This window comes from Actinokineospora sp. NBRC 105648 (assembly GCF_030269645.1).
Lineage (GTDB): Bacteria > Actinomycetota > Actinomycetes > Mycobacteriales > Pseudonocardiaceae > Actinokineospora.
Genome location: NZ_BSTR01000060.1, coordinates 1 through 43,850 on the forward strand (window position 1 = coordinate 1; position 43,850 = coordinate 43,850).

The following is a 43,850-nucleotide window of genomic DNA, read 5'->3' on the forward strand; positions in this document are numbered from 1 at the left end:
AACTCACTTCGTGCGGGGCCCCTAGAGCACCGCGGTGGTGAAAAAAGGGCGGGTGAAGGGCATCCCCACCACACGGCAAGTTTAGCGGTGCTCTCCCCCCACACGAAGTGAGTCCACTGAATCGAGCGCATCCGTAGCGGGTGTTGCGTGGGGTGGGGCTTGAGAATTAGAGATGAAGGAAAAGAGGAAAGGAAAAGGGGGGAAGGGGCGGGAAGGGCCGGGAAGGGAGGGAAGGGAAGAGTCAGGACGAGCCGGGGCGGCGGTCGCGGGAGCAGTTGGGCGCTTAAAGGCACCTGGGGCACCTAGGCGCCGGCGGTGGTGGCTGCGCGGTGGGTGGCTGTGGTCGGTGGGGTGGGGCGGGCTAGCGCTCGGGTGGGGAGCGGGTCTGGGGTGGACGGCTTGCCAAGGGGGCAGTGTCTTGCGCGGTAGTGCGCTATGCGCAATAGTGTTTACAGCGCGATACCGGGAGGGGGCGCATGGACACCAGTCAGTTGCTCAAGGGTGTGCTGGATCTTGCCGTGCTGGCTGTGCTCAGGGATGAGGACGGGTACGGCTATGACGTGCTCCGCAGGCTGCGGGGTGGGGGGATGGAAGAGGTCGGGGACGCGTCCGTCTACGGGACGTTGCGCAGGCTGTACCGGGCCGGGTTGCTGACCTCCTACGTGGTGCCCAGTGACGAGGGTCCGCATCGGAAGTACTACGGGGTGAACGACGCCGGGCGGGAACGGCTCGTGGAGTCGGAGCGGGCTTGGCGGGCGTTCGCCGAGACCTTGGACGGGATCTTGACGAAGGGGGCCGTGGCGTGAGCACCGAGACCGGGACGCGCCCGGAGCTGGTGGACTACCTCGCCCGGGTCCGGGCGGCGCTGGCCGACCTGCCGGGTGATGAGTTGGCCGAGGTCATGGAGGACGTCGAGCCGCACGTGATCGAGGTGTTCGATGAAGCGGGCACGGGGGAGGAGGTCGTGCGGAGGCTGGGTACGCCGGAGGCCTACGCCGCCGAGCTGCGTGCCGCCGGTGGGTATCCGCCGCCGTTCACCGACGTGCTCACACCGGCGCGCCGCACCTGGTCCGCGCGGTACGCGTTCTGGATGACCGGGTTCACCACCGCGGTCGCGTTCGTCACCGGGTTGGCCAACTTCGGTGGGGGTGGCGGTGCGAAGTTCGCCCCGCTGATCGGGTTCGCGATCCTGTTGGCCCCCGCGCTCTGGTCGATCTTCACCGGTGCGGTGCGGCGCGCGGACATCGAGGCCCTGCCGGAGTACCGGTTCGCCCTGCGCAAGGGGCGGGGGCTGGTGGCCGTGCTGCCCGAGCCCGTGCTGGCCTACTTCCGGTCGCTGCGGCCGGCCTGGTGGCTGGTGCGCGTGCTGCTGGTCGCGGTGGCCGTGCTGGCGGCCCGGTCGTCGTCGGCGGTGCCCGTGCTGCTGGTGGCCGTGCTCGTCTCCTGGGCCGGGCCCCGGTCGCGGACCGATCGCCGGTTCCTGCCCGTCTCGGTGGTGGCAAACGCTTTCCTCACCGGTGTGGTCCTCGCGCTCGTCGCGACCGTGCTGTTCGGGGCGAGCTCGTCCGCCCGCGGCGACTACGGGTACTACCCGGGCCCGCCGGTGGGGCTGACCCACGACGGCGACTACCTGTCCAATGTGTACGCGGTGGACGGCGACGGCAAGGCGATCCCGGAGTTCTACCTCTACGACGAGAACGGCAACCCGCTCAACGTGCGGGTCGACACCTGTGGTGACGGGCGGTACCGGGAGCCGCTGTACCGCAACCGCTTCCCGCTGCCGGAGGTCGACTACCGCGACGGTCGCTGCGTGGAGAGCACCGGGCTGCCGTTCGTCCCGCTGCCGCCCAACCCCAGCGGTGGCCGAGCACCTTCGGCGACCTCTCCGACCACCGCGCCCTCGATCACGACCACGCCCTCGGTCACCGCCACGCCGTCGGCGCCCACCACGGCGCCCACGACCACTGCGCCAACCACCACTGCACCCACGACCACCGCACCCCCGACCACGACCGGGTAACCGCGGTCACGGCGCCGTCAAGACGGCGTAAAAGCGGCTGGTCGGCACGTCAAGGAGCCGTCAGGTTCCCTCAAGCCCGGCCGTGGGAAGAGCACGCTCTCCCACGGTCGGGCCGCCACCGGGGCGGTCCGGTGGAGAGGGGAAACCCGATGGCCGACCTGGCCTACGCCGCCCTGTTAGTCGGCGGTTTCCTGGCCCTCGCGCTCACCCTGCGCGGGCTGGAGAAGCTGTGATCGCGAACGTCGTCGGCGGTGTGCTCGCGCTCGCCCTGGTCGTGTACCTGTTCGTCGCGCTGATCCGCCCGGAGAAGTTCTGATGCCGGGCCTGCTGCAGCTCGGCCTGCTCCTCGTCGCGCTCGCGGTGGTCTACAAGCCGCTGGGCGACCACATGGCCAAGGTCTACTCGTCGGAGAAGCACTGGCGGGTCGAGAAAGCCGTCTACCGGGTGACCCGGGTCGACCCCGGGTCGCAGCAGCACTGGAAGACCTACGCGTCCGCGGTGCTCGGGTTCTCCGCGGTGTCGGTGATCCTGCTGTTCCTGCTGCAGCGCCTGCAATCCCTGCTGCCGCTGGACTTCGGCCGCGGTCCGGTGCCGGTCGGCGTCGCGTTCAACACCGCGATCAGCTTCGTCACCAACACCAACTGGCAGTCCTACGTCCCCGAGTCGACCATGGGCCACACCGTCCAAATGGTCGGCCTGACGGTGCAGAACTTCCTGTCCGCCGCGGTCGGCATGGCGGTGGCCGTCGCGCTGGTGCGCGGGTTCACCCGCTCCGGCACCGACCGGATCGGCAACTTCTGGGTCGACCTGGTGCGCGGCACGATCCGCGTCCTGCTGCCGATGGCCTTCATCTCGGCCATCGTGCTCGTGGCGCTGGGCGTCACGATGAGCCTCAAGTCCGGTGTGGACGTGGTGAACCCGGACGGCTCCAGCAGCACGATCGCGCTGGCGCCCACCGCGAGCCAGGAGGCCATCAAGGAACTGGGCACCAACGGCGGCGGTGTCTTCAACGCCAACTCCGCGCACCCCTTCGAGAACCCCAACGGCTGGACCAACCTGGTCGAGATCTTCCTGATCATGGTCATCCCGGTCAGCCTGACCCGCACCTTCGGCGTCTTGGCGGGCAACCGCAGGCACGGGTACGTGCTGCTCTCGGTGATGGGCGCCATCTGGGGCGCCATGCTCGCGGTGATCTGGTGGGCCGAGGCGCACCCCAACGGGCCGGCGGCGCTGCTCGCGGGCGCGGCCATGGAGGGCAAGGAACAGCGGTTCGGCATCGCCGGGTCCGCCCTGTTCGCCAACGCCACCACCGGCACCTCCACCGGCGCGGTCAACGCCATGCACGACAGCTTCACCGGCCTCGGTGGCGGCGGCACCATCCTCAACATGCTCTTCGGCGAGCTGACGCCGGGCGGCGTGGGCACCGGCCTCTACAGCATCCTGATCATGGCCGTGATCGCCATGTTCCTGGCGGGCCTGATGGTCGGCCGCACCCCGGAGTACCTCGGCAAGAAGCTGGGCAGGCGCGAGGTCACCTGCGCGGCCATCGCCATGCTCGCGATGCCGACCGTGGTGCTCCTCGGCGCGGGCGCCGCGCTGGTCCTGCCCGCCACCACGGGAGTCCTGAACAACCCGGGCGAACACGGACTGTCCGAAGTGCTCTACGCCTACGCCTCGGCCGGCAACAACAACGGCAGCGCGTTCGCGGGCATCACCGTCACCAGTGATTGGTTCCAGACCACGCTCGGGCTGTGCATGCTGTTCGGCCGGTTCATCCCGATCCTGGCCGTGCTCTGCCTCGCGGGCTCGCTGGCCGCGCAGAAGACCGTGCCGCGCACCGCGGGCACGCTCCCCACCACCGGCCCGTTGTTCGCCACCATGCTCGGCGGCACAGTCGTGCTCGTCGCGGCCCTCACCTTCATCCCGGCGCTCGCGCTCGGTCCCATCGCGGAGGCACTGGCGTGACCACCACCGAAACCCTGCGGCACACCGAACCCGAGGCCGCGCCCACGGCGAACACCGGCCGCGTCGGCGCGGGTGTGTTCAACCCCCGGCAGCTGCTCACCTCGCTGCCGGACGCGCTGCGCAAGCTCGACCCGCGCCACCAGGCGCGCAACCCCGTCATGTTCGTGGTGTGGGTGGGCTCGCTGCTGGTGACCGTGTTCGCGGTCGCCGAGCCGAGCGGATTCACCATCGCGGTCGCGATCTGGCTGTGGTTCACCGTGCTCTTCGCGAACCTGGCCGAGGCGGTGGCCGAGGGCCGGGGCAAGGCGCAGGCGGAGTCGTTGCGCCGCACCAAGCGCGACACGATGGCCCGCAGGCTGGTCGAGGGCGGCGAGGAACTCGTCTCCGGCGCCCTGCTGCGCGTCGGCGACCGGGTCGTGGTCGAGGCGGGCGAGGTGATCCCCGGCGACGGCGACATCGTCGAGGGCATCGCCACCGTCGACGAGTCGGCCATCACCGGCGAGTCCGCGCCGGTGATCCGCGAGTCCGGCGGCGACCGGTCGGCGGTCACCGGCGGCACCACGGTGCTCTCCGACCGGATCGTGGTCCAGATCGCCACCAAGCCCGGCGAGTCCTTCGTGGACCGGATGATCGCGCTCGTCGAGGGCGCGCAGCGGCAGAAGACCCCGAACGAGATCGCGCTCACCATCCTGCTGTCCACGCTGACGATCATCTTCCTGCTCGCCGTCGTGGCGCTGCAGCCGATGTCGACCTACTCCGGCTCGCGGCAGTCGGTGACGGTGCTGACCGCGCTGCTCGTCTGCCTGATCCCCACCACGATCGGCGCGCTGCTGTCCGCGATCGGCATCGCGGGCATGGACCGCCTGGTGCAGCGCAACGTCCTGGCCACCTCCGGCCGCGCGGTCGAGGCGGCCGGTGACGTCAGCACGCTGCTGCTGGACAAGACCGGCACCATCACCTTCGGCAACCGCCGGGCCACCGAGCTGTTCCCGGTCGGCACCGCCACCGCCGCGGACCTGGCCGCCGCCGCGCGGTTGTCCAGCCTGGCCGACGGCACGCCGGAAGGCCGCAGCATCGTCGAGTTGTGCGTCGCCGAGCACGGTCTGCCCGCCGAACCGACCCAGGCCGAGCGGGCGGGGGAGTCCGTCCCGTTCACCGCGCAGACCCGGATGAGCGGCATCGACATCGGCGGCAGGCAGATCCGCAAGGGCGCCGCCAGCGCGGTGCGCGCGTGGGTGGGCGAGCAGGGCGGTGTCGTCCCCGACGAGGTGCACGAGATCGTCGACCGGATCGCGGCCGAGGGCGGCACGCCGCTCGTGGTGGCCGAGGGCCCGGTGGTGCGCGGTGTGGTGCGGCTGTCCGATGTGGTCAAACCCGGCATGCGCGAGCGGTTCGCCGAACTGCGTGCGATGGGCATCAGGACGGTCATGATCACCGGCGACAACGCGCTGACCGCCAAGGCCATCGCCGGGCAGGCGGGCGTCGACGACTTCCTCGCCGAGGCCAAGCCCGAGGACAAGATGGCCCTGATCCGCAAGGAGCAGGAGGGTGGGCGGCTGGTCGCGATGACCGGCGACGGCACCAACGACGCCCCCGCGCTGGCCCAGGCCGACGTGGGCGTGGCGATGAACAGCGGGACCATGGCCGCCAAGGAGGCGGGCAACATGGTCGACCTCGACTCCGACCCCACCAAGCTGATCGAGGTCGTCGAGATCGGCAAGCAGCTGCTGATCACCCGCGGCGCGCTGACCACCTTCAGCATCGCCAACGACCTGGCCAAGTACTTCGCGATCCTGCCCGCCATGTTCGCCGCGGTCTACCCGCAGCTGGACAAGCTCAACATCACCCACCTGCACTCGCCCAACTCGGCGATCCTGTCCGCGGTGATCTTCAACGCGCTGGTCATCGTCGGGCTGATCCCGCTGGCGCTGCGCGGCGTGCGCTACCGGCCCGCGGGCGCCCAGGCGCTGCTGCGGCGCAACCTGCTGGTCTACGGCCTCGGCGGCATCGTGACGCCGTTCGCCGGGATCTGGCTGATCGACCTGCTCGTCCGACTCCTCCCGGGAATGTGACGCCATGACCCAGCTGTTCAAGCAGAGCGCCGCCGGATTGCGGATGCTGCTCCTGCTCACCGTGATCACCGGCGTCCTCTACCCGCTCGCGGTGTGGACGGTCAGCAGGCTCCCGGGGCTCGAGGCGAACGCGGAGGGGTCGGTGGTGACCGTCAACGGCACCGCGGTCGGCTCCGAGCTCATCGGCCGCGACCCGGTCGCGAGCGACCCGGCGAACGACCCGTGGTTCCACAACCGGCCCTCGGCGGGCTCCACCGACGCCCTCGGCCCGGGCGACCCGAAGACCTCGGGCGGATCCAACAAGGCGACCGGCAACGCCGACCTGGTGGCCAAGGTCCAGGAGCGGGTCGACCTCATCGCCAAGCGCGAGGGCGTCGACCCGGCCAAGGTCCCCGCCGACGCGGTGACCGCCTCGGCCTCCGGGCTCGACCCCGACATCAGCCCGGCCTACGCCGAGCTCCAGGTGCCCAGGGTGGCGCGGGTGCGCGGGCTGACCGAGGATCGGGTGCGGGCCCTGGTCGCCGAGCACACCTCCGGCCGGGGGCTGGGCTTCGTCGGGGAGCCGACGGTCAACGTGCTGGGCCTCAACCTCGCGGTCAAGGCCCAGGGGTAGGGAGCGAAGTGGCAGGACAGCCGCCGCGCCGGGGAGAGCTGCGCATCTACCTCGGCGCGGCGCCCGGCGTGGGCAAGACGTTCGCGATGCTCGGTGAGGCGCACCGGCGGGTCGAACGCGGGACCGACGTGGTCGTCGCCCTGGTCGAGACGCACGGGCGGGACAAGACCGCGGCCCTGGTCGACGGCCTGGAGGTACTGCCGCGCAGGCACACCGAGCACCGCGGGCACGCCCTGGAGGAGCTCGACATCGATGCGGTGCTGGCGCGTGCGCCGGAGGTGGCCGTGGTCGACGAACTCGCGCACACCAACGTGCCCGGCTCGCGCAACGCCAAGCGGTGGCAGGACGTCGAGGAGCTCCTCGCGGCGGGCATCGATGTGCTCTCGACGGTCAACGTGCAGCACCTGGCGAGCCTCAACGACGTCGTCGAGCGGATCACCGGCGTGCCGCAGCAGGAGACCGTGCCCGACGAGGTGGTGCGCCGGGCCGAGCAGATCGAGCTGGTCGACATCACCCCGGAGGCACTGCGCCGCAGGCTCGCGCACGGCAACGTCTACCCGGCCCGGCGGATCGACGCCGCGCTGGGCAACTACTTCCGGCCCGGCAACCTCACCGCGCTGCGCGAGCTGGCGCTGCTGTGGGTGGCCGACCAGGTGGACGTCGCGCTGCGCCGCTACCGGGCCGAGCAGCAGATCACCGACACCTGGGAGGCGCGCGAGCGGGTCGTCGTGGCGATCACCGGTGGCCCGGAGAGCGAGACCCTGATCCGCCGCGGTAGCCGGATCGCCGCGCGGGCGGGCGCGGAGCTGATGGTGCTGACCGTGCTGCGCGGTGACGGTCTCGCGGGGATAGCGCCGCAGGAGACCGCGCGCTACCGGACACTCGCCGAGGACGTCGGCGCCACCTTCCACTCGGTGGTGGGCGACGACGTGCCCGTCGCGCTGCTGGACTTCGCCCGCGGTGTCAACGCGACGCAACTCGTCATCGGCACCTCCCGCCGCTCACGGATGGCGCGGTTGTTCGACGAGGGCATCGGCGCGGCCGTCGTCAGCCGCTCCGGTCCGATCGACGTGCACATGGTTACCCACGACGAGTCCGGTGACGGTCTGCGCGCGCGGCTCACCGGGAGCCCGCTCGCGCCCACGCGTCGGGCCATCGGGTGGACGTTGGCGCTGACCGCGCCCGCCTTGGCGACGTTGATCGGTGTGGTGCTGCGCGAGGAACTGATCCTGTCGACCAACGTGGTCGACTACGTCCTCGCGACTGTTGCGGTTGCGCTCGTCGGCGGGCTCGGTCCGGCGTTGCTGGCGTCAGTGCTTTCCGGCGTGCTCTTGAACTTCTTCTTCACTGAACCGCTCTACACGCTGACGGTCAACGCACAGCAGAACGTCGTCACCTTGGTCGCGATGGTCGTTGTCGCTGTCCTGGTCGCTCTTGTGGTCGACACCGCCGCGCGGCGCGCAACGCAGGCAGCGCGGGCCCGTACGGAGGCTGCACTTCTGGCCTCTTACGCGCGCACCGTACTCACTCACCCACACCCTCTAGAGCGCTTGCTGGAGAAGGTGCAGGAGAATTTCTCCCTCACTTCCGTGGCCCTCTTGGAGAAACGGGACGGCAAGTGGCATCGGGTCGCGTGTACCGGGCCGTCACCGTGCGACGAACCGGACGAGGCAGACGTGGATGTGCCGGTAACCCAAGAGGTCCACTTAGCACTGCGCGGCCGCAGACTCCCCGCTTCAGACCGAGGCGTCCTGGAAGCCGTTGCGGGTCAGGCTCTCTTAGCCCTCCGGCAGCAGCGGATGGCCGTCGAAACCGACACCGCCCGTCGCCGCGCGGAGACCACCGAACTGCGCACCGCCCTGCTCTCCGCCGTCGGTCATGACCTGCGCACGCCGCTGACCTCGATCAAGGCCGCTGCGGGGAGCCTGCGCGCCCCCGATCTCCAACTGTCTGAAGAGGACACAGCGGAGTTGCTGGCGACCGTCGAGGAGTCCGCCGACCGGCTCACCGGCCTGGTCGACAACCTGCTCGACTCCTCCCGCCTGGCCACCGGCGCCGTCGCACCCAGCCTGCGCGCCGTGACCTACGACGAGGTCGTCGCCCGCGCCCTGGCCGGGCTGGACGGCTGGGCGGGCGTCGAGGTCGACGTCGACGAGCTGCTCCCGCCGGTGCTCGCCGACCCGGGCCTGCTCGAACGGGTGGTCGCCAACGTGGTGGACAACGCCCTGCGGCACGGCGGCCCCGAGGTCGCGATTCGGGCCAGCGTGCACGCCGACCGCGCCGAGCTGCGCGTCGTCGACCACGGCCCCGGCCTGCCCAAGGGGACCGCCGACACCGCCTTCGCCCCGTTCCAGCGCCTCGGCGACCGCGACGCCACCCCCGGCGTCGGACTGGGCCTGTCGGTGGCCAAGGGCTTCACCGAGGCGATGGGCGGCACCATCCGCGCCGAGGACACCCCGGGCGGCGGGCTTACCGTGGTGGTGTCGCTACCGGTGGAGGTCCCGTGACCAAGGTGCTCGTCGTCGACGACGAACCGCAGATCGTCCGCGCCCTGCGGATCAACCTCACCGCCCGCGGCTACGACGTCCTCACCGCCCACGACGGCACCGCCGCCCTGCGCGCGGCAGCCGAGGGCAGACCGGACGTGGTCGTCCTGGACCTCGGCCTACCCGACATCGACGGCGCCGAGGTCATCGAGGGCCTGCGCGGCTGGACGGCGGTACCGATCATCGTCCTGTCCGCCCGCACCGACTCCGCCGACAAGGTCCGCGCACTCGACGCGGGCGCCGACGACTACGTCACCAAACCCTTCGGCATGGACGAACTCCTCGCCCGCCTCCGCGCGGCCGTCCGCCGTGGCGCCGCATCGGTCCCCGGCACCGAACAGGCCGTCGTCGAGACCAGCTCGTTCACCGTCGACCTCGCCGCCAAGAAGGTCTGGCGCGCGGAAGCGGAGGTGCACCTGACGCCCACCGAATGGGGAATGCTGGAGGTGCTGGTCCGCAACCGGGGCCGATTGGTCGCGCAGAAGCAACTGCTGCAAGAGGTCTGGGGACCCGCCTACGCCAACGAGTCGCACTACCTACGCGTCTACATGGCCCAACTGCGCCGCAAACTGGAACCGAACCCCGCCCGCCCCGCACACCTGATCACCGAACCAGGAATGGGCTACCGCTTCGAGCTCTAGTTCCTGTCCCGGAACTGCGGCACCCACCCTGCCGGAATGCCAACCCCATCCCGCTCCACCTCAACATCAACCCGTCCTGCCCGCCCCCGCTGGAACGCAACTCCCACAACATAATGCTCGATCTGGTGGACTTGCTTTGTCTGGGGAGAAAAGAGGCGCTAGCCTGGCCCAGGCGGTGGGTATCCCTTTCCCACCCGCTTTACCCACGGCGCCTCTTTTCTTAGGGGCCCCAGACAAAGCAAGTCCACCAGATCGAGCACACCGCATTCCCGGGCACCCCGAAGAGCCCGAAACTACCGCCCGAACACCTGCGTCCAATAGAACCCGTTGGCCACGAACCCCAGCCCCATCGTCTTCAGCCCGCAGTTCAAGATGTTCGCCCGGTGCCCAGACGACCCCATCCACGCGCTCATCACCTGGGCGGCCGTGCGCTGCCCCTTGGCGATGTTCTCCGCGCCCGGGCTCGGGTACCCGGCCGCCTTGGCGCGGTCGACGAAGGTGCGCCCGTCCAGGCTGGTGTGCGAGAAGTAGTTCTGCGCCGCCATGTCCTCGCTGTGCCCCTGCCCCGCCGCGTTGAGCCGGGCGTCGATGGCCAGTGGCGCGCAGCCAGCCTTGGCGCGCTCGTCGTTGGTGATCGCCAAGACCTGGCCCGGCATCGAGGTGTCCGCAGGCGGTTTGGGCGCCGTGGTCGTCGGCTTGACCACCGTGGTCGCGGTCGCCGTGGGTTTCGGCTGCGTGGTCGCAGTCGTGCTCGGCGCACTGGTGGTCGGCGCCGCGCTCGGGGTGGTGGTCGTCGTCGTGGGCTCGGCGGTGGAGCTGGGTGGGGTGCCGGTCGGCGACGCCGAGGGGTCAGCTGTCGTGGGCGCCGAGGGCGTGGGGGTGGTGGTGCGCTCCAGCACGTCGAGGGCGACCTGGTCGGGGGTGCCGTCGGCCACCTGCGGGGCGGACACCACCGTGCTCACCCCGGCCGTTCCGGCCCCAACCGCGAGGGCCACGAGCACGGCGGGTACCACTCCGGTCCGACGACGTCGTGTCACGGTTCGGCAACGTACCACTAACGGGTGAATCGCGGATCCCCGTCCGCACGGAACGTGTCAGCCGCTGGGCGGGGGTGACGACGGGGCCGTCGTGGTGGTCGTGGTCGGCGGGGGTGACGACTGGGACGTCCGGGTGGTGGTGGTCGTCGTGGTCGTCGGCGGCTTCGGCTGGGTGGTCGTGGTGTTCCCCGGGGCGGGCCGCTTGGTGGTCGTCGTGGTCGTCGTGGTGCCCGGCTCGACGGGGACGGTGGTGGTCGTCGTCTCCGGCGTGGTGGTGGTCGTCGTGTCGGTGGTGGTGGTCTCCGACGTGGTGGTCGGAGCGCTCGACGTGGTCGTCGTGGTCGTGGTCGCCACGACCTTCACCTGCTGGTTCCCCGGGGATCCCGCGTCGCTCTCGCCGGTGGCGAGCGCCGCCACGGCCGCGAACACGGTGGAGAGCACGATCCCCGCCACACCCAGGATCGCGTAGGGCGCGCGGCGCTGGCCGCTGCCGGGTGCGGACTCCTCGACGGGGTCGATCGGCTCGGACATGCGGGTCCTACCTCCCTGACGCAGCACAAGGCTTGTCGGCGCGGCAACGTACCACCCGGCGTGGGACGCCGGTCGAACCACCCGGTCAATCCAGTGAATACCGGGCACGGGGCGCTGGTTGTTCACCGGACGTTCCGCGCCCGCCCGATCGCCGGTTGTTGTCCACCACTTGTCTGTACAGGCAGGCTAGCGCGGTACTCGCCGGACCCCAGTACCTGGAGGAACCCCTTGCGGCGAACCACCCTGTCAGCCGTCGTCGTCGGCCTCGCGGCCTTCGTCGGCACCCTGGCCGCCCCGACCGTCGGCCACGCTGCGGCCCACCCGCAGAAAGTCCTGTTCATCGGCATAGATGGCCTGCTCTTCGACAAGATCGCCCCGGCGGACGCGCCGACCCTGGATGGTCTGATCGCCTCGGGATCGGCAGCCAAGACCACCCTGTACGCCAACCCGATGGCGCCCACGCTGTCCGGTCCCGGGTGGGCCACGCTGGCCACCGGAACTTGGCCAGACAAGCACCGGGTGCTCAGCAACAGCTGGGGCACCACGACCAACCTGGCGACCTACCCCGACTTCCTCACCCGGTTGGAGCAGGCCAAGCCCGGCCTGTCCACTTTCGCCGCGGCCACCTGGGACCCGTTGGTCGACGACTCCGCGGGCAAGGCGATCTTCTCCGGGTCGGTCGACCTGCGGGTCAACGGCGCCAACGACACCGACACCACCGACCGCGCCGCCGCCCGGCTGCGCGACGTCGGCCCGGACGCGAGCGTGGTCGTGCTCGACGACGTCGACGCCGCGGGCCACAGCTGCGGTGCCGCGTCCACCTGCTACCTGAACGCGATCGCGACCACCGACCGCCGGGTCAAGCAGCTCATCGACGCGGTCAAGGCCCGGCCGACCTACGCCGACGAGGACTGGACCTACCTGGTCAGCGCCGACCACGGCCACACCGACGCGGGCGGCCACGGCGGCGCCACCCCGCCGGAGCGCTCGTCGCTGATCATCCGCACCGGCCCGGGGGTCACCCCCGGCACGCCCGCGGTGGCGCCGAAGAACGTCGACGTGGCCGCCACGGTGCTCGCGCTGCACGGCGTGGCCATCCCGGCCGCGCTCGACGGCAAGGTCCTCGGCACCGCCACCGACGACCCATTCGACACCCTGATCGGTGCGCTCGGCGCCCGGGTCGACGAGACCGGCATCCCGGCCTCGGTCCGCGGCTGGACCAAGGCCACCCCGGCGGGCTGGTCGATCGACAACACCGGCCTGGGCACCGGCGGCGTCAGCGAGTGGCGCGGCTGGTCGTTCGCCACCGACGAGTTCTGGACCCGGACCGAGACGGGCCAGAGCCGCGAGACCAACGTGCGCGCCCGCGGCGTGTTCGCCGTCGCCGACTCCGACGAGTGGGCTGACAAGAGCTACTCCGGTTCGTTCAACAGCTCGCTGACCTCCCCCGCGTACCCGGTCGCGGGCAAGAGCACCGCGACTATCGGCTTCAGCTCGCACTACCGCAAGGAGGGCAATGAGACCGCCACGGTCTCGGTGTCCTTCGACGGTGGTGCCGCCCGCACCGTGCTCACCTCCACCGGCGACGCCATCGCCAAGATCGAGTCGCTCCGGGTGGCCGTCCCCGCGGGCGCCGCGAAGATGACCGTCACCTGGCGCCTAGCCGGCGGTGTGAACAACTGGTACTGGGCGGTCGACGCCCCGACGATCGCCACCGCCTGACCGCCACCGCCTGACCGCCTCCGACACGGGCCCGTGCCACCATGGGCCCGTGTCGGAGCAGGAGGACGTGCGGTTGACCGCCTGGGTGCGGGGCACCGTGCAGGGCGTGGGTTTCCGCTGGTGGACGCGCTCGCGGGCGCTGGGCCTCGGGCTGGTCGGCTGGGCTCGCAACGCCGCCGACGGCCGGGTCGAGGTGGTCGCCGAGGGACCCCGCGCGCGGTGCGCCGACCTGCTGGTCGAACTCCGGTCGGGCGGGACGCCGGGCACCGTGGCGGCGGTGGTCGAGCAGTGGGCGGCGGCGAAGGGGAACCTGACGGGGTTCGTCGAACGTTGAGTGGCCGGGTCCACAGTGAACCGTCCGACCGTGGGAGGCGTAGGGCCTGAACGTGGGGAGCACCCCGGAGCGGGGCGACCAGTTCGTCCGCGAGCTCTACAGCCGATACCGGCGACCGCTGCACGGGTACGTCCTGCGCGCGGTCGGCGGAGACCACCAGCGCGCCGAGGATGTCGTGCAGGAGACACTGTTGCGGGCGTGGCGCCACGCCGACTCGCTCGAGGCCGACAAGGCGGGCCCCTGGCTGTACACGGTCGCCAAGAACCTGGTGATCTCCGGCTACCGCAGGCAGAGCGCGCGGGTCGCCGAGGTCCCGATCGAGGGCACCGACCTGCCGCGTACCGGCGACCAGTTCGAGCAGGTGCTGCAGGGCTGGCAGGTGGCCGAGGCGATGCGCGCGCTCTCCCGCGACCACCGCGCCGTGATCGCCGAGCTGTTCTACCGCAGGCACACCGTCGCCGAGGCCGCCAAGGTCCTGGGCATCCCGGCGGGCACGGTCAAGTCGCGCTCGTTCTACGCGCTGCGCGCCCTGCGCGACGCACTGGAGGAGCGGGGGGTGACGGAGCTGTGACCTGTGCCCGCACCCTCTCCCTCGGCGCCTACCTGCTCGGCGCCCTCGACCCCGCCGAGCGCTCGGCGTTCGAGGCGCACGTCAGCGGCTGCGACGCCTGCCGGGGCGAGCTCGTCCGGCTCTCGCCGGTGCCCGGGCTGCTGCACCGCATCCGCGTCGAGGACTTCGAGGACTCCGAGGACGCCGCAGTGGGCCCGCAGGGGTTCGCCGAACCGCGGTTCGACGACGAACCGGACTGGGCCGACTGGGACTGGACCGAGGACAGCAGGGCCGAAGAGGCCAGCGCAGGGAAGAACAGCGCCGGGAAGAACAGCGCCGGGAAGAACAGCGCTGAGGACACCGGGCCGATCCCGCGCCAGCCCGCCTCGCCGCCGGTGCCCAACCACCTGGACCGGCCGCGCCGCGGCAGGCGGTACGCGCTGGTGGGCGCCGTTGCGCTCGCCCTGTCGGTGGGCACGGTGTTCCTCTACGAGGACGCGCACCGCCAGGTCACCCCGGCCGCGGTCATGGTCAGTTGGACGGCCACCGACCCCGCCAGCGGGGTGCGCGCCGACGTCGACCTCACCGACCGGGCCTGGGGCACGGAGGTCAAGATCCGCCTGCACGACGTGCCCGCGGGCAAGCCGTGCAAGCTGGTCGTGCGCGGGCGCGACGGCTACCGCGAGGTCGCGGGCTGGTGGGCCACCAGCTACGTGCAGGGCGAGTCGATCCCGGGCAGCACCTCGATCGACCTGACCCGGATCTCGCGGGTCGAGGTGGTCACCGACGACGACGTCGTGCTGGTCGACGTCCCGGCGCCCTCCTGACCGGCACGCCGCCCCACCTGCCGGGGCACGGCCGAGTCCACCGGTAGTCTCAGCCGGATAACGACGGCTGTCCCGTACCCGGAAGGTTCTGCCTCGTGCACCTGAAGAGCCTGACGCTGAAGGGGTTCAAGTCCTTCGCCTCGGCGACGACCCTCAAGTTCGAGCCCGGCATCACCTGCGTGGTGGGGCCCAACGGGTCCGGCAAGTCCAACGTGCTCGACGCGCTGCGCTGGGTGATGGGCGAGGGCAGCGCCAAGGGCCTGCGCGGCGGCAAGATGGAAGACGTCATCTTCGCGGGCACGACCGGCCGCGCGGCGCTGGGGCGCGCCGAGGTCACCCTCACCATCGACAACGCCGACGGCGCGCTGCCGATCGAGTTCGCCGAGGTGTCGATCACCCGCCGGATGTTCCGTGACGGCGCCAGCGAGTACGAGATCAACGGCCAGGGCTGCAGGCTGATGGACGTCCAGGAGCTGCTCTCGGACTCCGGCATCGGCCGCGAGATGCACGTGATCGTCGGCCAGGGCCAGCTCGCCGCGATCCTGGAGTCCAAGCCCGAGGAGCGCCGCGCGTTCATCGAGGAGGCCGCGGGCGTCCTCAAGCACCGCAAGCGCAAGGAGAAGGCCCTCCGCAAGCTCGACGCGATGCAGGCCAACCTGACCCGGCTCAACGACCTCACCGCCGAGCTGCGCCGCCAGCTCAAGCCGCTGGGCAAGCAGGCCGAGATCGCCCGCAAGGCCCAGTCGGTGCAGTCCGAGCTGCGCGACTCCCGGCTGCGGCTGCACGCCGACGACCTGGTCACCCAGCGCGGCGACATCGCCCGCGACCAGGCCGACGAGGCCACCGCCCGGCGCAAGCGCGCCGAGGTCGAGCAGGCGTTGGAGATCGGGCAGGCCCGGCAGACCGAGCTGGAGGACCAGCTCGCCGTCGACGCGCCGATGCTCGCCGCCGCGCAGGAGACCTGGTACCGCCTCTCCGCGCTGGAGGAGCGGCTGCGTGGCACGGTCCGCCTGGCCGTCGAGCGCGCGCGGCACCTGTCCGCCTCGGTGGAGGCCCCCCGCGGGGGGCGCGACCCCGAGGAGATGGAAGAGGAGGCCGAGCACACCGCGATGCGCGAGGCCGAGCTGTTCGAGGCGGTCGCCGAGGCGCGCTACGCGCTGGCCGAGTCCACCGAGCGGCGTGCCGAGCTGGAGCGGATGGTGCAGGCCGCGGAGAAGGCCCACCTGGCCGCCGTCCGCGCGATCGCCGACCGCCGCGAGGGCCTAGCCCGGCTGGCGGGGCAGGTCGAGGCGCTGCGCAGCAAGGCGAACGCCACCGGCGAGGAGATCGAGCGGCTGTCCTACTCCCTCGGCGAGGCCAGGGAGCGCGCCGAGTTCGCCGCCGAGGAACTGGCCGTCTCCCAGGAGGAGACCGGGGTCGAGGACACCGACGACGCGGGCCTGCTCGAGCGCCACCAGCGGGCCGTCGCGGCCAACGACGTGGCCCGGGCCCGGGTCGACGAGCTGGTCCGCGCCGAACGGCAGGCCGAGCGGGACATCGCCTCCTGGCGGGCCCGGGTCGACGCGCTGTCCCTGGGCCTGTCCCGCAAGGACGGCGCCGGTGCCCTGCTCGCCGCCGCCGACCGGTTGCCCGGATTGCTGGGCTCGGTCGCCGCGCTCTTGACCGTCGAGCCCGGCGCGGAGGCTGCCTTGGCCGCCGCGCTGGGGCCGGTGGCCGACGCGGTCGCGGTGGCGAACCCGGACGGTGCCGTGGACGCCCTGCGCATGCTGCGCGCCGGCGACGGCGGCCGCGCGGGCGTGCTCATCGGTGGACCGGCCGCGGCGCTGGACCGGGGGAGCTGGCCGGTGCTGCCCGCGGGCGCGCGCTGGGCGGTCGACCTCGTGCAGGCGCCGCAGGCCCTGCTGCCCGCTGTCCACCAAGCGCTTGACCAGTTGGCCGTCGTCGAGAGCCTGCCCGAGGCACAGGCGTTGGTCGCCGAGCACCCGCAGCTGCGTGCCGTCACCGCCGAGGGGGATGTCCTCGGTGCGCACTGGGCGATCGGCGGGTCCGAGCGCGCGCAGAGCGTGATCGAGGTCCAAGCCGCGGTCGACGAGGCCAACGCCAAGCTGGCCGCCGCCGAACGTGCCCAGGAACACGCCTCCGCCGCGCTGGAAGGCGCGCGCGCCGAGCAGCAGGCGCGCCGCGTAGATGTCGACGCGGCCAAGGAAGCGGTCAACGAGGGCAAGGTGCGCGCCGCGCGCTCCTCGGAGCGGTTGAACCGGATGCGGCAGGCGCTGCGCACTGCCGAGGCCGAGGTCGAGCGGGCCCTCAACCAGCGCACGAAGGTCGAGCTGGCGCGCGAAGAGGCGATGACCAAGCTCGCGGACCTGGAGGAGCGGCTCGCCGTCGTCTCCGAAGAGCCGATGGACAACGAGCCGGACTCCGCCGAGCGCGACGAGTACACCGCTGCCCTGGCCGGCGCCCGCCAAGAGGAGATGGACACCCGGCTGTCGCTGCGCACCGCCGAGGAGCGCCACCGGGCGTTGCAGGGCAAGGCCGACCAGCTGCGCCGCGCGGCCCGCGCCGAGCGGGAGGCCCGGGAGCGGGCCTCCCGGGCGATGGAGTCGCGCAAACGCGGTGCCACCATCGCCCAGGCCGTGGTCGACGGCGGTGAGCTGGCCCTGGAGCGCATCGCCCGGTCGCTGGCCCGCGCCGCCGAGGACCGCGACGTGGTGGCCGCCCAGCGGTCCGACCGCGAGCGGATCCTCACCGAGGTGCGCGGCAAGGTCCGCGAGCTGTCCACCGAGCTGGAGAAGCTCACCGACGCGGTGCACCGCGACGAGGTGCTGCGCGCCGAGCAGCGGCTCCGGCTCGAGCAGCTGGAGCTCAAGATCGCCGAGACGTTCGGCATCGGTCTGGACGACCTGGTCGCCGAGTACGGCCCGGACGTCCCGGTGCCGCCCAGCCCGGCCGAGGTCGCCGAGTACGAGGAGGCCAAGGCGCGTGGCGAGGACGTCTCGATGCCGCCCTCCTCGCCCTACGACCGCGACACCCAGGCCCGCCGGGCCAAGCGCGCCGAGCGCGACCTGTCGCTGCTCGGCAAGGTCAACCCGCTGGCGCTGGAGGAGTTCGCCGCGCTGGAGGAGCGCTACAAGTTCCTCGCCACCCAGCTCGAGGACCTCAAGGACACCCGGCGCGACCTGCTCACGGTGATCAAGGACGTGGACGACAAGATCCTCGAGGTCTTCACCTCGGCCTACGAGGACGTGGCCCGCGAGTTCGTGACCGTGTTCGACGTGCTCTTCCCCGGCGGCGAGGGCCGGATGATCCTCACCGACCCGGACGACCCGCTGACCACCGGCGTGGACGTCGAGGCCCGCCCGCCCGGCAAGAAGGTCAAGCGCCTCTCGCTGCTCTCCGGCGGGGAGAAGTCGCTGGTGGCGGTGGCCATGCTGGTCGCGATCTTCCGCGCCCGGCCGTCGCCGTTCTACGTGATGGACGAGGTCGAGGCGGCCCTGGACGACACCAACATGCGTCGGCTGATCGGGTTGCTGGAGCAGCTGCGGGCGAGCTCGCAGCTGATCATCATCACCCACCAGAAGCCGACCATGGAGATCGCCGACGCCCTCTACGGCGTCAGCATGCGCGGCGACGGCATCACCCAGGTCATCTCCCAGCGCCTCGTCCGCGACCGCGACCGCCCGGCCCTGCCCGCGGCAGCCAGGGCCAAGCCCGCCGCGGCGCCCGAGGTCGCGGCGCCGGTGTCCGACGAGTCCGCCGCACCCGTGCCGATCGCGGATGAGTCCGCGGCCGCCGACTCGCGGCCCGTGTCGGACGTGGAAGCGGGTACCGAGGACGGCGGCAGAGCGGCGGCAGAGCTCGATGGCGACGCTGCGCCTGGCACCGCTGATCTCGCCGCCGAGGAGCCCGCCCGCTAGGGCTGGGTGCCGTCCCACTCCGACAGCGGGGCGCAGTGCCAGCGCCAGTCGGTCAGCCGCTCCCGGCCGGGCAGCTCCACGCGGCCGTTGGCCCAGAGCAGTGTCTGCCACGGGTCATCCCCGGGCGGCGCCCACGGGAAGAGTCGGTCCAGGGTCGCGCGCGCGTGCGCGCGGTCGGGGGTGAACTCGACGCCGAGTCCCACCGCGGCGTCGCGGGTGTGCACCAGGATCTCGTCGCAGGCCATCCCGGCGAAGCCGGTCGGGTCGGCCAGCCCCCAGGGGTGCCAGCCGCGCGCCGCGGGCGGGCTGCTGCCGACAACCGCGGCCAGCACCCTGGCGGCGGTGCCCAGCGTGCGGACCAGGTCCGCGGGCGGCGAGTCGGGTCGCACCCGAACGTCCGAAGTGGACAATTCAGGCGGCCCGGCCGCGAGGTCGGTGCCGTACCAGAGCAGGCAGTCGCTGATGTGCGCCACCACACCCGCCACCGTGAGCTCCAGCCCGGGCACCGGTGCCGACCAGTCGGCGCCGACGTTGGCGTGCAGGAAGTCGAGGCTCTCGGTGGCCACGGAAAACAGAATCGCCCCGTCCATGCGGGCAGCATGGCCGGGGCGACTCGGTCGAGGCAAGCCTCAGGCGGCGGGGTAGCCCGGGTTCGGCTGACCGGGGTGCCCGGGAGCGGCCCTGGGGGCCGCCCGGAAGGTCAGGAACGCCGCCACGGTGGACACGACCGCCGCGAGCAGGCCCAGGTACAGGCCGAAGCCCGCGCCGTCGGAGATCCCGGAGTCCGCGCCGAGCGCACCGATGCCGCTCGAGCTGGACAGGGTCAGCCAGCGGATGATGATGAACACCACGGACACCGCCGCGAGGATCAGCCAGATCAGCGGCTGGTTCTTCACCGCGTTGCCGAAGTGCGGCAGCAGGATCAGCACCGCCGCGGCGACCAGCAGCAGCACCGGCAGCCAGCCGAGCAGGCCGACGCCCCACGCGGTCAGCGAGGTGCTGATGCCCGCGAAGGCCAGCGAGGAACCGCTGAACGACAGCGAGTACCAGGGGAAGAAGCTGGAGATGAACGCGAGCACGCCGGCACCGATGCCGGCCCACTCGATCGGCGTGACGCGGTTCGCGTCGAAACTAGCCATCGGCAGGGCCTCTCTTACAGGTCACCGGAGGCGATGTGCGACCGTCCGGTTGGGATCGTGAAAGCCCCGCCGCGGGCGGGACGCCGTGAGGATCGCACAAAGTATGGTCCGATCCGATCGTTTCGCAAGTAACGGGACCGTCTCAAGATCTCGACAAACCCCCGGACAGGTGACCTGTGTCGTCCATTGGGGACATCTGGTGACTGTCCGGACGTGTGCCGTCGCTGTGCGGGGTGATCGGTTCGGCGTGCCTCGATCACCCAGAGTGCACGCTTTGACGATTCAGCGGTGCCCGGGTGCCGCGGGGTCGGTCCCGATGCGTGTGCGTACCGCTCCGTGGACACCCGCCCCTCGGTCGTCGCGGTAATCCGCTCGCGCCGGGGCTCGTCCGGAGTTCACGATTTCGGACATGTATTCGATGCGCCCCGCCACACCCGCCGACCGACCCGCCGTGGTCGAGCTGCTCGTCACGCTGCAGGCGGACCCCGAGCACCTGGTGGGCTACCACGGCGTCACGGCCGAGGAGCTGGCCGACGAGCTCGCCGGGTTCACCCCCGACTGGGCCTCCGGGGCGGTCGTGGGCACCGACGACGGCGGTGCCGTGCGCGCGGTGCTCAGCGCGCAGGTCGACCCCGAGCTGGGCCGGGCCTGGCTGCACGGCCCGTTCGTCGACATCCCCGCAGGTCACCCGGCGGGCAGGCAGCTCTGGCACAACACCGCCGACGACCTGCTCGACCTCGCCCTCGGCCTGCCCCGGCTGGCCGGGGTGACCGACCTGGAGCTCTACGGCCACCGGCGCAACCGCAGGCTCGGCGACTTCGCCGCGCGACACGGGTTCGCCGCGGGCGCGGCGAGCCGGGTGTTCACCCTCACCGGCTCCGCGCTGCGGTCGGTGCTGGTCGGGGTGGCCGACAGCACCCCGGGTCCGCGGCTGCTCGATCGGGACCCGAGGGTCCGCGCCGAGGTCGTCGACCTGCACGAACGGTGTTTTCCCAACCGCACCATCACCGGTAAGCAGCTGGTCGCGGGCGCGCGCGGGCACACGGTCGTGGTGCTGACCGGCGCCGACGGCGTGCTCGGCTACGCGGCCGGGCTGGCCCAGCCCGAGGAGCTCTACGTCGACTACGTCGGCGTCGACCCCAACATGCGCGCGGTGGGCGCGGGCCGGTCGCTGGTCCGCGCACTGCTGCGGGCCATGGTCGCCGAGCACGGCGCGCGCCCGCAGGCCGCCGCGGTGATCGCTCTGGGCAACGACGCCTCCGAGCGGATGTTCAGCGCGCTCGGGTTCGACCTGCACCTGGAGTTGGTCGGCTACCGGCGGCGGTAGCCGAGCGAGTTTCACTCGTTAGGGTGACGCCCATTCGTGATCACCCTCGCATGAGGAGCGTCCATGCCGAACCGCCGCCACGTCCTCGTCGCCGGTGCCGCAGCGGCCGCCGTCGTCGCCTTCGACCCGGTGGGCCTCGGCTGGGTCACCCAGGCGCAGGCGGACACCGGTGCCACCGGTCTGGCGGTCCCCGACCTGGACGGGGAGCTGGTCACCGACGAGGCGGCGCTGGCCGAGGCGGCCGAGGACTACGGCCAGATCGCGCACCGCCGCCCCCGCGCGGTGCTGCGGCCCGCGTCGGTCGAGGACGTGCGGCGGGTGGTCCGGTTCGCCGACCGGCACCGGATCGCCGTGGCCGTGCGCGGCCAGGGGCACTCCACCTTCGGTCAGGCCCAGGCCCCCGCGGGGGTGGTGATCGACTCCCGCACGCTGTCCCGGGTGCACGGCATCACCCCGCGCGGCGCGGTCGTCGACGCGGGCGTGACCTGGTTCGACCTGTTCAGCGCGGCGACCGCGGCGGGCCTCACCCCGCCGGTCGCCACCGACTACCTCGGCCTCTCGGTCGGCGGCACGCTGTCCGTCGGCGGCATCGGGGGCGCCAGCTCGCGCCACGGGCTGCAGGTGGACAACGTGCTGGAGTTGTTGGTCGTGACCGGTGACGGCAGGCTGCTGACCTGCTCGCCCACCCAGAACCGAGACCTCTTCGACGCCGTGCTGGGCGGCCTCGGTCAGTACGGGATCATCGTCCGCGCGACGCTCCGCCTGATCCCGGCCAAGACAACCGCCCGCGTCTACCGGCTTACTTACGCTGACCTGCCGTCTCTTACCGCCGCGCAGCGGATTGCCCTTGCCGACGGTCGTTTCGACTACCTGGAAGGCCAAGCAGTCTCCACGCCCACCGGCTGGAGCTACCTCTTGGAGGGCGCGGTCTACCACTCCGGCGCCGCACCGGACGACGCGAAACTGGCGCGCGGCCTGCCCACCCCGGCGGCGACTGAGGTCACGAGCCTCCCGTACCTGGACTGGATCAACCGGATCTACGCGCTCGTCGAGCAGCTCAAGGCGCTCAGGTTCGCGAACCCGTGGCTGAACCTGTTCTTGCCGGACAAGGCGACCGACGCCTACATCGCGGACCTGCTCTCCCGCACGACGCCCGCTGACACCGGCGGCGGCCCGATCTTGTTCTACCCGGTGCCGCGCAAGCGTCTTACCCGTCCGCTGGTGTCTGTTCCGGACAGTCCTACCGTGTTCGTCTTGTCGATCCTGCGCACCGTGGCACCCCCGGACGAGACGGTCGTACGCAAGCTCTTGACCGACAATCGCGCCGCTTACGAACGGGCCCGCGCGATCGGCGGTACCCAGTACCCGATCGGCTCGATCCCCACTACCCGCGCCGACTGGCCGCGCCACTACGGCGCCGAGTACGGCCGGGCCCGCAAGGCCAAGGCCCAGTACGACCCGCGTGGCATCCTGGCGCCCGAGCAGGGAATCTTCAGCTGAGAGGTAGCGAGGTGGGGGAGCGGCGGTGGCGCAGGGAGAGCAACCCGCCCACGACCAGCGTCACCGCCACGCCCAGCGGCGTGTACCAGGGGAAGGCGAGCGCGACACTGCCCTGGGCCGGGTTCGGCTTGCCGAAGTCCACGCCCAGCAGGGCGCCGGAGGACTTGCTGAACTTCAGCCCGAGGATCACGAACGCCATCACCGCCACGGTGGTCACGAACGCGACGACGGCGTCGGCCTGCCGGGCCCGGCGGACCAGCAGGCCGAGCAGGAACGCCCCGAGCAGCGCGCCGTAGGTGTAGCCGGTGATCGCCAGCCCGGTCTCGACGATCGGGTTCTTGGTCGTGGTGAACATCGAGGCGAACACGATCAGCGCGCCCGCCCACACCACCGTCCACAAGCGACCCTGCTTGAGCGCCTCGGCGTCGGACAGCGGCCGCTTGACGATCTTCTGGTAGACGTCGGTGACCGTCGAGGAGGCCAGCGCGCCCAGCGACGAGCTCAGCGCGGCCGCCAGAATGCCCGCGATCACGAAGCCGGACAGCCCGCTCGGCAGTTCCTTGACCACGAATGAGGCGAACAGCTCGTCGCCGGTGGTCAACCCGAGACCCGACACCGGGTCCAGACCGCGGTAGAAGGACCAGAGCATCGTCCCGATGAGCAGGAACATCGCGAACTGCAGCAGCACCACGAATCCGCTGGCCACCAGCGCCTTCTGGCTGGCCCGCAGGTCGTTGCAGGACATCAGCCGCTGCACGATCAGTTGGTCGGCGCCGTGCGAGGCCATCGACAGCACCGCCCCGCCGAACACCGCGGCGACGAACGAGTACGGGTTGGCCGTCGGCGCGGAAGCGAAGTCGAACAGCTGCGTCTTACCGGCCTCGACCGCCGCCGACAGCCAGCCGTCGGGCAGCTTCCCCGCGAGCACCACGATCACCGCCACGCCACCGGCCACGTACCAGAGCATCTGGATCGCGTCGACCCACACGACCGCCCGCACACCGCCGAAGAACGTGTACACCACCATCGCCACACCGAGCGCGGCGACGATCTGCCAGTAGGCGGCGCTCACCCCGTAGGCCGCTAGTACCACCTTGATGGGGATCGCGGTCGCGAAGAGGCGCACACCGTCGGCGAGCAACCGCGTGAACAAGAACGTCACCGACGCGGTGCTCTGCAATCCCGCCCCGAACCGCTCACCGAGGAAGTTGTAAGCGGTGGTCACCTCACCCGCGACGTACCGCGGCAAGAGGACGAAGGCGACAACCGTCCGGCCGATGATGTAACCGATGGCTAACTGCAGGTAGGTGAACGCGCCGAGGTAGGCCACGGTGGGCACGCTGAGCACCGTGAGCGTCGAGGTCTCCGCGGACACGACCGAGAGGCACGCGACCCACCACGAGATCTTGCCGTCGCCGACGAAGTAGTCCCTGGCCGAGCGCTGCCGCCCCGCGATGAGCACGCCCAGCAGCGGCATGCCCACCAGGAACACCACGATGATCGCGAGGTCGAGCACGCGCACGGGTTTCCCCCTGGTCCTGGGCCTGCGGTGCAGGCGTCGACACCTGGCTTGTCGAGGAAGTGGTCTATTGCACTCGGCTGCCGCGCGCAAGATCTCAGTTGTCCACAGGCCGGGTGCGGCGCCCAGCGGGCCCGCGCCGCGGGATGCGAGGATGGCCGGGTGTCGGACACCGTGATCATCATCCTCATCGCCGTCGTGGCGCTGCTGGTCGTCGCCCTGGTCACCGGCGTCGTCCTCACCCGGCGCAGGCGGATCAGCCTGGACGAGCCCAAGCCCGAGGTGACCGAGCGCCCCAAGGGCGGTGGCTACCAGGCGGGCAGCGGGATCAGCCTGGCCCCCGGCGGCCCCCGGGACGCCCCGACCGCCCCACCGGTCCACCCGGCGGGCGAGCGCACCGAGGTCGACGGTCAGCCCGGGGTCGGCGACGACGCCTCGGTCCCGCGCGACTCGGCCAAGCGCGGCATCGTCGATGTCACCCTCCCCGACGCCCCCGACACCACCACGGTCCCGGGCGCCGATCCCCAGACCGACACCGCGCAGCCGACTGAGCCCAAGACCGGCACGGTCCCCGCTCCCCGGTCCGACACCGACACGTCCGCCCAGCCCGGTTCACCCGCCCCAGTGGACCCAGCCCCGCCGACCGACCGCATCCCGGTACAGGCGGAACCCGAGACCGAGCGCCTCCCGGTCCAGTCCGCCCCGCCCACCGACCGCATCCCGGTCCAGCAGGTCGACACGGCGGACGACATCGCCCCCACCTCCGGCCGCCTGGAACGACTGCGCGGCAGGCTCTCCCGCTCCCGCTCCGCGTTCGGCCAGGGCCTCCTGGGCCTCTTGGGCGCGGGCGACCTGGACGAGGACTCCTGGACCGACGTCGAGGACACCCTCCTCCTCGCCGACCTGGGCGCGGCCACCACCCAGGACGTCGTGGACCGCCTCCGCGTCGAACTCGTCGCCCGTGGCGTGCGCACGCCCGAGCAGGCCCGCGCCCTGCTCCGGGAGGTCCTCGTAGAGGCCCTCCACCCGGAGATGGACCGCGCCGTCCGCGCCCTCCCACACGGTGTCGGCGCCGACAAGCAGCCCGCGGTCGTCCTGGTCGCAGGCGTCAACGGCACCGGCAAGACCACCACCACCGGCAAACTCGCCCGAGTCCTGGTCGCCGACGGCCGCACCGTCGTGCTGGGCGCGGCTGACACCTTCCGCGCCGCCGCCGCCGACCAGCTCCAGACCTGGGCGGACCGAGTCGGCGCCCAGGTCGTCCGCGGCAAGGAAGGCTCCGACCCAGCCGCCGTCGCCTTCGACGCGGTCAAGACCGGCCGCGCCACCGGCGTGGACGCGGTCCTGGTCGACACAGCGGGCAGGCTGCACACCAAGACCGGCCTGATGGACGAACTCGGCAAGGTCAAACGAGTCGTCGAGAAGCAGGGCAAGGTCGACGAGGTGCTGCTGGTCCTGGACGCCACCACCGGCCAGAACGGCCTGACCCAGGCCCGCGTCTTCAGCGAGGTCGTCTCGGTCACCGGCATCGTCCTGACCAAGCTCGACGGCACCGCCAAGGGCGGCATCGTCTTCCAGGTCCAACGCGAACTCGGCGTCCCGGTCAAGCTCGTCGGTCTGGGCGAGGGCCCGGACGACCTGGCCCCCTTCGACCCCACCGCCTTCGTGGACGCCCTGCTCAACTAGCCCGCACAGCAACAACACTGAGGCGCCGCGACCCAAGGCCCAAGGCGGCCACGGGCTCTGCCGCCGACCCCTAAACCCTCGTGGTCGCCAACGCCCCAACCCTCGTTGTCACCACCGGGCCCCCACCCCCGCCACCGCTGACCGCACCCCGGCATCCGGGCACCTCGGCACCCGGGCACCCCGCCACCCGGGCACCCCGCTACCCGTCTACTCCGGCACCCCGGCGCCCGCTACCCCGGCACCCGTTACCCCGGCACCCCCTGAGGCCATCCCTGCCTTCCGCTCTCCCCTCCTCCCACCAGCCGCAACACGCCCCCCTGACCTGCTGGATTGGGTGGAGTGGCTTTGTTTGGGGAGAAAAGAGGCGCTAGCCTGGCCCAGGCGTGGGTGATCCCTTCCCCACCCGCTTCACCCCGGCGCCTCTTTTCTTAGGGGCCCCAAACAAAGCCACTCCACCCAATCCAGCACCCCCACCCAACCGCGCCCACGAAAGCCCAAGAGAGCCAAGAGAGCCCAAGGGCTCAAGCACACGCACCGCAACACACCCACCCCCACCAGCCACGATCGAGTGAACCAGTCACCATCTCGTCCAGATGCATGAGGACATTCGGCTCATCCACCCGGCACCCTGTCGCCCGTGGACCCGCTACGCCTCTGGTTAGTCGACGACCACGCCCTGCTCACCGAGGCGCTGGCCGCCAGACTGGCCGCCTTCGCCGACCTGTGGGTGGTCGGTCACTCGACCAGTGACGACCCGCAGCTGCCCGCCCGCCTGGCCCGCGAGCGCCCCGACGTCATCACCGTCGAGCCCGAGTCGGCCCGGCGGTCCGAGGCCGAGCTCTTCGCCGCGCTGCGCTCGGCGGCCCCGGACGCCCGGCTCGTCGCCCTCACCGGCAGCCGCGACCCGCTGCGCGCCCTGGCCGCCGCCCGCCTCGGTGTCGACGCGTGGATCCCCAAGGCCGCGGGCACCACTCACCTGGTCGAGGTCCTGCGCGGGGTCTGCCGGGGTGACGCCTGGTTCCCGCCGCGCTTCCTCGGCGTGATCCTGCGTGGCCTGCGCGAGGACGTGCACCGCTCGCGCACCGGCACCGGCCCGCTGGACTCGCTGTCCGGCCGGGAGCGCGAGGTGCTGGCCTGCATGGTCGACGGGATGCGCGGTCCGGAGATCGCGTCCGCGCTCGGCCTGTCCGCGAACACCATCCGCACGCACACCCACAGCGTCTATGCCAAGCTCGGCGTGCACAGCCGGTTGCAGGCCGTCAGCGCCGCCCGGTCGGCGGGTCTCATGCCGCGCGCCGATCCCCTCCATTCGACGTAGCCGCCCTCATCCAGCCGGGTGAGCCCTTTCGGGTCGTCGGATCCTACGGTCGCACCGACGGCACGGGAAAAGCTCATGCCGTCTACGGGGGTGGGCTCGGTGACCTACGGCAGACCGGCGCGCTGGTGATCCCGGCGTGGCTGCTCGCGGTGCTCGTGGTCGGCGTCGGCTTCCCGGTCGGCACCGCCCTCGGTGTGCTGCTGCGCGACCGCCAGCGCGGTTCGCTGCTGGTCGCCCGGGGTGAGCCGGTGCTCGGCGAGGTCGCGGTGGTCATCGCCGCGCGCGACGCCGAGGGCGAGATCGTCGCCGCCATCGAGGCCGCGGCCAAGCTGGTGCCGCGCACCGACATCCACGTGGTCTCCGACGAGTCGACCGACCGCACCGTCGACGTGGCGCACGACCACGGCGTGAACGTCGCCGAGACGCTGCGCCCGGCGGGCCGGGCGGGCGCGGTCGCCGCGGCGCTCACTGGTTTCCAGGCCCTCGACCGCTACCGGTACGTGCTGGTGCTCGACGTCGACCACCGCCCGCACCCGCAGTTCCTCGACCGCACCCTCCCGCTCTTCGACGACTCCGATGTCGCCGCCGTCTCCGGTTACGCGCAGACCGATTGGGACTCCGCGCGCCGCGGCTTCGTCGGGCGCCTGCTCACCGCCTACCGGGCGCGCGCCTACGCGCTGACCCAGTGGTTGCTCACGGTCAACCGGACGCGGCCGCGGGTCGAGGCGGGCAGGCTGCTGCCCAGCCCGGCCCGGATGTACCGGTCCTCGGTGCTGGCCGCGCTGGACGCCGACCCGCAGGGGCTGGTGGTGGCCGACTTCGACCTGTCGAACCAGATCTACCGCCGCGGCCTCGGCCGGGTCGTGGTGGTCCGCGGCGCGGTAGTCGGCACCCGCGACCCGGACAACCTGCGCACCTACGCCCGGCAGGTCCGGTTGTGGACGCGCGGGTTCTGGCAGGCCGCGCGCCGCGACGGTCGTGGCGGTCCGCACACGGCGGGTCTAGTCGCGTTCGCGGTGGAGAACGTGCTCACCTCGGTTGCACTGCTCGCCGTCCCCGTCCTGGCCGCGTTCGGGTTGATCACCGTCCCGGCGTTGCTCCTCGGCGTTTTCCTGCCCGACCTCCTGCTGACCCTGATCGTCGCCGCGCGCCAGCGGGAGTCCCGCTACCTGCCGATCGCCGTGTTCTTCCCGTTCATGCGCCTGTTCGACGCGGTGCTGCACCTCGGTGCGCTGGTCGGACGGGTGCCCGCGCGGTGGCTGAGCCCAGTGCGGCCCCTCTCGGTGCGCTCCGCGTCCACCCGGGTCCCGTGGTGGCGCACGAAGCCCGTGGCCGCCGTCGGCTGGTTGCTCGCCGCGGCATCCGGTGCGGCGCTTGCCGTGCGGGTGGCGATGGTTTCGGCCACGCTGCCGGTTTCGGTCGCGGAAAACGCGATCGTGGACGCCGTGTACGGCGGTGTGACTGGCCAGGACGTCCCCTCAGTCCCGAGTGGACTGGTGTTCCCCGACCTGCAGATGGTGTTGTACGCCGGGATCAGCCGCGCCTTCGAGCGCTACAGCAGCGTGTTGATCAGCGCGCGCGAGGTCTCGGTCGCCGCTGTCGGGGTGGCCGCGCTGTGCCTGGTGCTGATCGCCTTGCTGCTGCGCGTCCGACCGCTGGCGGCCGCGGTCGCGTTGGCCGCAGCTGCGGTCTGCGTGCCCGTCGTCGCTGCCTTCGCCACCGCCGGGCCTGGTCCGCTGGGCGCCGCCTGGCTCGGTGTCGCCGGCGTGTCGGCCGCCGCCGCGGTGCGCAAGAAGGACCCGAAACTGCTGACCATCGCCGTCATCGCGCTACCGGTGGCGGTGGCCACGGTCCCGTTGGTGCTGCTCCCGGTCGCGGTCGGCGGGCTCGTGTGGAGCGTGCTCGCGCGCAAGTGGGTGTGGACCGGCGTGCTGGGCGTCGTCGCTCTGGCAGGCGCGGCGCTGATCGCGCTCGATGTCCTCGCCGTCCCGTCCTCGGTGGTGCTCGGCGCGGACCTGCGCGACCTGCTGTTGATCGGCTGCCTGCTCGCGGGGGCGGGTGGTCTGCTGGTCGGCCGGGCACGCCCGGTCGCCGCCGGTCTCCTCACCGCCGCGCTGCTCTCGCTGGCCGGTGGCGTCGCCACCGACGCACTCGTCCCGGTCTCGCTCGCCTGCGCGGTGCTGGTCGTCGCCATCCTGGCCGACGAGCTGGCCACCCGGATCCCCGACGGCGCGCCGGCGCTCGCCCGCCGGGCGGGCGTTGCCCTGGCCGCGATCGCCGCCCTGGCCGGCGCTGGCTGGGGGGTGCGGGTCGGCACGCCGGTCACGCCGTCGGCCGACCACCGGGCCGCCGTCGACTGGTTCACCGCCGCCGCCGCGTCCACCACGGACCTGTCCGCGCCGCCGCTGCTCTGGTCGGACCTGCGCCGCGACCTGGCCCGCGCGGGTCAGCCCGCCAACCGCGCCCACCTAGGTGGCGTCACGACGCTCGCCGCCAACGGCACCGGGCTGCCGCTGGCCCGCTTCCCCGGCATCACCATCACCCTCACCGACGGCGGCGCGGGCTACGTCGCCGACGGCAACCGCAACGCCGCCGGTGGCCAGCTCGCCGCCAACGACCGCATCGAGATGCCCGACACCGTCCGCGCGGCGCTGCGCGCGGGCCAGGTCGACATGCGGGTGATGGCGGTGCTCGCCGAGATCAGCGCCCAGCACGACCTCACCCTGGCCGAGGTGTCCAACCCCGCGCCGGAGGCGGGCTCGGAGCTGCCGCTGCGCACCGCCGTGCTGTCCGAGGTGGACGGTGCCCCGGCGACCGACCCGGCGGTGGTCACCGCGCTCAAGACCTGGCTCGCCGCCCAACTGCCCCCGTACGCCCCCGACGACTCCCGCGTGACCGATCGGGGGTTCGCGCTCAGCTGGCGAATGCCCGCCCCCGGCGCCCCGGTCCCGAAGTGAATCCCCATCCCCGTAAGGACGAACCGATGAGCAAGACCCTCCGCCGTTTCCTCATCCCGCTGCTGGTCGCGGGCCTGGCGAGTGTGTTCGCCGGGGCCTTCCTGCCCGCGCAGGCCGCCACCGGTACCTACCTCCGCCTCGCCCACCTGTCCCCGGACACCCCGGACGTCGACGTGACGGTCACCAACTTCGCCCGCCCCGACTGGTCGGTGAAGCTCAACGGCGTCGGCTACGGCGACATCTCCGGCTACCAGCGCATCGAGCCGGGCACCTACACCGTCGCCATGCGCGCGGCCGGGGCCGACCCGAAGAGCGCCCCGGTCATCTCCGCGACCCTGGACGCCACCGACGGCCGCGCCTACACCGTCGCGGGCCTGGGCAAGTTCACCTCGCTGTCGCTGAGCGTCCTGGACGACGACATCACCCTCCCGCCCGCGGGCAAGGCGCGGATGCGCGTGGTCAACGGTGCCCCCAAGGCCGGTGAGCTCGACATCGACCGCGCGGGTGTCCCGGTGATCGAGAAGGCCGCGTTCGGCAAGGCCACCGCCTACAGCCTGGTCGACGCGGGCGCCTCGGTGCTGCAGGTGCTGCCCAAGGGCGCGCCCGCGACCGACCTGCCGGTGACCCTGGACCCGGGCGGCGTCTACACGGTGCTGGTGTTGGAGAAGAACGGCGGGCTGACCGCCGAGGTGAAGGCCGACGCCAAGGGCGCCGAGGTGGTGCCCGCCGGTGGCGTGGAGACCGGTGGCGGGTCCACCAGCCGGGTGATGGTGCTGACCCTCGGGCTGATCGCGGTCGCGGGTGCGGCGGGCGCGCTGTTCGTCACGGTGCTGCGCCGCCGCAAGGCGTAGGCGTGAGCGGGTTGGGCCGGGTCGCCACCGGGGCGTTGGCCGCGGTGGCGGTGCTGCTCGTCTCCTTCGGGGTGGCGGGCGCGGGTCGGGGAACTCCCGCGCCCGCCGCGTCCGCGCCGGTGACGACCACCGAACCCGGTCCGACCTGGTCGATCGAGACCGCCTCGGCCGACCCGGCGCCGGTGCGCCCGGCCCGGGTGCGGATCCCGGCGATCGGGGTGGACACCGCCCTGGTCGACATCGGGGTGGACGGCACCGGGGCGCTCATCCCACCGACCGCGGCCGACATCGCGGGCTGGTTCACCGCCGGGCCCGCGCCCGGCTCGGTCGGGCCCGCGCTGCTGGCCGGGCACGTCGACTCCCGGGCGGGGCCGGGGGTGTTCTTCCGCCTGGTCGACCTGCGGCCGGGGGACAGGATCGAGGTCGAGCGCACCGACGGCAGCAGGGTCGCCTTCGCGGTGGCCACCACGCGGCACACGCCGAAGACCGCCTTCCCGACCGACCTGGTCTACGCGCCGACGCCGGTGCCGGAGCTGCGGCTGGTCACCTGCGGCGGCACCTTCGACCGCTCGATCCGCAGCTACCGGGACAACATCATCGTCGAGGCGGTTCTCACGACCGGGTGAAGGTTGGTCACGCTGCGCTGAGGAAATGGGAATGTTCACTGCGACATCGGAGTGAACCGAGGGCTCGTCCGCTCCGAATGCCCGGTGACGGCGGCGGCCGTCGGTGCAACGCGGGGGACCCGCGCGCCGATGTCGCTAGAGGACACTCCCTGGGGGCGCCGAATGGACTGGTCGCACGACCGACGCGCCGGCACGGGTCGCCGCCGAGCCGACCGTGACGAGCGGTCCGCGCTCAACGACCTGCTGCACGACCTCGGCCACGACCTGGCCACCCTGTCCCTGCTCACCGAGTCCGTCCGCGCCGACCCGGCGCTGAGCCCGGACACCCGGACCAGGGTCGAGCTGATCGATGCCCAGGTCACCCGGCTCATCGACCTGGTCAGGGGCGGTCCGCTCCGGCCGGTGGACGCGATCGACGTCACCGCCCTGCTCGCCCAGCTGGTCTCGGTGTTCGCCGCCGCGGGCGCGCCGGTCGAGCTGGTGCCCGGCGAGCCGGTGCGGGCTGTTCTGGACCCGGGCGTGCTCTGGCGGGTGGTGGCGAACCTGGTCGACAACGCGGTGCGCGCGGGCGGCGCGGTCCGGGTCGGCGCCTCGGGTGGCGACAAGACGGTGGTCGAGGTGGCCGACTCCGGTCCGGGCTTCGGCGCCGGGCCGCCCGGGCATGCCGGGCGCGGACTGGGCATTGTGGACGGTCTGGTCCGGGCGGCGGGGGGCACCGTCGAGATCACCCCGGAACTCCCCACCGGTACCCGCATCCGAGTGACCTTCGGCGTCGTTGAGCCTGCTGACGGAACCCCGGAGGCAGAATGACCGACCTCGTCCTGTGCGACGACCACGCGGTCTTCGCCGACGCGCTGGGCACCGTGCTCGGCCAGCACGGCTTCGTGGTGCGCGCCGTCGCCGACACCGTGGCCGCCTCGGTGGCCGCGCTGCGCCGGATGCGCCCCGACCTGTGCCTGCTCGACCGCAACCTCGCCGACGGCGACGGGGTGGCCGCGCTCGGTGAGCTCACCGCGGCCAGCCCGCGCACCAAGATCCTGGTGCTCACCGCCGACGACGACCCCGAGGTCGTCGCCCGCGCCCTCGACGCGGGCGCGGCGGGCTACCTGCACAAGACCGGTAGCGTCCGCGCGCTGGCCCAGGCCCTGCGCCGGGTGCTCGACGGCGAGGTGGTCGTCGACCTGCCCACCCGCAACCGGGCGCCGCGGTCGCCGGAGGTGCTGCACGCGCACCGCCTCGCCGCCCACCTGACCCCGCGCGAGCGCCAGTGCCTGGCCCTGCTGGTCGAGGGCGCGGGCACCGCGGCGATGCAGCGCCGGATGGGGATCTCCTCGACCACCGTGCGCACCCACGTCCAAGCCCTGCTCACCAAGCTCGGGGTCCACTCCCGCCTGGAGGCGGCCTCGTTCGCGGTCCGCCACCGGCTGCTGGCCGACCTGCCCGACCGCGCTACCGGGACTTGAACGGCCGGGTCCGCGTCGCGGGTACCTGAATCGGCCGTCGGGGGCCACTATGTCCCCATGGCCGAGATCGACGTGACCGGCGGGCCGGTGCCGCGTGCCGAGGAGATCCTGACCCCGGCGGCCCTGGAGTTCGTGGCGAGCCTGCACACCGCCTTCGCCGACCGGCGGGACGAGCTGCTCGCGGTGCGGCGGCAGCGGCGCCCGCTCGCCTTCCTCCCGGAGACCCGCCGGGTCCGTGAGTCCGAGTGGCGGGTGGCCGAGGCGCCGTCCGCGCTCACCGACCGCCGGGTGGAGATCACCGGCCCGACCGAGCGCAAGATGGCGATCAACGCGCTCAACTCCGAGGCCCGGGTCTGGCTCGCCGACCTGGAGGACGCGAACACCCCGCACTGGGAGAACGTCGTCTCCGGTCAGGTGAACCTGTACGACGCCGTGCGCGGCACGATCTCATTCACCTCTCCCGATGGCCGCTCTTACGCGCTCGCCCCTGATACGCGCCCCGCCGTGATCGTCGTGCGGCCGCGCGGGTGGCACCTGGACGAGAAGCACATCTCGATTAACGGCAAGCGCGCGATCGGCGCGCTGGTCGACTTCGGTCTGCACTTCTTCCACAACGCCCAGGCTGCCCTCGACCGCGGCGCGGGCCCGTACTACTACCTCCCCAAGCTGGAGAGCCACCACGAGGCACGGTTGTGGAACGACGTGTTCACCCACGCTCAGCGCGAGTTGGGTATCCCGCACGGGTCGGTCCGCGCGACCGTGTTGATCGAGACCATCCCGGCGGCGTTCGAGATGGACGAGATCCTCTACGAGCTGCGCGAACACGCGTCCGGGCTTAACGCGGGCCGGTGGGACTACCTGTTCAGTCTTATCAAGTACTTCCGCGACGCAGGACCAGAGTTCGTACTACCTGACCGCGCTAGCGTCACCATGACAGCGCCGTTCATGCGCGCGTACACCGAGTTGCTCGTGCGCACCTGCCACCGGCGGGGCGCGTTCGCGATGGGCGGCATGGCGGCGTTCATCCCGAACCGCCGCGACCCGGAGGTCACAGCGCAAGCGTTGGCGAAGGTGCGCGAAGACAAGGGACGTGAGGCCGCGGACGGTTTTGACGGCTCTTGGGTCGCCCACCCAGACCTGGTCCCCGTGTGCCGCGAGGTGTTCGACGGAGTTCTTGGGGAGCGGCCGAACCAGCTCGACCGGTTGCGCGACGACGTAAGCGTCAGCGCTCAAGAGTTGCTCGACGTCGCCGCGACGCCGGGGGCGGCTACAGCGGCGGGGTTGCGCTCAGCGGTTGATGTCGGGGTGCGCTACCTGGTGTCGTGGCTGTCGGGCAACGGCGCGGCGGCGATCCACAACCTCATGGAGGACGCCGCCACCGCAGAGATCTCCCGGTCGCAGATCTGGCAGTGGGTGCGCAACGCGACCCTCTTGGACAACGGGGTCACGGTGACCGAAGAGCTAGTCCGCGAGGTTCTCGGCGAAGTGCGGCGAACACTGTCCGACCTGCCTCAGGACACTGTGGACACTGCTGTCGACCTCTTCGCGGAGGTGGCACTCGCCGCGGACTACCCGGATTTCCTCACCATCCCCGCATACGAGCGGATCTGACATGCGGACCACCCTCGACGGTGCCCTCCTGGCCGGGTTCGCCGCGGACCTCGCCACCGCCGACGCCGATCGCGCCCGCCGCTACCCGGGCGACTCGGCGGCGCGCCAGCCGGTGCACACCTGCTACGTCCCCGCCGACAAGATCACCGACGACCTGCCCGCGCGCTGGGGCACCGAGGCCCTCGCCACCCTCGACGAGCACGCTCCGGACGCCGCCGTGCTCGCCGGGATCATCGGTCTCCCGGCGGACCTGGCCCCGGCCGTGCACGAGCGGGTGCGCGCGAAGCTGGCCGCCGAGCCGGTCGAGGACCTCCGGGTCGACTTCGAGGACGGCTACGGGCTGCGGCCCGACGACGTCGAGGACGCCGACGCCGCCCGCGCGGCCGTGCTGCTGGACCGGTGGTCGCTGCCCGCCGCGGGCATCCGGATGAAGTCCTTCGACACCCCGGACCTGCTGCGCCGGGGTCTGCGCACGCTCGACCTGGTGCTCACCGCGCTCGGCCGCCCGATCGCGCTGACCTTCCCGAAGGTCACCGGCCCGGCCCAGGTCGAGGTGCTGGGGCGCGCGCTCGACGTGCTCGAGCACCGGCTCGACCTGCGGGCGGGCGCGCTGACCTTCGAGATCCAGGTCGAGACCACCCAGGCGGTGGTCGACCACGCGGGCAGGCTGAGCGTGCCCAGGCTGATCGCGGCGGGCCGCGGCCGGGTGTCCGGCCTGCACTTCGGGACCTACGACTACACCGCCGCCTGTGGCTTGGGCGCGGGCCAGCAGCACCTCGCGCACCCCGCCTGCGACTTCGCCCGGCACGCCATGCAGGTTGGCGCCGCGGGGACAGGCGTGCGGCTCTCCGACGGGTCCACCAACGTCTTGCCGGTCGGCGAGGCTGTGGCCCACGGCTGGCGTACCCACTATCGGCTTGTGCGTCGCTCTTTGGACAACGGCTTCTACCAAGGCTGGGACCTCCATCCCGCGCAGTTGGTCACCCGCTATGCCGCTGTCTACGCCCATCACCTGGAGTCGGCCGCCGCTAACGGTCAACGTCTTGCCTCTTACCTCGCCCGCACTACCGGCACTGTCTTGGACGAACCAGCAACCGCCGCCGCGCTAGCGCTATCGCTGCGCCGCGCGATCGACTGTGGGGCCTTGAGCGCCGAGGAAGTCACCCGACACTCGGGGCTGACGCGCGACGAGCTGAACGTGTTGGCCGAGCGGCGAACGCCGTGAGCGATCTGGTCTTCCGTGCCCAGCGGGTGGTCACCGATCGCGAAGCCCCGGCCTGCGTGCGCGTGCGCGAGGGCCGGATCGTGGCACTCGACCCGATCGATGCCCCTGTGGGTGACGCGCGCGTGGTCGACTTGGCGCCCGACGAGGTGCTGCTGCCCGGTCTGGTGGACACGCACGTGCACGTCAACGATCCCGGCCGGGCCGACTGGGAGGGCTTCCCGACCGCCACCAGGGCCGCGGCAGCGGGTGGCGTGACGACGATCGTGGACATGCCGCTCAACAGCCTCCCGCCCACGGTCGACGCACGGGCGCTGGGGATCAAGCGTGCGGCCGCGCGCGGCCGCACGCATGTCGACGTCGGTTTCTGGGGAGGTGCGGTTCCGGGCAACACCGGTGAGCTGGCCGCACTGCACGCCGGAGGTGTGTTCGGCTTCAAGTGCTTCCTGCTCGACTCGGGCGTTCCTGAGTTCGGGCACCTTGGGCAAGACGAGCTCGTCGGACATCTGCGCGTCATCGCGGGCCTGGGCACCCTGCTCATCGCGCACGCCGAAGATGGCGCCGCGATCACCACCACGCCACCGGGCCGCTCTTACGCTGACTTTCTGGCTTCTCGCCCGCGCGTCGCTGAGAACTCCGCGATCGAACTGCTCGTGGATGCCGCGCGCCTCACCGGAGGCCGTGTGCACGTTGTCCACCTGTCCTCTTCGGACGCTCTACCGCTGCTGAGGGCCGCGAAGGCCGACGGCGTTCGGATAACCGTGGAGACCTGTCCGCATTACCTGACCTTCGCCGCTGAGGACATCCCCGACGGTGCCACTGCGTACAAGTGCTGCCCGCCGATCCGGGAAGCGGCCAACCGCGAGCTGCTCTGGCAGGGCCTCGCCGACGGCGTGATCGACATCGTGGTGAGCGACCACTCACCCTGCACCCCCGAGCTCAAGCGCCTCGACACCGGCGACTTCGCCGACGCGTGGGGAGGCGTCGCTGGGTTGCAGGTAGGCCTATCGGCGGTGTGGACCGGTGCGAGGGTAAGAGGTGTCGGTCTACCGCAGGTAGTGCAATGGATGGCTGCGGGGCCGGCGGATCTCTTAGGTCTCCACCAGAAAGGCCGCATCGCCCCTGGTTTCGACGCCGACCTGGTCGTGTTCGCCCCGGAAGAGGAGTTCACTGTGGACGCCGCTGCCCTGCACCACCGCAACGCGGTAAGCGCCTACGACGGTGCGCGCCTGCGCGGCGTCGTCCGCTCTACCTGGTTGGGCGGCGTCGAGGTCTCCGGCGACCACCCGCGCGGTGCGCTGCTGGAGCGGGCGTGAGCGGCGCCTGGGTCACCCTCCCGGACCTGGCTTCCCGGCGCGCCGGTGGCGCGGTCGTGTGGGCCAACGACGAGACCTTCGCCGAGCGGGAGAACCTGATCACCCCGGCCGCACCCGGGTTCCGCCCGGCCACCTTCGGCCACAAGGGGCAGGTCTACGACGGCTGGGAGACCCGGCGCAGGCGCGAGCCCGGCGACGACCACGCGATCGTGCGGCTGGGCATGCCCGGCGTCCTGCGCGGGGTCGTCGTCGACACGGCGTTCTTCACCGGCAACTACCCGCCCGCCTGCACCGTGTCCGCGTGCGCCGTGACCGGCTACCCGGACGTCGACGAGCTGCTCGCCGCCGACTGGACGGTGCTCGTCGACCGCGGCCCGCTCGACGGCGACACCCGCAACGAGTTCGATGTGGACAGTCCGCGCCGGTTCACGCACGTGCGGCTCACCATCCACCCCGACGGCGGCGTGGCCCGGCTGCGCGCGCACGGCGACCCGGTGGCCGACCCGGCGCGGCTGGACCCGGACGCCCTCGACCTCGCCGCGCTCGAACACGGCGGCCGGATCACCGCGTGCAGCAACATGTTCTACTCGACCCCGAGCAACCTGATAGCCCCTGGACCCGCCGCGGTGATGGGGGAGGGCTGGGAGACCGCCCGCCGCCGCGACGACGGCAACGACTGGGTCGTCGTGCGACTCGCCGCCGCGGGCGTGATCAGGTTCGCTGAGCTGGACACCACCCACTTCAAGGGCAACGCCCCCGGTTGGGCCACCCTCAGCGGTAGCGCTGACGGCGAGTCTTGGTTCACCCTGCTCGACCGCACCCGCTTGCAGCCGGACACCCGCCACCGCTTCGCGCTTCACGACGTACCCGAGACCACCCACGCGCGGTTGGACATCTTCCCCGACGGCGGAATGGCCAGACTTCGTCTCCACGGGGCTCTTACCGCTGATGGCAGAGCAGAACTCCAGCGCGTGTACGCCGAGTCAGATGGCTCTTAGCCGCCGCATCCGCTCTTCAGGCCGCTGTCGGGGACACGACACGCACTTGTCCCCGCCGGTCGCCTCGAACACCAGGCAGCACGAGCCACGCCGCACGTAGTCGCGGCCGTTCACCGAGACGAACCTCGGCGTCGGCAGGTCCTTGACCTGCCCGCCCAGCGCCACGGCGAACTCCGGCCGCCCGCCCGCCCACAGCACCCGGTTGGCCAGCGAGTCCGCGGCGATCGCCCACAGCGTCCGGGCCCGCGCGCCGCTCACCTCGGCCACGGCCGTGATCGCCGAGTCGAGGGCCGTCCACAGCGCGTCCACGGGGGACGCGCTGATCGCGTCCGAGGTGGCCGCCAGCAGTCGCCCGTCCGGGTGCAGGTGCAGCGTCACCCGGGTGGGATCCAGCGCTACACCTGTCACCACGAGTGACTCCACCGTCGGCGCCAGCAGCACCGAGCTCGCCGAGTACCACCACAGCACGCCCAAGACCGGCCGGTCCCCGAACCGGTACAGCCTGCCCGAGGCAGCCAGCTGCGCGGCCAGCCACACCGGGTCCGCGATGGCCGCCACCGGCGCCGGGACCAGCCCGGAGGTCCCAGTCCCGGCGTGGTGGGGGAGTCGGGCGGTCAGCAGGCGGTACACGTTCCGCACGTCAGTCATCGCCAGACCACGTTACCGGCGCGCTTCGGTAGTCGATCGCTCACCAGCGGTGAGGGAAACGTGGCCGTAACACGTGCACCTGGGTAGTTCACCGCCGCGAAACCTCCGGCGCGATCCAGCGAAACAGCGCCGACCGATGCTTCCCGCCAGTCAACAGGTTCACGGGAGGACGATGTGAACGCAGGAGATACCGCCTGGGTGCTCGTGAGCGCGGCCTTGGTCATGCTCATGACCCCGGGCCTCGCATTCTTCTACGGTGGCATGGTGCGCGCGAAGAGCGTGCTCAACATGCTCATGATGAGCTTCATCGCACTCGCCGTGGTCACGGTGCTCTGGGTGCCCTACGGCTACAGCCTCGCCTTCGGCGACGACGTCGGCGGTGGCCTGCTCGGCGGTCTCGACTTCGCCGGCCTCAAGGGCACCGTGGGCACCCTGTTCGGGACCGCGCCGACCGATCCCAACGCGCCGTGGGTCAACGGCCACCAGATCCCGCACCTGGTCTTCATCGTCTTCCAGCTGATGTTCGCGATCATCACGGCCGCGCTGATCTCCGGCGCCATCGCCGACCGCGCCAAGTTCTGGGCGTGGACGATCTTCGTGGCGGTCTGGGTCACGGTGGTCTACTTCCCGGTCGCGCACTGGGTCTTCAACTTCAACGGCACCACCGGGGTCGACTTCGTCGGCGGCTGGATCGCCAACAAGCTCGGCGCGCTCGACTTCGCCGGTGGCACCGCGGTGCACATCAACGCGGGCGCCGCGGGCCTGGCCCTGGCGATCGTGCTGGGCAAGCGCAAGGGCTGGCCGCGCGAGCCGATGCGGCCGCACTCGCTGCCGCTGGTGATCCTCGGCGCGGGCCTGCTCTGGTTCGGCTGGTACGGCTTCAACGCCGGGTCGGCCCTGGGCGCAGGCGACCTCGCGGGCGTCGCCTTCCTCACCACCACCGCGGCCACCGCGGCGGCGGTCCTGGGCTGGCTGGTCGTCGAGCAGTTCCGCGACGGCAAGCCCACCACCCTGGGCGCGGCCTCCGGCGCGGTCGCCGGCCTGGTCGCGATCACCCCGGCCTGCGGTTTCGTCAGCCCGCTCGGCGCGCTGGCCATCGGCCTGATCGCTGGTGTGGTCTGCGCCCTGGCGGTGAGCCTGAAGTACAAGCTCGGCTTCGACGACTCACTCGACGTGGTCGGCGTTCACCTCTTTGGTGGCCTGATCGGCACCCTGTCGATTGGATTCTTCGCCACCACCTCGGTGAACTCGCTGGGCAAGGACGGCTTGTTCTACGGTGGCGGCCTCGGTCTGCTGGGCAAGCAGGCGATCGCGGCGGTCGCGGTCATGGCGTACTCCTTCGTCCTGACGCTGATCATCGGCTTCGCCATCCAGAAGACCATCGGGTTCCGGGTGTCTGCGGAGGCCGAGCAGACCGGCATCGACGAGTCCGAGCACGCCGAGAGCGGCTACGAGTTCTCCAGCCTGCGCGGCGGCGGGAACTCGCTCGGCAGGACAGCGGACGTGCTGGCGCAGCGGGCCACCGCGGGCGCGGGCAGGGAAGGCGCAGGGGCATGAAGCTGGTAACCGCGATCATCAAGCCGTTCACCCTCGACGACGTGAAGGCGGCCCTGGAGCAGATCGGCGTGCTCGGCATGACGGTCAGCGAGGTGCAGGGCTACGGCAGGCAGAAGGGGCACACCGAGGTCTACCGCGGCGCGGAGTACTCGGTGGACTTCGTGCCCAAGGTCCGCATCGAGGTGCTGGCCGAGGACAGCACGGTCGAGAAGGTCCTCGACGCGGTGGTCGAGGCGGCCCGCACCGGCAAGATCGGCGACGGCAAGGTCTGGGTCACCCCGGTGGACACCGTGGTCCGGGTCCGCACCGGCGAGCGCGGCACGGACGCGATCTGAGCCGATGACCACGGGGGAGCGCGGCACGTCCCCGACCGCGGCGGACCTGGTCCTCGCCCGCGACCGACTCCTCGGCGCGGGCACCGGGACCAGGTCCGGCGCGTCGGGGCACCGACTGGGTCCGGCCGCCCTGCGCGAGGCACTGGCCGACCTGCACGAGTTCTGGCTCACCGCGCACGCCGCGGCGGCCGGGGTCGGCGGCCGGGGCGGTGGGGTGGCCCTGCTCGCGGTCGGCGGCCTGGGCAGGCGCGAGCTGGTGCCCTTCGCCGACCTGGACCTGGTCCTGGTGCACGAGGGCCGGGCGCCGCTCGACGCGGTGGCCGAGCGGCTCTGGTACCCGCTGTGGAACTCCGGTGTCGGCCTCGACCACTCGGTGCGCACCGTCGGCGAGGCGCTGGACGTGGCCGCGCACGACCTGCGCACCGCCATGGGCCTGCTCGACGCCCGGCACCTGGCGGGCGACGCCGAGGTCACCGCCCGGCTGGCCACCGCGGCCCGCGACCAGTGGCGCGGCGGGGTCCGCAAGCGGCTCGGCGAGCTGATCGAGTCGGTGCGCGGGCGCTGGTCGCGCGCGGGCGAGGTGGCGCACTGGGTCGAGCCCGACCTCAAGCACGGCCGCGGCGGCCTGCGCGACCTGGCCGTCCTCGACGCGCTCGCGCTGGCCCAGCTCGTCGACCGCCCGAGCGGCGAGGTCGTCCAAGCGCACACCCTGCTGCTCGACACCCGCACCGAGCTGCGCCGGATCGCGGGCCGCCCGCGCGATGTCCTCCAGCCGCAGGACGGCGACGAGATCGCCGCCGTGCTCGGCCTCGGCGACCGCTTCGCCCTCGCCCGCGCGCTCTCCGGCGCGGGCCGCGCCGTCGCCTACGCCCTGGACGTGGCCCTGCGCTCCACCGCCGCCGCCACCCCCACGCGCAAGGTCCTCGGCGTGCTGCGCCGCACCCCCGACCGCCGCCCCCTCGACGAAGGCGTTGTCCTGCACGGCAACGAGGTCGCCCTGGCCCGTGACGCCGACCCCGCCAAGGACCCCGGCCTGCTGCTGCGCGTCGCCGCAGCCGCGGGCCGCACCGGCCACCCGATCGCCCCCGGCGCGCTGTCCCGACTCGGCGAGTCCGCGCCCGAGCCGCGCGCGCCGTGGCCCGCCGAGGTGCGCCAAGACCTGGTGGCCCTGCTCGGCGCGGGGGAGGGGCTGACCGACGTGGTCGAGGCCCTCGACCGCACCGGCCTCTGGGCCCGGCTGTTCCCGGAGTGGGGCGCGGTCCGCGACCTGCCACCGCGCGACGCCGCGCACCTGTGGACCGTCGACCGGCACCTGGTGCGCACCACGGTGAACGCGGCCCGGCTGGTCACCTCGGTGTCGCGCCCGGACCTGCTGCTCATCGGCGCGCTGCTGCACGACATCGGCAAGGGCCGCGACCAGGACCACTCGGTGGTCGGCGCGGCCCTGGCCACCCAGGTCTGCCAACGCCTCGGACTGTCCAAACAGGACGTCGCGGTGGTCTCGGCCGTGGTCCGCCACCACCTGCTGCTGCCGCACACCGCCACCCGCCGCGACGTCGAGGACGAGACCACCGTCCACCGGGTCGTGCGGACCCTCGGCGGCGACCCGGTGCTGCTGGAACTGCTGCACGCCCTCGCCGAGGCCGACTCCCTCGCCACCGGCCCGGGCGTGTGGACGGACTGGAAGGCCCGGCTCGTCACCGACCTCGTCACCCGCTGCCGCACCGCGATGGCGGGTGGCCCGCTACCCGAACCGGTACCCCTCGACGACACCCAGCGCGCCCTGGCCACCTCGGTCAAGACATCGGGAAGACCCGACGTCCACCTCCACTCAGCCGCCCAGGCCGACGCGGGCACCACGTCGAGCACCATCACCCTGGCCACCCTCGACCTCCCAGGCGTCCTGTCCCGAGCGGCGGGCGTGCTGGCCCTGAACTCACTGGAGGTGCACGCCGCCACGGTCGCCATCCACACGGGTGTCGCCGTCGGCGTGTTCCAGGTGACCCCGCGCTTCGGCGCCATGCCGGACCCGGCCCTGCTGCGCGAGCAGTTCACCCGCGCGCTGTCGGGGTCGTTGCCACTGGCCGAGAAACTGGCCGCCAAGGAACGCGACTACGGCGGCCGAGCGGCGGACGCCCCGGAACCCAGAGTCCTGTGGTTCGACCACGAGGCAGGCGGATCGCCAGGAGCGGTGGTGCTGGAACTGCGCGCCGCCGACCGGATCGGCCTGCTGCACAGCGTCGCCGACGCCCTGGAGAAGGCGCACGTAGACATCCTCTGGGCAAGAGCCACCACCATGGGCGGCTCAGCCGTCGACTCCTTCAGCTTCCGCGCCGACAACACCCCAGCCCGCCGCCGGGCCCTGGAGACGGCCGTACTCCACGCCGCCCGCTGAGTAGTCCTACCCACCCGCACTCAGGTGCCATCACGCTGGGCCATATCCCGGCCACCAGTCCAGACTTCCCCCTGTCACGCCAGCCGGGTTCGACAGTCCCATCGGGACCTCTCGGGAGCACCGCACCACCGCTTCACCGCCTCCCACCCCACCGCGTGATGTCCCACCGGAGGGGCCCGTCGAGGGGTCGGGCCCCACCCCGGTGGTCTCGATTGCCCCCGGGCCCCCGCCTCCACACCCCGGATCCGGCGCCGCCCCACCCGGCGACCACCCGCCCACTGCCCGCCCCCTCACTGCCCGCCCCACCCGGTAGCCACCTACCCAGGGCCCGCCTCACCCGCCAGCCGGCAACCGCCCCACCCACTGCCCGCCTCGTTGGCCTCCGCTTCTCCCACGCCCTTTCTCTCCCACCCCACCCACAGCCACCCGGCGACCCAACCCCACCCCCAGCGCCCACTCCCCGCCCTGCATCCCATACGCCAATACCGCTAAGTTAACCGTGGGTGCGGTAGGATTTGCGGGTGGCGAGGGTCGGGCAGGTCAAGGCGCGTGGTGTGGATTCCGGTTCTGCGAGGTTGACGGATCGGGTTTCGTTGGGTGTGTTGGC

Annotated in this window: 35 protein-coding genes; 30 read left to right on the forward strand and 5 right to left on the reverse strand. The window is 72.1% G+C overall.

Annotated features, from left to right (window positions below; genetic code table 11):
• Positions 1 to 476 precede the first annotated feature (476 nt).
• From QSK30_RS32450 to QSK30_RS32485, 8 genes are all read left to right on the forward strand, one after another.
• On the forward strand, positions 477 to 806 hold the full coding sequence (locus QSK30_RS32450; protein ID WP_285508814.1) for a PadR family transcriptional regulator: 330 nt from the start codon (positions 477 to 479) through the stop codon (positions 804 to 806).
• Positions 803 to 2,020: a DUF1700 domain-containing protein gene (locus QSK30_RS32455; RefSeq protein WP_285508816.1), complete on the forward strand. Its 1,218-nt coding sequence runs from the start codon at positions 803 to 805 to the stop codon at positions 2,018 to 2,020. Before QSK30_RS32450 ends, QSK30_RS32455 begins: the two co-directional genes overlap by 4 nt.
• Positions 2,021 to 2,249: 229 nt before the next feature.
• On the forward strand, positions 2,250 to 2,336 hold the full coding sequence (gene kdpF / locus QSK30_RS32460; RefSeq protein WP_285508877.1) for a K(+)-transporting ATPase subunit F: 87 nt from the start codon (positions 2,250 to 2,252) through the stop codon (positions 2,334 to 2,336).
• Positions 2,336 to 3,985: a potassium-transporting ATPase subunit KdpA gene (kdpA, locus tag QSK30_RS32465; RefSeq protein ID WP_285508818.1), complete on the forward strand. Its 1,650-nt coding sequence runs from the start codon at positions 2,336 to 2,338 to the stop codon at positions 3,983 to 3,985. The genes kdpF and kdpA overlap by 1 nt, the downstream gene beginning before the upstream one ends.
• Positions 3,982 to 6,057 carry a potassium-transporting ATPase subunit KdpB gene (kdpB, locus tag QSK30_RS32470; protein WP_502871923.1) on the forward strand — a complete coding sequence of 692 codons (2,076 nt, stop codon included), beginning with the start codon at positions 3,982 to 3,984 and terminating at the stop codon, positions 6,055 to 6,057. The genes kdpA and kdpB overlap by 4 nt, the downstream gene beginning before the upstream one ends.
• Before the next feature lie 4 nt (positions 6,058 to 6,061).
• Positions 6,062 to 6,670: a K(+)-transporting ATPase subunit C gene (gene kdpC / locus QSK30_RS32475; protein ID WP_285508820.1), complete on the forward strand. Its 609-nt coding sequence runs from the start codon at positions 6,062 to 6,064 to the stop codon at positions 6,668 to 6,670.
• 8 nt (positions 6,671 to 6,678) lie between these two features.
• A complete protein-coding gene (locus QSK30_RS32480; protein WP_285508822.1) occupies positions 6,679 to 9,177 on the forward strand; it encodes a DUF4118 domain-containing protein in 2,499 nt (832 codons plus the stop codon).
• Positions 9,174 to 9,857, forward strand: coding sequence for a response regulator (locus QSK30_RS32485; RefSeq protein WP_285508824.1), 684 nt, complete (start codon positions 9,174 to 9,176; stop codon positions 9,855 to 9,857). The genes QSK30_RS32480 and QSK30_RS32485 overlap by 4 nt, the downstream gene beginning before the upstream one ends.
• A 293-nt stretch (positions 9,858 to 10,150) precedes the next feature.
• Here QSK30_RS32485 and QSK30_RS32490 read toward each other — a convergent pair whose 3' ends face one another.
• Positions 10,151 to 10,894 (reverse strand): CAP domain-containing protein, encoded by a 744-nt coding sequence (locus QSK30_RS32490; RefSeq protein WP_285508827.1) that lies wholly within the window; start codon positions 10,892 to 10,894, stop codon positions 10,151 to 10,153.
• 91 nt (positions 10,895 to 10,985) lie between these two features.
• Between QSK30_RS32490 and QSK30_RS32495 the strand changes: the two genes are divergently transcribed.
• The 6 genes from QSK30_RS32495 (at position 10,986) to smc (ending at position 18,775) form a co-directional block, all read left to right on the forward strand.
• Entirely contained in the window at positions 10,986 to 11,363 is a 378-nt protein-coding gene (locus tag QSK30_RS32495) for a hypothetical protein (protein WP_285508829.1), read from the forward strand.
• 290 nt (positions 11,364 to 11,653) lie between these two features.
• Positions 11,654 to 13,147: an alkaline phosphatase family protein gene (locus QSK30_RS32500; protein ID WP_285508830.1), complete on the forward strand. Its 1,494-nt coding sequence runs from the start codon at positions 11,654 to 11,656 to the stop codon at positions 13,145 to 13,147.
• A gap of 49 nt (positions 13,148 to 13,196) precedes the next feature.
• Positions 13,197 to 13,481: an acylphosphatase gene (locus tag QSK30_RS32505; RefSeq protein WP_285508832.1), complete on the forward strand. Its 285-nt coding sequence runs from the start codon at positions 13,197 to 13,199 to the stop codon at positions 13,479 to 13,481.
• A gap of 52 nt (positions 13,482 to 13,533) precedes the next feature.
• Positions 13,534 to 14,052, forward strand: a complete 519-nt coding sequence (locus QSK30_RS32510; RefSeq protein WP_285508834.1) for a sigma-70 family RNA polymerase sigma factor — start codon at positions 13,534 to 13,536, stop codon at positions 14,050 to 14,052.
• The gene (locus QSK30_RS32515; protein ID WP_285508836.1) at positions 14,049 to 14,858 is read left to right on the forward strand and encodes an anti-sigma factor family protein; all 810 of its coding nucleotides are present in this window, start codon (positions 14,049 to 14,051) and stop codon (positions 14,856 to 14,858) included. The genes QSK30_RS32510 and QSK30_RS32515 overlap by 4 nt, the downstream gene beginning before the upstream one ends.
• 95 nt (positions 14,859 to 14,953) lie before the next feature.
• Complete coding sequence (smc, locus tag QSK30_RS32520) at positions 14,954 to 18,775, forward strand: chromosome segregation protein SMC (protein ID WP_285508838.1); 3,822 nt, start codon at positions 14,954 to 14,956, stop codon at positions 18,773 to 18,775.
• On the opposite strand, the gene QSK30_RS32525 is transcribed toward smc, so the two are convergent.
• Complete coding sequence (locus QSK30_RS32525) at positions 18,772 to 19,365, reverse strand: maleylpyruvate isomerase N-terminal domain-containing protein (protein WP_285508841.1); 594 nt, start codon at positions 19,363 to 19,365, stop codon at positions 18,772 to 18,774. The two genes, smc and QSK30_RS32525, sit on opposite strands and share 4 nt — an antisense overlap.
• A gap of 39 nt (positions 19,366 to 19,404) precedes the next feature.
• Positions 19,405 to 19,914, reverse strand: a complete 510-nt coding sequence (locus QSK30_RS32530; RefSeq protein ID WP_285508842.1) for a hypothetical protein — start codon at positions 19,912 to 19,914, stop codon at positions 19,405 to 19,407.
• A 409-nt stretch (positions 19,915 to 20,323) separates the two neighbouring features.
• Here QSK30_RS32530 and QSK30_RS32535 point away from each other — a divergent pair, with 409 nt between their 5' ends.
• Both QSK30_RS32535 and QSK30_RS32540 read left to right on the forward strand, forming a co-directional pair.
• Positions 20,324 to 21,241, forward strand: coding sequence for a GNAT family N-acetyltransferase (locus QSK30_RS32535; protein WP_285508844.1), 918 nt, complete (start codon positions 20,324 to 20,326; stop codon positions 21,239 to 21,241).
• 63 nt (positions 21,242 to 21,304) lie between these two features.
• Positions 21,305 to 22,741 carry an FAD-binding protein gene (locus tag QSK30_RS32540; protein WP_285508846.1) on the forward strand — a complete coding sequence of 479 codons (1,437 nt, stop codon included), beginning with the start codon at positions 21,305 to 21,307 and terminating at the stop codon, positions 22,739 to 22,741.
• Here QSK30_RS32540 and QSK30_RS32545 read toward each other — a convergent pair.
• A complete protein-coding gene (locus tag QSK30_RS32545; RefSeq protein WP_285508848.1) occupies positions 22,734 to 24,263 on the reverse strand; it encodes a sodium:solute symporter in 1,530 nt (509 codons plus the stop codon). The genes QSK30_RS32540 and QSK30_RS32545 overlap by 8 nt on opposite strands.
• A 159-nt stretch (positions 24,264 to 24,422) precedes the next feature.
• Between QSK30_RS32545 and ftsY the strand changes: the two genes are divergently transcribed.
• From ftsY to alc, 11 genes are all read left to right on the forward strand, one after another.
• Positions 24,423 to 25,946, forward strand: coding sequence for a signal recognition particle-docking protein FtsY (ftsY, locus tag QSK30_RS32550; protein ID WP_285508850.1), 1,524 nt, complete (start codon positions 24,423 to 24,425; stop codon positions 25,944 to 25,946).
• A 637-nt stretch (positions 25,947 to 26,583) separates the two neighbouring features.
• On the forward strand, positions 26,584 to 27,264 hold the full coding sequence (locus tag QSK30_RS32555; protein WP_285508852.1) for a helix-turn-helix transcriptional regulator: 681 nt from the start codon (positions 26,584 to 26,586) through the stop codon (positions 27,262 to 27,264).
• A gap of 125 nt (positions 27,265 to 27,389) precedes the next feature.
• Positions 27,390 to 30,221, forward strand: coding sequence for a glycosyltransferase family 2 protein (locus tag QSK30_RS32560; protein WP_285508853.1), 2,832 nt, complete (start codon positions 27,390 to 27,392; stop codon positions 30,219 to 30,221).
• 26 nt (positions 30,222 to 30,247) lie between these two features.
• Positions 30,248 to 31,072, forward strand: coding sequence for a DUF4397 domain-containing protein (locus QSK30_RS32565; protein ID WP_285508855.1), 825 nt, complete (start codon positions 30,248 to 30,250; stop codon positions 31,070 to 31,072).
• 2 nt (positions 31,073 to 31,074) lie between these two features.
• Positions 31,075 to 31,698 (forward strand): class F sortase, encoded by a 624-nt coding sequence (locus tag QSK30_RS32570; RefSeq protein WP_285508857.1) that lies wholly within the window; start codon positions 31,075 to 31,077, stop codon positions 31,696 to 31,698.
• A gap of 162 nt (positions 31,699 to 31,860) precedes the next feature.
• A complete protein-coding gene (locus QSK30_RS32575; RefSeq protein ID WP_285508858.1) occupies positions 31,861 to 32,508 on the forward strand; it encodes a sensor histidine kinase in 648 nt (215 codons plus the stop codon).
• Complete coding sequence (locus tag QSK30_RS32580; protein ID WP_285508859.1) at positions 32,505 to 33,161, forward strand: response regulator; 657 nt, start codon at positions 32,505 to 32,507, stop codon at positions 33,159 to 33,161. Before QSK30_RS32575 ends, QSK30_RS32580 begins: the two co-directional genes overlap by 4 nt.
• Positions 33,162 to 33,218: 57 nt before the next feature.
• A complete protein-coding gene (gene aceB / locus QSK30_RS32585; RefSeq protein WP_285508861.1) occupies positions 33,219 to 34,772 on the forward strand; it encodes a malate synthase A in 1,554 nt (517 codons plus the stop codon).
• 1 nt (position 34,773) lies between these two features.
• Positions 34,774 to 35,997: a DUF6986 family protein gene (locus QSK30_RS32590; RefSeq protein ID WP_285508863.1), complete on the forward strand. Its 1,224-nt coding sequence runs from the start codon at positions 34,774 to 34,776 to the stop codon at positions 35,995 to 35,997.
• Positions 35,994 to 37,310 carry an allantoinase AllB gene (gene allB, locus QSK30_RS32595; protein ID WP_285508865.1) on the forward strand — a complete coding sequence of 439 codons (1,317 nt, stop codon included), beginning with the start codon at positions 35,994 to 35,996 and terminating at the stop codon, positions 37,308 to 37,310. The genes QSK30_RS32590 and allB overlap by 4 nt, the downstream gene beginning before the upstream one ends.
• Positions 37,307 to 38,308, forward strand: coding sequence for an allantoicase (alc, locus tag QSK30_RS32600; protein ID WP_285508867.1), 1,002 nt, complete (start codon positions 37,307 to 37,309; stop codon positions 38,306 to 38,308). The genes allB and alc overlap by 4 nt, the downstream gene beginning before the upstream one ends.
• Here the strand turns inward: alc and QSK30_RS32605 are convergent.
• Entirely contained in the window at positions 38,294 to 38,956 is a 663-nt protein-coding gene (locus tag QSK30_RS32605; protein ID WP_285508869.1) for a (2Fe-2S)-binding protein, read from the reverse strand. The genes alc and QSK30_RS32605 overlap by 15 nt on opposite strands.
• 222 nt (positions 38,957 to 39,178) lie before the next feature.
• Here QSK30_RS32605 and QSK30_RS32610 point away from each other — a divergent pair, with 222 nt between their 5' ends.
• The 3 genes from QSK30_RS32610 to QSK30_RS32620 are packed head-to-tail and all read left to right on the forward strand — an operon-like array spanning position 39,179 to position 43,243.
• A complete protein-coding gene (locus tag QSK30_RS32610) occupies positions 39,179 to 40,513 on the forward strand; it encodes an ammonium transporter (RefSeq protein WP_502871924.1) in 1,335 nt (444 codons plus the stop codon).
• Entirely contained in the window at positions 40,510 to 40,848 is a 339-nt protein-coding gene (locus QSK30_RS32615) for a P-II family nitrogen regulator (protein ID WP_285508873.1), read from the forward strand. The genes QSK30_RS32610 and QSK30_RS32615 overlap by 4 nt, the downstream gene beginning before the upstream one ends.
• Before the next feature lie 4 nt (positions 40,849 to 40,852).
• Positions 40,853 to 43,243, forward strand: a complete 2,391-nt coding sequence (locus QSK30_RS32620) for a [protein-PII] uridylyltransferase (RefSeq protein ID WP_285508875.1) — start codon at positions 40,853 to 40,855, stop codon at positions 43,241 to 43,243.
• Positions 43,244 to 43,850 lie beyond the last annotated feature (607 nt).

Excerpts from the sequence above, each read along its gene's own strand:
- QSK30_RS32450 (WP_285508814.1), top strand. The coding sequence starts at position 477 with ATGGACACCAGTCAGTTGCTCAAGGGTGTGCTGGATCTTGCCGTGCTG.
- kdpA (WP_285508818.1), top strand. The coding sequence starts at position 2,336 with ATGCCGGGCCTGCTGCAGCTCGGCCTGCTCCTCGTCGCGCTCGCGGTG.
- kdpC (WP_285508820.1), top strand. The coding sequence starts at position 6,062 with ATGACCCAGCTGTTCAAGCAGAGCGCCGCCGGATTGCGGATGCTGCTC.
- QSK30_RS32525 (WP_285508841.1), bottom strand. The coding sequence starts at position 19,365 with ATGGACGGGGCGATTCTGTTTTCCGTGGCCACCGAGAGCCTCGACTTC.
- QSK30_RS32530 (WP_285508842.1), bottom strand. The coding sequence starts at position 19,914 with ATGGCTAGTTTCGACGCGAACCGCGTCACGCCGATCGAGTGGGCCGGC.
- QSK30_RS32535 (WP_285508844.1), top strand. The coding sequence starts at position 20,324 with ATGTATTCGATGCGCCCCGCCACACCCGCCGACCGACCCGCCGTGGTC.
- QSK30_RS32540 (WP_285508846.1), top strand. The coding sequence starts at position 21,305 with ATGCCGAACCGCCGCCACGTCCTCGTCGCCGGTGCCGCAGCGGCCGCC.
- QSK30_RS32565 (WP_285508855.1), top strand. The coding sequence starts at position 30,248 with ATGAGCAAGACCCTCCGCCGTTTCCTCATCCCGCTGCTGGTCGCGGGC.
- QSK30_RS32575 (WP_285508858.1), top strand. The coding sequence starts at position 31,861 with ATGGACTGGTCGCACGACCGACGCGCCGGCACGGGTCGCCGCCGAGCC.
- QSK30_RS32580 (WP_285508859.1), top strand. The coding sequence starts at position 32,505 with ATGACCGACCTCGTCCTGTGCGACGACCACGCGGTCTTCGCCGACGCG.
- aceB (WP_285508861.1), top strand. The coding sequence starts at position 33,219 with ATGGCCGAGATCGACGTGACCGGCGGGCCGGTGCCGCGTGCCGAGGAG.
- QSK30_RS32590 (WP_285508863.1), top strand. The coding sequence starts at position 34,774 with ATGCGGACCACCCTCGACGGTGCCCTCCTGGCCGGGTTCGCCGCGGAC.
- QSK30_RS32605 (WP_285508869.1), bottom strand. The coding sequence starts at position 38,956 with ATGACTGACGTGCGGAACGTGTACCGCCTGCTGACCGCCCGACTCCCC.
- QSK30_RS32610 (WP_502871924.1), top strand. The coding sequence starts at position 39,179 with ATGCTCATGACCCCGGGCCTCGCATTCTTCTACGGTGGCATGGTGCGC.
- QSK30_RS32615 (WP_285508873.1), top strand. The coding sequence starts at position 40,510 with ATGAAGCTGGTAACCGCGATCATCAAGCCGTTCACCCTCGACGACGTG.
- QSK30_RS32620 (WP_285508875.1), top strand. The coding sequence starts at position 40,853 with ATGACCACGGGGGAGCGCGGCACGTCCCCGACCGCGGCGGACCTGGTC.